Source organism: Glycomyces arizonensis DSM 44726, assembly GCF_000482705.1.
Lineage (GTDB): Bacteria > Actinomycetota > Actinomycetes > Mycobacteriales > Micromonosporaceae > Glycomyces > Glycomyces arizonensis.
The window spans coordinates 110,789-167,412 of sequence record NZ_AXWO01000008.1; the positions used below are offsets into that span (position 1 = coordinate 110,789).

At 73.0% G+C, this 56,624-nt stretch carries 52 protein-coding genes (2 of these 52 running past the window's edge); 24 read left to right on the plus strand and 28 right to left on the minus strand.

The window, feature by feature from the left end; translation table 11 throughout:
* From H613_RS0109820 to H613_RS0109830, 3 genes are all read right to left on the minus strand, one after another.
* Positions 1 to 128 carry the 5' portion of a DoxX family protein gene (locus tag H613_RS0109820; protein WP_026923655.1) on the minus strand. 289 nt of this gene lie to the left of the window's left edge, so the window shows 128 of its 417 coding nt (coding positions 1–128); the start codon lies at positions 126 to 128; the stop codon falls past the left edge of the window.
* Between the two features lie 102 nt (positions 129 to 230).
* On the minus strand, positions 231 to 710 hold the full coding sequence (locus H613_RS0109825) for an SRPBCC family protein (RefSeq protein ID WP_035737325.1): 480 nt from the start codon (positions 708 to 710) through the stop codon (positions 231 to 233).
* The gene (locus tag H613_RS0109830; RefSeq protein WP_245598518.1) at positions 707 to 2,338 is read right to left on the minus strand and encodes a phytoene desaturase family protein; all 1,632 of its coding nucleotides are present in this window, start codon (positions 2,336 to 2,338) and stop codon (positions 707 to 709) included. Before H613_RS0109830 ends, H613_RS0109825 begins: the two co-directional genes overlap by 4 nt.
* A 126-nt stretch (positions 2,339 to 2,464) precedes the next feature.
* Between H613_RS0109830 and H613_RS29160 the strand changes: the two genes are divergently transcribed.
* The 9 genes from H613_RS29160 (at position 2,465) to H613_RS25695 (ending at position 12,423) form a co-directional block, all read left to right on the plus strand.
* On the plus strand, positions 2,465 to 3,598 hold the full coding sequence (locus H613_RS29160; protein ID WP_051393183.1) for an FUSC family protein: 1,134 nt from the start codon (positions 2,465 to 2,467) through the stop codon (positions 3,596 to 3,598).
* A gap of 71 nt (positions 3,599 to 3,669) precedes the next feature.
* On the plus strand, positions 3,670 to 4,047 hold the full coding sequence (locus tag H613_RS25675) for a hypothetical protein (RefSeq protein WP_051393184.1): 378 nt from the start codon (positions 3,670 to 3,672) through the stop codon (positions 4,045 to 4,047).
* Positions 4,048 to 4,112: 65 nt separating this feature from the next.
* Positions 4,113 to 4,337, plus strand: coding sequence for a hypothetical protein (locus H613_RS0109855; protein ID WP_026923659.1), 225 nt, complete (start codon positions 4,113 to 4,115; stop codon positions 4,335 to 4,337).
* Between the two features lie 565 nt (positions 4,338 to 4,902).
* Positions 4,903 to 7,083 carry a serine/threonine-protein kinase gene (locus H613_RS25680; protein ID WP_051393185.1) on the plus strand — a complete coding sequence of 727 codons (2,181 nt, stop codon included), beginning with the start codon at positions 4,903 to 4,905 and terminating at the stop codon, positions 7,081 to 7,083.
* A gap of 19 nt (positions 7,084 to 7,102) precedes the next feature.
* On the plus strand, positions 7,103 to 8,395 hold the full coding sequence (locus H613_RS0109865; RefSeq protein ID WP_026923660.1) for a vWA domain-containing protein: 1,293 nt from the start codon (positions 7,103 to 7,105) through the stop codon (positions 8,393 to 8,395).
* Positions 8,392 to 8,931: an FHA domain-containing protein gene (locus H613_RS25685; protein ID WP_051393186.1), complete on the plus strand. Its 540-nt coding sequence runs from the start codon at positions 8,392 to 8,394 to the stop codon at positions 8,929 to 8,931. Before H613_RS0109865 ends, H613_RS25685 begins: the two co-directional genes overlap by 4 nt.
* Positions 8,928 to 10,319: a GlnX family signal transduction membrane protein gene (locus H613_RS25690; RefSeq protein WP_051393187.1), complete on the plus strand. Its 1,392-nt coding sequence runs from the start codon at positions 8,928 to 8,930 to the stop codon at positions 10,317 to 10,319. The genes H613_RS25685 and H613_RS25690 overlap by 4 nt, the downstream gene beginning before the upstream one ends.
* Positions 10,316 to 11,155 carry a transporter substrate-binding domain-containing protein gene (locus H613_RS0109880; protein WP_084546502.1) on the plus strand — a complete coding sequence of 280 codons (840 nt, stop codon included), beginning with the start codon at positions 10,316 to 10,318 and terminating at the stop codon, positions 11,153 to 11,155. Before H613_RS25690 ends, H613_RS0109880 begins: the two co-directional genes overlap by 4 nt.
* A complete protein-coding gene (locus H613_RS25695; RefSeq protein WP_035737331.1) occupies positions 11,152 to 12,423 on the plus strand; it encodes an MFS transporter in 1,272 nt (423 codons plus the stop codon). Before H613_RS0109880 ends, H613_RS25695 begins: the two co-directional genes overlap by 4 nt.
* Positions 12,424 to 12,429: 6 nt before the next feature.
* Here the strand turns inward: H613_RS25695 and H613_RS0109890 are convergent, their stop codons facing one another.
* From H613_RS0109890 to H613_RS0109900, 3 genes are all read right to left on the minus strand, one after another.
* Positions 12,430 to 13,479, minus strand: coding sequence for a patatin-like phospholipase family protein (locus H613_RS0109890; RefSeq protein ID WP_084546503.1), 1,050 nt, complete (start codon positions 13,477 to 13,479; stop codon positions 12,430 to 12,432).
* A 204-nt stretch (positions 13,480 to 13,683) separates the two neighbouring features.
* Positions 13,684 to 14,943, minus strand: coding sequence for an arginine deiminase (locus H613_RS0109895; RefSeq protein ID WP_026923663.1), 1,260 nt, complete (start codon positions 14,941 to 14,943; stop codon positions 13,684 to 13,686).
* Positions 14,944 to 14,972: 29 nt separating this feature from the next.
* Positions 14,973 to 16,418 (minus strand): basic amino acid/polyamine antiporter, encoded by a 1,446-nt coding sequence (locus H613_RS0109900; protein WP_026923664.1) that lies wholly within the window; start codon positions 16,416 to 16,418, stop codon positions 14,973 to 14,975.
* A gap of 464 nt (positions 16,419 to 16,882) precedes the next feature.
* Here H613_RS0109900 and H613_RS0109905 point away from each other — a divergent pair, with 464 nt between their 5' ends.
* From H613_RS0109905 to H613_RS0109935, 7 genes are read left to right on the plus strand one after another with little or no spacing between them, the layout of a single operon-like run.
* Positions 16,883 to 18,214, plus strand: a complete 1,332-nt coding sequence (locus H613_RS0109905) for an ABC transporter substrate-binding protein (protein WP_026923665.1) — start codon at positions 16,883 to 16,885, stop codon at positions 18,212 to 18,214.
* On the plus strand, positions 18,211 to 19,179 hold the full coding sequence (locus H613_RS0109910; RefSeq protein ID WP_211234761.1) for a carbohydrate ABC transporter permease: 969 nt from the start codon (positions 18,211 to 18,213) through the stop codon (positions 19,177 to 19,179). The genes H613_RS0109905 and H613_RS0109910 overlap by 4 nt, the downstream gene beginning before the upstream one ends.
* 9 nt (positions 19,180 to 19,188) lie before the next feature.
* Positions 19,189 to 20,097, plus strand: a complete 909-nt coding sequence (locus H613_RS0109915) for a carbohydrate ABC transporter permease (protein ID WP_026923667.1) — start codon at positions 19,189 to 19,191, stop codon at positions 20,095 to 20,097.
* A 22-nt stretch (positions 20,098 to 20,119) separates the two neighbouring features.
* The gene (locus tag H613_RS0109920) at positions 20,120 to 21,664 is read left to right on the plus strand and encodes a glycoside hydrolase family 43 protein (protein ID WP_026923668.1); all 1,545 of its coding nucleotides are present in this window, start codon (positions 20,120 to 20,122) and stop codon (positions 21,662 to 21,664) included.
* Positions 21,661 to 22,530: a DUF6807 domain-containing protein gene (locus H613_RS0109925; protein ID WP_026923669.1), complete on the plus strand. Its 870-nt coding sequence runs from the start codon at positions 21,661 to 21,663 to the stop codon at positions 22,528 to 22,530. Before H613_RS0109920 ends, H613_RS0109925 begins: the two co-directional genes overlap by 4 nt.
* Positions 22,531 to 22,545: 15 nt before the next feature.
* Positions 22,546 to 23,448 (plus strand): DUF6807 domain-containing protein, encoded by a 903-nt coding sequence (locus H613_RS0109930; protein WP_211234762.1) that lies wholly within the window; start codon positions 22,546 to 22,548, stop codon positions 23,446 to 23,448.
* Entirely contained in the window at positions 23,445 to 24,665 is a 1,221-nt protein-coding gene (locus tag H613_RS0109935; RefSeq protein ID WP_026923671.1) for an ROK family transcriptional regulator, read from the plus strand. The genes H613_RS0109930 and H613_RS0109935 overlap by 4 nt, the downstream gene beginning before the upstream one ends.
* On the opposite strand, the gene H613_RS25700 is transcribed toward H613_RS0109935, so the two are convergent.
* The 3 genes from H613_RS25700 to H613_RS0109950 form a co-directional block, all read right to left on the minus strand.
* Positions 24,613 to 25,728, minus strand: coding sequence for a type III polyketide synthase (locus H613_RS25700; protein ID WP_084546504.1), 1,116 nt, complete (start codon positions 25,726 to 25,728; stop codon positions 24,613 to 24,615). The genes H613_RS0109935 and H613_RS25700 overlap by 53 nt on opposite strands.
* Positions 25,722 to 26,876 carry an acyl-CoA dehydrogenase family protein gene (locus H613_RS0109945; protein ID WP_026923672.1) on the minus strand — a complete coding sequence of 385 codons (1,155 nt, stop codon included), beginning with the start codon at positions 26,874 to 26,876 and terminating at the stop codon, positions 25,722 to 25,724. Before H613_RS0109945 ends, H613_RS25700 begins: the two co-directional genes overlap by 7 nt.
* A 175-nt stretch (positions 26,877 to 27,051) precedes the next feature.
* Positions 27,052 to 27,888, minus strand: a complete 837-nt coding sequence (locus H613_RS0109950) for a UbiA family prenyltransferase (protein WP_026923673.1) — start codon at positions 27,886 to 27,888, stop codon at positions 27,052 to 27,054.
* A gap of 26 nt (positions 27,889 to 27,914) precedes the next feature.
* On the opposite strand from H613_RS0109950, the gene H613_RS0109955 reads away from it, so the two are divergent.
* Both H613_RS0109955 and H613_RS0109960 read left to right on the plus strand, forming a co-directional pair.
* Positions 27,915 to 28,640, plus strand: coding sequence for a methyltransferase domain-containing protein (locus tag H613_RS0109955; protein WP_026923674.1), 726 nt, complete (start codon positions 27,915 to 27,917; stop codon positions 28,638 to 28,640).
* A gap of 92 nt (positions 28,641 to 28,732) precedes the next feature.
* Positions 28,733 to 29,137 (plus strand): four-helix bundle copper-binding protein, encoded by a 405-nt coding sequence (locus H613_RS0109960; RefSeq protein WP_026923675.1) that lies wholly within the window; start codon positions 28,733 to 28,735, stop codon positions 29,135 to 29,137.
* Between the two features lie 69 nt (positions 29,138 to 29,206).
* On the opposite strand, the gene H613_RS0109965 is transcribed toward H613_RS0109960, so the two are convergent.
* Genes H613_RS0109965 through H613_RS25715 form a run of 7 tightly spaced genes read right to left on the minus strand, consistent with a single transcriptional unit; the run spans position 29,207 to position 37,341 of the window.
* Entirely contained in the window at positions 29,207 to 30,427 is a 1,221-nt protein-coding gene (locus H613_RS0109965) for an MFS transporter (protein WP_026923676.1), read from the minus strand.
* A 38-nt stretch (positions 30,428 to 30,465) separates the two neighbouring features.
* A complete protein-coding gene (locus tag H613_RS29165; RefSeq protein ID WP_051393189.1) occupies positions 30,466 to 31,656 on the minus strand; it encodes an ATP-grasp domain-containing protein in 1,191 nt (396 codons plus the stop codon).
* Positions 31,653 to 32,864 (minus strand): ATP-grasp domain-containing protein, encoded by a 1,212-nt coding sequence (locus tag H613_RS25710; protein WP_051393190.1) that lies wholly within the window; start codon positions 32,862 to 32,864, stop codon positions 31,653 to 31,655. The genes H613_RS29165 and H613_RS25710 overlap by 4 nt, the downstream gene beginning before the upstream one ends.
* 1 nt (position 32,865) lies before the next feature.
* Complete coding sequence (locus tag H613_RS0109980) at positions 32,866 to 33,915, minus strand: cupin domain-containing protein (protein ID WP_026923677.1); 1,050 nt, start codon at positions 33,913 to 33,915, stop codon at positions 32,866 to 32,868.
* Positions 33,912 to 35,093 carry an FAD-dependent monooxygenase gene (locus tag H613_RS0109985; protein WP_026923678.1) on the minus strand — a complete coding sequence of 394 codons (1,182 nt, stop codon included), beginning with the start codon at positions 35,091 to 35,093 and terminating at the stop codon, positions 33,912 to 33,914. Before H613_RS0109985 ends, H613_RS0109980 begins: the two co-directional genes overlap by 4 nt.
* Positions 35,090 to 36,325 carry an aminotransferase class I/II-fold pyridoxal phosphate-dependent enzyme gene (locus H613_RS0109990; RefSeq protein WP_026923679.1) on the minus strand — a complete coding sequence of 412 codons (1,236 nt, stop codon included), beginning with the start codon at positions 36,323 to 36,325 and terminating at the stop codon, positions 35,090 to 35,092. The genes H613_RS0109985 and H613_RS0109990 overlap by 4 nt, the downstream gene beginning before the upstream one ends.
* On the minus strand, positions 36,322 to 37,341 hold the full coding sequence (locus H613_RS25715) for an FkbO/Hyg5 family chorismatase (RefSeq protein WP_051393191.1): 1,020 nt from the start codon (positions 37,339 to 37,341) through the stop codon (positions 36,322 to 36,324). The genes H613_RS0109990 and H613_RS25715 overlap by 4 nt, the downstream gene beginning before the upstream one ends.
* A 482-nt stretch (positions 37,342 to 37,823) precedes the next feature.
* On the opposite strand from H613_RS25715, the gene H613_RS25720 reads away from it, so the two are divergent.
* From H613_RS25720 to H613_RS0110010, 3 genes are read left to right on the plus strand one after another with little or no spacing between them, the layout of a single operon-like run.
* Positions 37,824 to 38,798, plus strand: a complete 975-nt coding sequence (locus H613_RS25720; protein ID WP_084546506.1) for a fatty acid desaturase family protein — start codon at positions 37,824 to 37,826, stop codon at positions 38,796 to 38,798.
* Positions 38,799 to 38,835: 37 nt separating this feature from the next.
* Positions 38,836 to 39,567 (plus strand): B3/B4 domain-containing protein, encoded by a 732-nt coding sequence (locus H613_RS25725; RefSeq protein ID WP_051393193.1) that lies wholly within the window; start codon positions 38,836 to 38,838, stop codon positions 39,565 to 39,567.
* Entirely contained in the window at positions 39,564 to 40,178 is a 615-nt protein-coding gene (locus H613_RS0110010; protein ID WP_051393194.1) for a LysE/ArgO family amino acid transporter, read from the plus strand. The genes H613_RS25725 and H613_RS0110010 overlap by 4 nt, the downstream gene beginning before the upstream one ends.
* An 80-nt stretch (positions 40,179 to 40,258) precedes the next feature.
* On the opposite strand, the gene H613_RS0110015 is transcribed toward H613_RS0110010, so the two are convergent.
* The 11 genes from H613_RS0110015 to H613_RS0110065 all read right to left on the minus strand — a co-directional run bounded on the left by H613_RS0110015 (position 40,259) and on the right by H613_RS0110065 (position 52,445).
* Positions 40,259 to 40,714, minus strand: coding sequence for a DUF4383 domain-containing protein (locus tag H613_RS0110015; RefSeq protein ID WP_026923681.1), 456 nt, complete (start codon positions 40,712 to 40,714; stop codon positions 40,259 to 40,261).
* Positions 40,715 to 40,792: 78 nt separating this feature from the next.
* Entirely contained in the window at positions 40,793 to 41,587 is a 795-nt protein-coding gene (locus H613_RS0110020) for an HpcH/HpaI aldolase/citrate lyase family protein (protein ID WP_026923682.1), read from the minus strand.
* Positions 41,584 to 42,771: a CaiB/BaiF CoA transferase family protein gene (locus tag H613_RS0110025; RefSeq protein WP_026923683.1), complete on the minus strand. Its 1,188-nt coding sequence runs from the start codon at positions 42,769 to 42,771 to the stop codon at positions 41,584 to 41,586. The genes H613_RS0110020 and H613_RS0110025 overlap by 4 nt, the downstream gene beginning before the upstream one ends.
* Entirely contained in the window at positions 42,768 to 44,786 is a 2,019-nt protein-coding gene (locus H613_RS0110030; RefSeq protein ID WP_051393195.1) for an SUMF1/EgtB/PvdO family nonheme iron enzyme, read from the minus strand. The genes H613_RS0110025 and H613_RS0110030 overlap by 4 nt, the downstream gene beginning before the upstream one ends.
* Entirely contained in the window at positions 44,767 to 45,663 is an 897-nt protein-coding gene (locus tag H613_RS0110035) for a ribokinase (protein WP_026923685.1), read from the minus strand. The genes H613_RS0110030 and H613_RS0110035 overlap by 20 nt, the downstream gene beginning before the upstream one ends.
* Entirely contained in the window at positions 45,660 to 47,009 is a 1,350-nt protein-coding gene (locus tag H613_RS0110040; RefSeq protein WP_026923686.1) for an ADP-ribosylglycohydrolase family protein, read from the minus strand. The genes H613_RS0110035 and H613_RS0110040 overlap by 4 nt, the downstream gene beginning before the upstream one ends.
* A gap of 2 nt (positions 47,010 to 47,011) precedes the next feature.
* Positions 47,012 to 48,163, minus strand: a complete 1,152-nt coding sequence (locus tag H613_RS0110045) for an ADP-ribosylglycohydrolase family protein (RefSeq protein ID WP_026923687.1) — start codon at positions 48,161 to 48,163, stop codon at positions 47,012 to 47,014.
* A 94-nt stretch (positions 48,164 to 48,257) separates the two neighbouring features.
* On the minus strand, positions 48,258 to 49,547 hold the full coding sequence (locus H613_RS0110050; protein ID WP_026923688.1) for an extracellular solute-binding protein: 1,290 nt from the start codon (positions 49,545 to 49,547) through the stop codon (positions 48,258 to 48,260).
* A gap of 47 nt (positions 49,548 to 49,594) precedes the next feature.
* On the minus strand, positions 49,595 to 50,374 hold the full coding sequence (locus H613_RS0110055; RefSeq protein ID WP_051393208.1) for an ABC transporter permease subunit: 780 nt from the start codon (positions 50,372 to 50,374) through the stop codon (positions 49,595 to 49,597).
* Positions 50,375 to 50,451: 77 nt separating this feature from the next.
* Positions 50,452 to 51,384 carry a carbohydrate ABC transporter permease gene (locus H613_RS0110060; protein ID WP_026923690.1) on the minus strand — a complete coding sequence of 311 codons (933 nt, stop codon included), beginning with the start codon at positions 51,382 to 51,384 and terminating at the stop codon, positions 50,452 to 50,454.
* Positions 51,381 to 52,445 carry a LacI family DNA-binding transcriptional regulator gene (locus H613_RS0110065; protein ID WP_245598521.1) on the minus strand — a complete coding sequence of 355 codons (1,065 nt, stop codon included), beginning with the start codon at positions 52,443 to 52,445 and terminating at the stop codon, positions 51,381 to 51,383. Before H613_RS0110065 ends, H613_RS0110060 begins: the two co-directional genes overlap by 4 nt.
* A gap of 267 nt (positions 52,446 to 52,712) precedes the next feature.
* Here H613_RS0110065 and H613_RS0110070 point away from each other — a divergent pair, with 267 nt between their 5' ends.
* On the plus strand, positions 52,713 to 53,615 hold the full coding sequence (locus H613_RS0110070; RefSeq protein WP_026923692.1) for a poly(ethylene terephthalate) hydrolase family protein: 903 nt from the start codon (positions 52,713 to 52,715) through the stop codon (positions 53,613 to 53,615).
* Between the two features lie 95 nt (positions 53,616 to 53,710).
* The gene (locus H613_RS25730; RefSeq protein ID WP_084546507.1) at positions 53,711 to 55,381 is read left to right on the plus strand and encodes a helix-turn-helix domain-containing protein; all 1,671 of its coding nucleotides are present in this window, start codon (positions 53,711 to 53,713) and stop codon (positions 55,379 to 55,381) included.
* Here H613_RS25730 and H613_RS0110080 read toward each other — a convergent pair.
* On the minus strand, positions 55,368 to 56,216 hold the full coding sequence (locus H613_RS0110080; RefSeq protein ID WP_051393197.1) for an alpha/beta fold hydrolase: 849 nt from the start codon (positions 56,214 to 56,216) through the stop codon (positions 55,368 to 55,370). The genes H613_RS25730 and H613_RS0110080 overlap by 14 nt on opposite strands.
* Positions 56,217 to 56,295: 79 nt before the next feature.
* On the opposite strand from H613_RS0110080, the gene H613_RS25735 reads away from it, so the two are divergent.
* A protein-coding gene (locus H613_RS25735) for a TetR/AcrR family transcriptional regulator (protein WP_169731981.1) crosses the window boundary here: on the plus strand, positions 56,296 to 56,624 show its 5' portion. The gene runs 262 nt beyond the window's last position; 329 of the gene's 591 nt are visible here — the first part of the coding sequence; it begins with the start codon at positions 56,296 to 56,298; its stop codon lies beyond the right edge, outside the window.

The following is a 56,624-nucleotide window of genomic DNA, read 5'->3' on the forward strand; positions in this document are numbered from 1 at the left end:
CCGAGCAGCTTCGGCGCCGCCGAGGCGAAGACGAAGAAGGCGCCGAGGAATCCTTGCAGCACCCACAGGACGATGTTCAGGGCGCGTCCGGGCTTCGCGACGGCAGTGGCGGTGCTTTCAGTGGTCATGACGGGTCGTTCCTTCCAGGAGCGGGGTATGGAATGTCGGTACCCGTAATGACGAGGCCGCGCCCCGGAATTCATCGCTCCCGCGGAACGATCGGCGAAATCCTAGTGGGAGTCGCCCGGCCCCACGCCGGAGCTCCTGCCCACGGCCAGGTCCGACAGGCGCCGCAGCGACTCGCGGTTCCGCGGGGCCAGCAGGCGCGCCTGGAACTCGGCGGGGGCCAGGCCGATCGGCCCGCGCACCGCCCGCTCGATCATCCCGATCCTGGTCTCCTCCTCGCCGAGGGCCTCCAGTTCGAGGCGGACGCGTGCCGCCCCGATGGGCCAGAGCCTGGCGTCGAGCACGAGCAGGCGGGGCCGCTCCTCCACGACCACCTCGGTGACGTCGTCGAGGTGCAGCGGCCAGGGCCCGACGCTGTGGTGGATCATCGTGCCCGGCGCGGGCCAGTCGCGGTCGACGGCGCGCACGTGCGAGGCGCCGACCACCCAGTTCGGATAGTTCCAGCCGTCGGCGAGGATCGCGAAGACGTCCTCCCGCGACGCCGGGATGTCCACGGTGACGTCGGGTTCGCTTCGGTCGCTCATCTCGCGCCCTCCTTGCCGTACAGCATCCGGTTGCACGCGCCGACGGCGGCGCGGTAGGGGCCGCCCGCGCGGCCGTTCCGGGCGAGCGCGGCCCGGGCGGCGTTCGCGCCCGGCCCGCCGTGGACGGCGCCGCCCGGATGCGCCGACGCTCCGGCCAGGTACAGCCGGTCGAGCACCGTGTCGGCCCTGCCGGTGCCGGGTACGGGGCGGAACACGAGCTGCTGGTGGACCGCCGCCGAGCCGCCGTTGATCGCGCCGCCGACCAGGTTCGGGTCCATCCGCTCGAGGTCGCGGGGGCCCACGACGGCCCGCTCGCGCACGAGGCCGGTGAAGCCGGGCGCGTGCCGCTCGATCATCTGCTCCATGCGGTCGGCCAGGCGGCGGCTGTCGTCGCCGGTCCAGTCCGTCCCCTGCGGCAGGCGGGTGTAGGCCCACGCGGCCTCGGTGCCCTCGGGCGAGCGGGTCGGGTCGGCGGTGCTCATCTGGCCCATGAGCAGGAGCGGGTCCTCCGGTGTCCGGCCGCTGGCCATCGCGGTGACGTCCTCGGACAGGCCGTCGACGTCGGCGCCGATGTGGACGGTTCCGGCCCGGGCCGCCTCGGGGACCTGCCACGGGATCGGGGCGTCGAGCGCCCAGTCGACCTTGACCGTCGACTGGTCCCATTCGAAGGCGTCCAGGTCGTCGACGAGCCGCCGCGGCAGGTGGGCGGCGCCGATGAGGTCGAGGTACAGCGCGGGCGCGGACACGTCGGCGAGCACGGCCCGGCGGGCGCGGACCGGCTCGCCGTCGGCGTCGCGGACGCCCACGGCCCGGCCGCGCGCGTGCAGGACCTTCGCGACCGGCCTGCGGCACTCGATCCTGCCGCCGCGGGACTCCAACCGGGACACCAGCGCGTCGGTGAGGCTGCCCGCCCCGCCCTCGGGGACGGGGAAGCCGAGGTCCTGGCCGATCATGCACAGCAGCCAGCCGAAGCATCCGCTGCCGGCCTGGTCGGGGCCGAGGCCGCTGTGCATCGCGTTGCTCGCCAGCAGCGCCCGGGCCCCTTCGCCCGCGAACCGCTCCGCGCCCAGGCGGCGGGAGGGCAGCGTCAGCATCCTCACCAGGCGCAGCGCCTCGCCGGCGCCGAGCGTGCGCAGCAGCCGCGAGGCGGCCCTGACAGGCGGGAAGGGGCGCAGCAGCAGGTCCATGAAGGGCTTGCTGATGCGCCGCCAGCGCTCGTACTCGTCCCGCCAGGCCTCGGCGTCGCCCGGCGCGAAGGCGGCGAGCGAGGCCGCGGTGGTCTCGAGGTCGGACGAGAGCAGGGCGGCCCGGCCGTCGGGCAGGACGTGCGCGAGCACCTCGGGCGCGCGCCGCCACCGCAGCCCCCACTGCTCCAGTTCGAGCTCGGCGATCACCGGCGACGCGGCCGCCAGCGGGTAGAACGCGCTGCACAGGTCGTTGCGGAAACCCGGTGCGGTGGTCTCCTCGGTGCGCACCGCGCCGCCGGGGCGGCCGGCGGCCTCCAGGACGGCCACCTCCCAACCCGCGTCGGCCAGGATGTTGGCGGCGACGAGCCCGTTCGGCCCGGCGCCGATCACCACCGCGTCCACCGTCTCGACGCCCGCCCCCGCACCGGGATCGGCGGGCACGGCACTCCCCCGCTGTGTCACGGCGTTCGATTTCCCTGCCGGGCCGCTCGCAAACCCCGTCGGCGCCGCCCGGGGTACCGGCGCGCGTCGCTGGGTATCCGTTTTCGCATGTATGCGCGAGCCGTCATGTATGCACGAATCGGCTGGTACGCCGTCCTCGACGACGTCGAGCGAGCGAGGCGGTTCCTGCACGGTCTGGGCCGAAGCGGCAGCGGCGCCCGCGAGACCGCGAAGCAGGCGCTGAAGGCGGGGCTGGCCGCGGCCGTGGCGTGGGTGCTCGCCGTGTACGTGCTGCATCTGCCGCTGCCGTACGTGGCGCCGTGGACGGCCATGATCATGGTGCGGACCACCGTGTACTGGTCGGTGCTGTCGGCGGGCCGGCAGGTAGCGGCCGTGGTTCTCGGCGTCGTCATGGCGTACCTGGCGGGGGCCGCCCTGCCGACCACGGAGCTCGCGCTGGCCGTCCTGGTGCCGGTCGCATTCCTGATGAGCCGCTGGGACCGGCTCGGCGACCAGGGCATATACGTGCCGTTCACGGCACTGTTCATGGTCACGATCGGGAACCTGGGCGGTGCCTACGTCCTGTCGCGCCTCGGGGAGGCGGCGCTCGGAGTGGCCGTCGGCACCGCGGTCAACCTGCTGATCTTCCCCCCGGTGCGGGTCAGGACCGTCGGCGACGCGGACATGAGTGCCGGCGGCGACATCGGGCAGCTGCTGCGCGACATGGCCGCGGGGATCCGCGACGAGTGGGACGCCGACGACACGAGCGACTGGGTCGACCGCGCCGACCGGCTCGACGACCGCATCTGGGACGTCAGGCAGAAGCTGCGCCGCGGGCGGGAGAGCCTGCGCCTCAACCCCCGGCGGCCGCTGGGGCGGTACAAGAGGGCCGTGGACCGCTACCGGGCCGCGACCGACCTGATGGGCCGCAGCACCGACGCCATCCAGTCCATCGCGGACTCGCTGGACCAGGTCAGCCACGACGACACCCCCTATCGGAAGCTCGATCCCGAGTTCAGCGAGCAGTACGCGAAGGTGCTCGACGCGGCGGCGGACGCGCTCGACGAGCGGCTCGACCGGCTGGTCTCCGACGACCCCGACGCACCGGACGACGATCCGGCCACGGCCGTCCCTTCGAAGGCCCTGGACGTCCTGGAGGGAAACATCAACCCGCGGCTCGCCGAGTCGTCGGCCGCCATCGAGCTCAAGGGCGCGCTGCTCGTCGCCGCCCGCCGGCTCCTGCGGGAGCTGTCGGTGTGACGGCGCGGTTAGGCCGCGGTCCAGCGGGTACGGCTCCAGGACAGCGCCACTTCGATTCGAGGGGGTAGGTCATGGCGCCGGAATCGGACAAGAACACGGAGCAGTCGCGATCGGTCGAGTACGCGCAGAAGATCACGTCGCCCGACGACAAGCCCGAGCACGCGGGGCGTTCGCTGGTGACCACGAACCACGAGGTCATCCACAGATGGGCCGACGACAGGGGGGCCGTGCCCGCCACCGTCCCGGGCACCGAGCACGACGGCAGGCCGGGCGTGCTGCGGTTCGACTTCCCCGGCTACGGCGGCGAGGACCTGCGGCAGGTCTCCTGGGACGACTGGTTCGCGACCTTCGACCAGCGGGGGCTCAACTTCCTCCACCAGCGGGAGACGAAGGACGGCGACCAGAGCAACTTCTTCCGGCTGGAGAACCCGTCGCGCGAGGACGCCTGAGCGGCGGCGCAGCGGGGCAGTGCCGGAGACACCAGAACATCAGAGCCGAGAACGAGGAGAATCCGTTGACACAACCGGAGACAGGCACCTACGACGTGTCGTACAACCTGGTCAGCGTCCTGTACCACACGCTTCAAGAGGCGTCGACCATCCAGCAGTACATCGACGACGCGCGGTACGGCGGCGACGATGACGCGGCCCGGTTCCTGGAGAAGATCCAAGAAGAGGACCAGAACCGCGCCGATCAGGCGAAGGAGCTGCTCGGCCGCCAGCTGAGCGCCAAGGCATAGCACCGGGGCACTCGCCCCACTCGGGGTCTTCAGGCAGGCCCAGAGCCTTTGAACAGGCACAGACGTCCGGTGAGCCCGACCGGACCGCACCGGCCCGTTCGCCCGCGCGGTTCCTTCCGCCGCGCGGGCGAACGGGCCGGACCCGTGCCCGCGGCGTGTCTCCCCGAAAAGGTCGCCTTCCCCTGCGGCGAATGCAGGACGCGCCCCAGAGTTCGAGGTCGACGCGGTCGCTACCGCGCTTCGCTCCCCCGCGGCGAATGAGGGGCCGAGCGTCGCGCCGGTCGCGGGTCGAAACCGATCCGCTCCCCGCAGGGAACGACCGGATCGGCGAGTGCGACCCCTCGCACCGATATCCACTGGGGACGAAGATTGCGGACCCTGCCGGTCCGGCCCCCGCGGACCCCTCTGCGGGGGTTGCCTTTCTTGCCGTGGCGTGCAAGGCGGGTGCGATGTCGGTAGGGTGGACAGTCACGGCGATCCCCATCCCGTACCTCCGGAGTCGGCCCATGCCCCACGAGACATCTCCTCCCGCCCCACGCCGCACGCGCCCGAACGGAGCGACGCCATGACCGGCGTCGTCTACTGCACGCTGCCCGGCTGTCCCGGCGAGGGCAGGGGCGTCGTGGACGAGGACGGCCTCTGCGACGAATGCGGACGCGACCCCCTCGAACCGGGCGAGGAGCCCGTGCCGCCACCGCCGGTGCCGGGCCCGCGAGTCCCGACCGGACGGACGACGCCCACCGACGTCCACACGCCCGGCCGCCTCGGCACCGGGCTCGCCGACGTCCCCAGCGCGCCGGTCAGCGACCCGACCTCGAACCTCCTCAGCGACCCCGTGGTCCCCGAGAGCCGCAGGCGGTGCCCCAACAGCCACGAGGTCGGGCGGGCCAGGGACGGCCGCCCCGCCCCGCTCAAGGGCCAGTGCCCCGAGTGCGAGGCCGACTACGACTTCACGCGCACGCTCGCCCGCGGCGAGGTCGTCGCCGACCAGTACGAGGTCGAGGGCCTCATCGCGCACGGCGGGCTCGGCGGCGTCTACCTCGCCACCGACCACCACCTGGAGAACCGGGTCGTCCTCAAGGGACTCCTCGACCCCGCCGACGCCGCGGCGCTGCGCGCCGCCCGCGACGAGCGCCACTACCTCGTCGCCGTGAACCACCCCAACATCGTCGACATCCACAACTACGTCAAGCACCGCGACGAGAGCGACGGCGCCGAGCACGACTACCTGGTCATGGAGTACGTCGGCGGCGTCGCCCTGGACGACCCGCGCCACCCCGGCTGGACCGCTGGCGGCACGATGCCCGCCCACTGGGCGATCCCCTTCGCGCTGGAGATCCTGTCCGCCTTCGACTACCTGCACTCGAACGGCATGGTCTACTGCGACCTCAAGCCGTCCAACATCATCCAGTCGGGCAACCGGCTCAAGCTCATCGACCTCGGCGCCATGCGGCACATCGGCCGGACCGGCGGCGACATCTGGAGGACGCCCGGCTACAGCGCGCCGGAGATCGCCCGGAACCACCCGCCCGACGTCGCCTCGGACCTGTACACCGTCGGGCGGACCCTGGCCGTGCTCACCCTCGGCTTCCGGCCCGCCGACGCGAGCGGCGGGACGATCCGCGAGGTCCCGATACCACCGCGCCCGGCGGGCTTCAACGAATCGCTGCACCTCCTGCTCCAGCGGGCCTGCGATCCCGACCCCGAGGCGCGGTTCGCCTCCGCCGCCGCGATGGCCGACCAGCTGACCGGGGTGCTCCGGGAGATCCGCGCCGAGGTCGACGGCCAGCCCTACCCGGCCATGTCCACCCACTTCGGACTCGAGCGCGGCGCGATCGGCAGCAAGCCGGCCGACTCGACGATGACCGTCTTCAACGGTGCCAAGGCCGAGGAGGCCCGCCAGGAGCTGCCCGTGCCGCAGGTGGCCGACCAGGCCGACCTCGCCGGGCCCGCGCTCACCGCGCTGGCGCTGCAACCGGCCGCGCGGACGCGGGAGCGCATCGAGGCGCTCCCGGCCACCCCGGAGGCACGGCTGGCCCGGATCCGTCTCGCCGCCGAGCTGGGCAGCCGCGACGCCCCGGCGCAGATCGCACAGGCCAGCGCGGACTTCGGCGACGACTGGCGGCTCGACTGGTACCGCGGCGTGGCCGCACTCGGCGAGGCGTCGGCGGCCGACCACTTCGAGGCGGTGCGGCGCCGCCTGCCCGGCGAGATGGCGCCGATGCTGGCGCTGGCCGTCTGCCACGAGTCGCACCGGGCCGTGCAGCGGGCCGCCGAACTGTACCGCACCGTCTGGCGCACCGACCGCAACCACACCAGCGCCGCGTTCGGCCTGGCCCGCACGTCGGACTCGGCCGAGGAGCGCCTGGCCGCCCTGGCGGACGTGCCGCACTCGTCGAGCCACTACCTCGACGCACAGCAGGCCATCATCGCCGAGCACCTGCGCGAGCGACGGAGCCTGGAGGCGGTCCTCGCGGCGGGCGCCCACCTGGACAACCTGGCGGGGCTCGACGCCGCCCGGGCCGCCCTCGTCGAGGCCGAGGTGTGGGGCGCGGCGCTCGAGGCGGTCGAGGCCGGATCCGAGGAGCCGCGGCGGAGCATCAGGGGCGTGGCGCTGACCCGCAACGAGATCGGACAGGCCTACGAGACGGTGCTGCGCCGCGTCTCGGCCGGTTGCGCCTCGCCGCTGACGCGCTGGGCGATCATCGGCGCGGCGAACCGGGCCCGACCGAGAACGTGGTTGTGACCCCATGGAGGAGGACTCTTTGACCGATCAGACCGGATTCGCGATCAGCGTGGCGCAGAACCCCTATCTGCCGCCGGACGAGACGACGATGTACGCGGTCGCCACCGTCGAGTTCGCGCCCGCGGAGGAGACCCGGGCCGACGTCGCCGAGATCATCGTCATCGACCGGTCGGGCTCGATGGCCGGCCCGAAGTTCGAGGAGGCGAAGCGGGCGGCGAAGGCCGCGCTCGGCGCGGTCCGAGCAGACGCGTCCTTCGCGCTCATCGCGGGGGGCACCCGCGCCACCGAGCTCTACCCGGGGGGCGGGCGGCTCGCGGGCGGGAGCGAGGAGCACAAGGAGGCCGCCGCTCGCGCGATCGACGCGATGAAGCTCGGCAGCGCGACCTCCATCGGCGCGTGGCTGCGGCGCGCGGCCGACATCGCCGCGACGCGGCCCGCGGCCATCGGGCACGTGCTGCTGCTGACCGACGGGCAGGTCAACCAGCTCCCGTCCGTCTACGACACGGACCTGGACTACTGCAAGGGCAAGTTCGCCTGCGACGCCATCGGCATCGGCACCGGGTGGAACGCCGAGGAGCTGGGGCGGATCGCCCGGCTGTTCCACGGCACCCGCGAATACTGCCGGGACCTGCCCGACCTGGCGGACTTCTTCACCGCGGCCTCGGAGCGGGCCATGGGCAAGGCTGTCGACGGAATCGAGTTGGTCGTTAAGGGCCCCAAGGGGTTCGAGCTGAAAGGGCTGTGGCAGGCGTACCCGGTCGAGCGCGACCTGCTCCCCGGCGGCCGGGAGTCCGCGGGGCGCAGGACCGCCTTCGACCTGGGCGCGTGGGGGGCCGAGCGGCGGCAGTACCTCATGGAGCTGGCCTTCCCGGCCACCGGTACGGGATACCGCCGCGACGTCAGGCTGGAGCTGGTCCGCCGCGGCGAGGCCGTCGCGGGGGGCCTGGTGTCGGCGCAGTGGACCGACAACCCGGCCGAGAGCGAGGCGTTCCATCCGGACGTGGTCCACCACCGGACCCAGCTGGCGGGCATCGAGCACATCCGGCGGGGACTGCGGTACTGGCACGAGCGGAACCCGGCCGCCGCCACGCATCAGCTGCTGACGGCCCTGGAGCACGCCGAGCAGGTGGGGAACCGGGACCAGGCCGAGAGCATCAGGGAGTTCCTCGACTTCGACGGCCGCGGCAACGCCACCATACGGACCGACGCCTCCGGAGGGCGGGCGCTGTGGCTCGCGACGCGGGGCGACTACACCGTCCACACGCCGTCCTCGCGCGAAGCAGGCGACGACGAAGAAGGAGGCGGGTCATGAGCTACCCGTGCCCGAAGGGACACGACTCGCCCAATCCGGTCCAGTGCCCCCGCTGCGGGACGATGCTGGTCCCGCTGCCGGACTTCGGGACCCGCCGCGGTACCGATCCGATGCCGTTCGAGGCGGTGATCGACGCCGACCGGGACTTCTACGACCGGCTCGGGAACGCCGTCGGCGGCGACGACCCGATTCCCTTCCCGCCGCACGCGCCGCGGCGGGTGGTGCCGCTGGAGCGCCAGGTGGTCTACATCGGGCGCAGCGATCCGGGCGAGGCGGGCCCGCGCCCGCCCATCGACCTCGGCGAGGTCCCGGCCGCCGACCTGGGCGTGTCGCGGCGCGTCCACGCGATCCTCAAGCGCTACGGCGACGACTGGACGGTGCACGACACCGGCTCGGCCAACGGCACCCGCGTCGACGGCCAGAAGCTCGAGCGCAACATCGAGACGCCGCTGCGCCCCGACTCGGTGATCCACATCGGGCTCTGGACCGCGATCCGGGTGCGGGAGCGGTCGACGGGCGGGGAGGCCGGGCTATGACGCTGCTGCGCAACCGGATCGACGCACGGCTGCCGGAGGGCGACCTCGTCGTCCTGGGGCGGCTCGGCGTCTTCCGCGCGGGCGGCGGGCCGCAGGCGCTGATCGCGCAGGCCACGGCGGTGGTCGCGGCCCTGGCGGTCATGTTCGGGACGCTCTACTACGCCGTCAGCGCCTCGGAGGACTCCCTGGAGGTCATCGGCCACAGCTCGGGGCCGCAGGTCGTGGCCACCACCGACCTGTACTACGCGCTCAGCGACGCCGACTCGCAGGTCGCCACGGTTCTGCTGCTCGGCGGTTCGGGCACGGAGCTCGCCGACGCGGCGCTGAGCCGCTACGAGCAGCGGCGGGGCGACGTCGCCGCGGCGCTGCTGGAGGCGCACCGACTGGCGGGCTCGGACGGGGCGCAGCGCCGCACGATCGAGTCCATCATGTCCAGATGGGGCGAGTACCAGCAGCTCGCGGCCGTCGCGCTGCTGCTCGCCGAGCGCACCGAGTACACGGCCGGGGACCCGCCGCCTGACGTGCTGGGCGCCTACCAGGAGGCCACCGCGCTCATGAGCGGGCGGGTCCTGCCCCAGGCGTACAACCTCACGCTGGAGAACGCGACGATCGTCCGCGAGTCCTACGACACCGCGTCCGGTCGCATCGAGTTCGGCCTGGCCGCGGTGGCCGTGACCGGGCTCGCCGCGCTGGCCTTCCTGGTCCTCCTCCAGGTCTACCTCGCCCGCGTCTTCCGGCGCGTCTTCAACCCCTCGCTGGTGGTGGCCACGGCGGTGGCCGTGCTGTACCTGTTCACCGGGCTCGCGGTGCTCGACACCGAGCGCGACGCGCTCACCGATGCCAAAGTGGACGGATTCGACACGGCGCTGTCGCTGGAACGCGGTAAGGCCATCTCCGACAGCCTCCACGCCGACCGTGTGCGGTTCCTGCTCGATGAGGGCGACGCCGACGTGTACGAGCAGACCTACTTCGACAAGGCGCAGCAGCTCGTCTACGTCGAGGCGGTGAGCCTGCCGCGGTACCAGGAGGCGCTGGCCGAGACCGACATCGGCGACGCGCCGTCGGGCCTGATCGGTGACGCGCTCGACGGCAGCGCCGAGGCCGAGCGGGTCTTCACGGCCTACACGGACCTCATCCTCGCCGACGCCGAGATGCGCGAGGGCCAGGGCGACCCGTCGGCGCGGCTCGCGCCGGTCGACGTCGCCCGCGCCGAATACGAGGAGGCGCTCGACGCCCTCTCGGACCGGCACCTCGACCGCTTCCGGTCGGCGATCGCCGCGGGCGAGGACGCCGTCGCCGGATTCGCCTTCCTCCTGATCGCCGCGATGGTCTCGCTCGGCGTGTTCACCTTCAGCGGCATCGCGCCGCGACTGCGGGAGTACCGATGAGCAGACACATGATCCGACGCGCGCTGACCGTGCTGTGCGCGCTGTCGCTGCTGCCGCTCGCGGCCTGCGGCGGCGACGAGGAGGAATCCATCCTCGACAAGGACTCCCTGCGCATCGGCGTGCGGTACGGCCTGAACCTCATCAGCGAGGAGGTCGACGGCGAGTTCGTCGGCTACGAGATCGACGTCGCGAACTTCATCGCGGACCAGCTCGGCAAGGACGTGGAGTTCGAACCGATCGACCTCGACGAGCGCGCGCCGGAGCTGCTGTCGGGCGATATCGACCTGGCGATCGCGACCTACTCGATCACGCAGGAGCGCAAGCAGCGCGTGGCCTTCGCCGGGCCGTACGTGATCGACCACTTCGACATCCTGGTGCGGGAGGACAACGACGAGATCGCCTCGCTCGCCGACCTCGAAGGGAAGACGGTCTGCGAGGTGGAGGGCTCGAACGCGGTCGACCGCATCACCGACGAGCACGGCATCGACGCGAACATCCGCGGCGTCGAGAACTATGACGAGTGCATGCGCCTGCTGGGCACCGGCGGGATCGACGCGATCGCCACCGACGAGCTCGGGCTCGCCGGGCTGGCGATCGATGCCGACTTCGAGGCCAAGCTCGTCGGGGCGGACTTCTCCCAGGAGCGCATCGGCGTCGGCATGCGGCCCGGCGACACCGCCGGGTGCGAGGCGATCAACCGGGCCATCACCGCGATGTACCAGGGCGGCGGCGACGGCGCCCCCAGCACCGCCGAGCTGTACCTCGAGAAGTGGTTCGGGAACACCGTGCTGGACCTCTCGCAGTTCCCCATACCCCAATTCGAAGGATGCGCATGACCGCCACCCCCGCCCCGGTCAGGCCCAGGACGCAGCGCGAGATCATCGGCGCCTGCGCGGTCGGCACCGCCCTGGAGTGGTACGACTTCTTCCTCTACGGCACCGCCGCCGTCCTGGTGTTCCGGCCGCTGTTCTTCCCCGACTCCGACCCCGCCACCGGCACGCTGCTGGCCTTCGCCACCTACGGGGTCGGCTTCATCGCCCGCCCCATCGGCAGCGTCGTCTTCGGGTACCTCGGCGACCGGGTGGGGCGCCGCAACGTCCTGGCCGTCACGCTCCTGGTCATGGGCATGTCGACGTTCCTCATCGGCATCCTGCCCACGCACGCCTCCATCGGCACCGCCGCACCGGTGCTGCTGGTGGTCCTGCGGTTCGTGCAGGGGCTGAGCCTCGGCGGCGAGTGGGGCGGCGCGGTGCTGCTGTCCATGGAGCACTCCTCGCGGCGGCGGTGGGGCCTGGCGGCGTCGTGGGTCCAGTTCGGCGTCCCGGCCGGGAACATCGCCGCCGTCGGCATGCTCGCGTTCGCCGGTCTCGTCCTCTCGGACACCGCGTTCGCGACCTGGGGGTGGCGGCTGCCGTTCCTGGTCTCGGCCGCGCTCGCCCTGGTGGGGCTGTGGGTGCGCCGCAACATCGCCGAGTCGCCGATGTTCACGCGCCAGACCGACATCCCGGCCAACCCGCTCTCGGCGGTCTTCCGGAGCCACCGGCGGGCGCTGACCGCCTCGTTCTGCGTCCGCATCGGCGTCGACGTGGCCTTCTACATCTTCACGCTCTACCTGCTGACCCACCTGACCGAGGAGGTCGGGGTGGCCGAGAGCGTCGGCCTGGTGGCGGTGGTGGTCGGCTCGGCGGTGCAGCTGGTGCTCATCCCCTGGTTCGGGCGGCTGTCGGACGTGTACGGGCGCAAGGGCATCGCCGTGGCGGGAGCCGTCGCCGCGGCGGTGTGGGCGTGGGTGTTCTTCCCGCTGCTGGACACCGGGAGCACGGCGGCGATCATCGCCGCGGTCACGGTGGCGCTCGTCGCGCACGCGGCCATGTACGGCCCGCAGGCGGCGTTCATCGCCGAGCTGTTCCCGACCAAGGTCCGCTACTCGGGCACCTCGCTGGGCTACCAGCTCGCGGGCGTGCCCGGCGGCGCGCTCGCCCCGATCGCCGCGATCGTCCTGTTCGACCTGTTCGACTCGGCGGCGGCGGTCTCGCTGTACACGACGGCGGCGCTTGCCGTCACCGTGATCGGCCTGGCGATCGCGCCGAAGCCCGCCCGCTGAGGGGCGTCAGCCGCGGTTCCTGCGGACGGTGACGAACCTGGGCAGGGAGGCGAACCGGCCGTCGCGGATCTCGGCGACGGGGACGCCCTCGACGGCCGCGGCCATCACCGAGTGGGCGCCGCGTGCGCCGGCCATGATCTTGTCGAGGGCGATCTCCTGGCGGCCGACCTCGGGCATCCACGGCAGGGGCGCCAGGTCGAGGACGTGCGGGCCGTCGCCGGGCTCGGTCATCCACTCCTGGAGCCGCCTGCGCTGGCCGCGGTAGCGGTCGAGCGAGGCGAGGTGGCCGCGGCCGAGGCCGGGCCGGAGGCGGTCCATGTAGGAGGCGGAGAGCCGCCTGCCCGCCGACGGGCGGCTCGGCGGCGGCCGGAGCGGCTTGGTGCTCAGCGAGAGCACGTGGGTGCAGCCGTCGCGCAGCGCCAGGACGTAGGGGTGGGCGGTGAGGACGCCGCCGTCGACGGCCCGCTCGCCGCGGAAGGTCCCGGTGCCGGGGACCGCGACGGGCAGCCAGCAGCTGGCCCGCAGGCCCTCCTTGAGGTCCTCCTTGGACGTGAAGTCCCCGGCGCTGACCGTCTCCAGCTCGTCGACGAGCGTGATCGCGACCTGGAACGAGGCCGGGGCCTTGAGCACGCGCTCGTAGTCGAGGGGCTTGACGGTCTCCAGGACCTCCTCGAAGACGTAGTCGAGGTCGAGCACGGGCCTGCGGGCGAAGAAGCGGCGCGTGTCGACGAAGCGCTTGGTGGCGAGGTCGTCGAAGTAGATGGTCAGCGGGTACCAGGTCTCGCCCGCGGTGAAGTAGGCGGCGTTGACCGCTCCCGACGAGCAGCTGTAGATCGCGTCGAACGCCGGCCGGAGGCCGAGGTCGTCGAGCGCGGTGAGCATCGCGGCCGAGACCACGCCGCGCATGCCGCCGCCTTCGACGGCGAGGCCCAGGCGCTGGCCGTCGCCGTGCTCGCCGGGGCCGGTTCCGGCGTCCCGGCGGGCGCGGAGGAGTTCGAGGACCGGGTGGTCGTCGGCCCAGTACCGGTCGGCCGCGGGATCGTAGGCGTCGGGCATGAGGCCTCCTCTCATGAGAGGTGAAGCGGCGGACACGGGTCGGGGAAATGCTACCCGCGGTGCGGCGCCGTGCACGGCCCGCGGCGCGACGGGCGGGCCGGTGCGCGGGCGAATGCCCGGGCCGCCGAGCGCGGGAGGGCGGAATGTCAGTTACCCGACAGTAGGATACTGGGCTCGGTATTCGGCTGCTCGGTATTCGGCTGTTCAGTACTCGACGGGATCGCGGGCGATCGGGCAGGTCATGCAGTGCCCGCCGCCGCGCCCGCGGCCCAGTTCGGCGCCGACGATGGTGACGACCTCGATTCCGGCCTGCCGCAGCAGCGCGTTCGTCTGGGTGTTGCGGTCGTAGGTCACCACGACGCCCGGTTCGATCGCGACGGCGTTGTTGCCCGAGTCCCACTGCTGGCGCTCCGAGGCGTAGCAGTCGCCGCCGGTCTCGATGATCCGCAGGCGGCGCAGCCCGAGCGCGGCCGCCACGACGTCGGTGAAGCGCTCGCCGCCGTGGTCGGTGAGGTGGAGGCCGGTGGGGGTGTCGGCCGGGCGCAGCGTGAACGCGTGGACGTCCGCCATGATCTTGGGGTAGAGCGTCACCGTGTCGCGGTCGGCGAAGGTGAAGACCGTGTCGAGGTGCATCGCCGCGCGGAGCCTGGGCATCCCGGCGACGATCACGCGATCGGCGGCACCCTGCTCGAACAGCGCCCGCGCCACCTGGGTGATCGCCTGCCGGGAGGTGCGCTCGCTCATGCCCATGAGCACGACGCCGCCGCCGACCGGCATGATGTCGCCGCCCTCGAAGGTGGCCTGGCCCCAGTCCCGCTCGGGATCGCCCCACCACACGGTGTCGCCCGCGAAGTCCGGGTGGAACCGGTAGACCGCCTTCATCAGCAGCGTCTCGTCGTGCCGTGCGGGCCAGTACAGGGGGTTGAGCGTGACGCCGCCGTAGAGCCAGCAGGTGGTGTCTCGCGTGTAGAGCGTGTTCGGCAGCGGCGGCATGAGGTACTCGCGGGTGCCGGTCGACTCGCGCACCAGCGCGATGTAGCCCGGGCGCAGGTCTTCGGGCAGGTCGGCGGCGGCGAGGCCGCCGATGAGGTACTCGGCGAGGCGGCGCGGCGGCAGCGACTCCAGATAGGCGCGGGTGGCGTCGACCAGGCCGAGGCCGACCTGGTTCGGGACGATCTTGCGGTCGAGCAGCCAGTCGCGGGCCTCGGGGATCGCCACCGTCCGCTCCAGCACGTCGTGGAGCTCGATGACCTCGACGCCGCGCCCCCTGAGCTGCTCGACGAAGTCGGCGTGGTCCCTCTGGGCGTTCTCGACCCACATGACGTCGTCGAACAGCAGGCTGTCGGCGTTGGTCGGGGTGAGGCGCCGGTGGGCCAGGCCGGGGGCGCACACCAGGACCTTGCGGAGCCTGCCGACCTCGGAATGGACCCCGTGGGCCACGGGCGGCTTCGTGTCGGTGGTCATCGGTGCGCTCCTCATTTCGGTGGGACGGTTCAGATGCTGATCCAGCCGGCCGCCAGGGCGACCACGCCGACGGCGGCCCCCGCGATCGAGACGGCCAGCAGGACGGCCTCGGCCGGGCTGAACAGGCGGCGGCCCTGCTCGCGGCGGGCCATGACGAACAGGACGGTGGCCGGGGCGTAGACGATCAGCGACACCAGGAGGTATCGCAATCCCGCCGCGTACAGCAGGAACGCGGTGTAGACGGTGGCGAGGACGCTGATCGCGATCTCGCCGGACGTGCCGCGGGAGGCCCCGCCGCGCCCGGCGGCGACCTTGACCGCGAACGCGGCGGCCAGCAGGAACGGGATGAGCGTCAGCGCGCTGGTCATGTTGAGCGCGAAGTCGAAGGCGTCCTCGGAGAAGAGGACGACCACGAGGGCGATCTGCGACAGGACGGTGCTCATCACCAGTGCGGGGACCGGCACGTCGGCGGCGTTGGCGCGGCCCAGGAACCGCGGCATGTCGTCGTCCTTCGCGGCGACGAAGAGCACTTCGGCGGCCATGAGGGTCCAGGCGAGGTAGGCGCCGAGCACCGAGACGATGAGCCCGACGCTGACGAACACGGTGCCCCAGGTGCCGACGGCGGCCTCCAGGACGCCCGCCATGGAGGGCTGGCGGAGCTCGGCGATCTCGCCCATCGGCATGATGCCGTAGGAGACGATGGTGACCGACGCGAAGATCGCGAACACGCTGAGGAAGCCGGTCACGGTGGCGCGCCCGACGTCGGAGCGCCGCTTCGCGTGCCGGGAGTAGACGCTGGCGCCCTCGACGCCGAGGAACACGAACACCGTGGCGAGCATCGTGCCCTGGACCTGGCCGAACAGCGATCCGGCGTAGTCGGCGCCGCCGAAGTTGTCGGCGAAGACGCCGGGGTCGAAGGAGAACAGGGCCAGCAGGACGAACACGACGATGGGGATGACCTTGGCGACGGTGACGATCCGGTTGATCGCCGCGGCCTCCTTGACGCCGCGCTTGATGAGCAGGAAGAAGGCCCACAGGCCCACCGAGGAGACGGCCACGGCGAGGACCGTGTCGCCGTCGCCGAGGGCCGGGACCAGGGCGCCCACGGTGGACATGATGAGGACCCAGTAGGTCACGTTGCCGACGCAGGCGCTGGCCCAGTAGCCGAAGGCGGCGAAGAAGCCGGGGTACTCGCCGAAACCGGCCTTGGCGTAGGCGTAGACGCCCGCGTCGAGGTCGCCTCGGCGCACGGCGAGCGACTGGAAGACGAACGCGAGCATGAGCATGCCGGTCCCGGCGACGGCCCAGGCGATGAGCGCGCCCGCGACACCGGTCTCCTCGGCGAAGCGGGCGGGCAGGGAGAACACGCCCGCGCCGACCATGGAGCCGACGACCATCGCGGTGAGCGTCCAGAAGGCCAGCTTGACGGGGGCCCGCTCGGCTGCGCTCTCCGGTGCGGCTTCCGGCTTCGCCATGGCTTCCTCGCTGCTCGTCTCCGAGGGCGGACCGGGGGCGATCGTCGGTCCACGTTGGGCCGACTATATAGCCGAGGGCGGCGCCGGTTCCCGGTTTCGGCGACAACGCCCCGAGCGGGGGACGGGCGGAGGACGGGGGGTCGCGGGCGAGGGGCGGCCCTGACCGGCCCCTCCGGTCGTGCCAGAGGGGCCGGTCCGGTCATTCGGACCCTGACGGCGGGGCGCAGACCCCTGGTGGCCCCTTCCCGATCGCCGTCGGCGGCCGGGCTGCCGTCAGCGGCCAGTCTAGGCAGGTCATCGATTTGAGTCAATGAATTGCCATAACTTCGGGCATATTTTTTTCATGACTTGACATAACCTGGACCACAGTCGTAATCTGAGCCGCAACCCTCGATCCCGGTGGCCGCCACGACGGCCGCCACCTGCGGACGCCGGTCCCTCCGGCGCGTGAAAGGACTGCCAGCGTGACAATCGACCAACCCCCCACCGCCCCTCGCCCGGAGCTGAACCGCCGGAACCTGATGAAGGCCTCGGGCCTGGCCGGCCTCGGACTGAGCCTCGCCGCCTGCGGCCGCGGCTTCGGAGGCGGCGGCGAAGGCGGCGACGGCACCGAGCTGAACATGGTCTGGTGGGGCGACTCCAAGCGGGCCGAGAAGACCCGGGCCGCCCTCGACCTCTTCGAGGAGGCCCACTCCGGCGTCACGATCAAGACCGAGTACCAGGACTCGGGCCCCTACCAGGACAAGCTCGCCACCCGCTTCGCCGCGGGCGACGAGCCGGACCTGATGGCCATGCGCATGGACAGCCTCCGCGAGTACGCCGACCGCGGCGCCCTGCTCGACCTGAACGAGCACGCCGACGCCGTCGACCTGTCCGGGCTCAGCGAGAACGCCCGCAACCTGGCCACCGTGGGCGACAGCGTCTTCGGCGTCCCGGCCGGGCTCAACGCCATCGGCTTCATCGTCAACCGGACCGTCACCGACCGGTACGGCATCGAGATCCCCGACGGCGACACCTGGAGCTGGGACGATCTGGCCGCCTTCGCCAAGGAGGTCACCGACGCCAGCGGCGGCGAGGTCTACGGCACCGGCTTCGAGCCCGCGACCCTCGCCAACATCGTCGTCTACACCCGCCAGCGCGGCGAGGACTTCTTCACCGAGGACGGCGAGCTCGGCATCACCGCCGAGACCGTCCAGGCCTGGTTCGAGATGGTCGAGGCGATGCGCCAGGAGGGCGGCTTCCCGCCCGCGGGCTTCTTCGAGCAGATCGGCGGCGGCCCCGAGCAGTCCTACATCGCCACCGGCGACCTCGCCTCCCAGATCATCCCGACGAACAACTTCCTCGGCTACAACCAGGCGGCGGGCGGGAACCTGGCCCTGCTGCGCATCCCCGGCGAGACGCAGGGCGTGCGGCGCGGCCAGTCCGTCGACTGCCCGCACCTGTGGTCCATCGCCGCCGAGTCCGAGCACAAGGACGAGGCGCTGCAACTGCTCGACTTCCTCGTCAACGACGTCGACGCGTCGAAGGCCACCGGCACCACCCGCGGCGTCCCCGCCGACTCGGAGGTCGCCGAGGAGCTCAAGCCCTCTCTGGAGCCCGACGACCAGGTCGCCACGGAGTACCTCATCGGTCTGCTGGGAGAGGACCTCCCCCGCTCCTACACCTACCCGCCGGGCGGCAGCGCCATCGCCGACGCTTTGGCCGCGATCGCCGTCGAGGTCGAGTTCGGGCGGCAGAGCGCCGCCGACGGCGCCGCCGAGTTCATCTCGCAGGCCGAGGAGGCGCTCGCCCAGTGACCGCCCCGACCGATGCCACCACAGTGAGGGAAGCGGTCCCCGCGTCGGCGGCGCCGCGCCGTTTCACGGTCCGCGGGCCGGGCCGTGAGCGGCGCCGCCGACGCAGGGACCGCGCTGGGTACCTCTTCCTCCTCCCCTGGTTCATCGGGATGCTGTTCACGATCGTCCCGTTCTTCGCCTCGCTGTACCTGGCGTTCACCGACTACAACCTCCTCAACGATCCGAAGTGGATCGGGCTGGAGAACTTCGCCGAGATGTTCCGCGACGAGAACCTGCATCAGGCGCTGAAGGTCACGTTCATCTACTCGTTCGTGTCGGTGCCGCTGTCGCTGGCGGCGGCGCTGGGCGTGGCGATGGTCCTCAACCGCGGCATCAGGGCGCTCCCGGTCTACCGGGCGGTGTTCTACCTGCCCTCGCTGCTGGGCGCCAGCGTCGCGGTGGTCCTGCTGTGGCGCTACATCTTCGGGCTCGACGGCATCGTGAACGGCTTCCTGGGGTGGTTCGGGATCGACGGCCCCGCCTGGACCTCCGATCCGGACTACGCGCTCACGACGCTGATCATCCTGCACGTGTGGACGTTCGGCTCGCCGATGGTGATCTTCCTGGCGGGACTGCGGCAGATCCCGGCGATGTACTACGAGGCCGCCGCGGTCGACGGGGCCTCGAAGTGGCGCCGCTTCCGGTCGATCACGCTGCCGCTGCTGAGCCCGATCATCTTCTTCAACCTCATCCAGTCCCTGATCGCCTCGTTCCAGACGTTCACGCAGGGCTTCGTGATGAACAACGGCGGCGGCGGACCGGCGAACTCCACCCTGTTCTACAACCTGTACCTGTACCAGCAGGGGTTCAACCAGTTCCACATGGGCTACGCCTCGGCGATGGCCTGGACGCTCCTGGTGATCATCGCGGCCTTCACCGCGCTGACCTTCTTCACCGCCAAATACTGGGTCCACTACGACAACTGAGGCCGCACAATGTCGATCACCTTGCGCTCCTCGCGCCCCGCTCCCCCGCGATCCTCCGACGACGAGGACACCCGCCTGGAGCGGTTCGGCAGCACCCGCCGCAGCCGCTTCACCAGGCACATGATCCTGTGCCTGGTCGGTGCGTTCATGATGTACCCGCTGGTGTGGATGCTCTCCAGCTCGCTCAAGCCGAACTCGCTGATCTTCAGCGACCTGTCGCTGTGGCCGACCGAGTGGGACCTGGGCAACTACGCCGAGGGCTGGACGGCGCTGCCGTACGACTTCACCGTCTACTTCGTCAACTCGCTGGTCATCGTCGCGCTCAGCATCATCGGCAACCTGCTGTCGTGCTCGCTGGCGGCGTACGGCTTCGCGAGGCTCGACTTCACCGGGCGCAAGCTGTTCTTCGCGCTCATGCTCGGCACCATGATGCTGCCGGGGCACGTCCTGCTGGTGCCGCAGTACATCCTGTTCGCGAAGCTCGGCTGGCTCAACACCTACTATCCGCTGCTGGTGCCGAACTTCCTGGCCACCAACGCGTTCTACATCTTCCTGATGGTGCAGTTCATGCGGGCGCTGCCGAGAGAGCTCGACGACGCGGCCCGGATCGACGGCTGCGGGCCGTTCCGGACGTTCTGGCGCATCATCATGCCGCTGTCCCTGCCCGCCTTCGCCACCACGGCGATCTTCACGTTCATCTCGGTGTGGAACGAGTTCTTCGGGCCGCTGCTGTACCTGACCGACCCGGAGCTGTACACGGTGCCGCTGGCGCTGCGGCAGTTCGTCGACTCCGAGGGCCAGTCCCAGTGGGGCCAGATGTTCGCCATGTCGGTGCTGTCGCTGGCGCCGATCGTCGGTTTCTTCATCGCGGGCCAGAAGTACCTGGTGAAGGGCATCGCCACCACCGGCCTCAAGTAACGGAAGCGAAGACGAGGATCACGTGAACCGACCGCCCTGGATCGCCGACAACGGCGACGGCACCTACACCAATCCGGTCCTGCGCGCGGACTGGTCCGACCCCGACGCCGTCCGGGTCGGCGACGACTTCTACATGGTGGCCTCCAGCTTCCACCGCTCGCCGGGGCTGCCTGTTCTGCACAGCCGGGACCTGGTCAACTGGTCGATCATCGGCCACGCGCTGCCGCGCCTGGAGCCGGAGGAGGCGTTCGCCGCGCCGCAGCGCGGATGCGGCGTGTGGGCGCCGGCCATCCGCCACCACGCGGGCCGGTTCTGGATCTTCTACCCCGATCCCGACCACGGCATCTCCGTCGTCACCGCCGAGGACCCCGCGGGTCTCTGGTCGCGGCCGCGCCTGCTCAAGGCCGGGCGCGGGCTCATCGACCCGTGTCCGCTGTGGGACGAGGACGGCTCGGCCTACCTCGTGCACGCCTGGGCCAAGAGCCGGGCCGGGGTCAACAACAAGCTCACCTGCCACCGGATGAGCCCCGACGCGACCGCGCTGCTGGACGGCGGGCGCGACGTCATCGACGGCGACGCCCTGCCGGGGTACCGCACCCTCGAAGGCCCCAAGTGCTACCACCGCGACGGCTGGTACTGGATCTTCGCCCCGGCCGGCGGCGTCCGCGAGGGCTGGCAGTCGGTGTTCCGGTCCCGGGACGTGTTCGGCCCCTACGAGGAGCGCATCGTCCTGGAGCAGGGCGACACCGACGTCAACGGACCGCACCAGGGCGCGTGGGTGACCGCCGCGGGCGGCCGGGACTGGTTCCTGCACTTCCAGGACAAGGGCGCGTTCGGGCGCGTCGTGCACCTGCAACCGATGCGGTGGGACGCCGAAGGATGGCCCCTCATCGGCGACCCGCCCGGGCGGCCGGTAGCGACGCACGCCAAACCGGACGTCGCGGCCGACGAGGCGCCCCGCGCCCCCGCCGCGGCCGACGACTTTCCGGATGGCGAACCCGGCCCGCAGTGGTCGTGGGCGGCCAATCCCGACCACGGCTGGCTGGAGCCGGGGCCGAGCGGCGCGCTGCGGCTGGCGTGCGGGCCGACCGACTCCGGCGACCTGCGGCGGCTGCCGAACCTGCTGGAGCAGCGGCTGCCCGCCGAGCGGTTCCGCGCCACCACCACCGTGCGGCTGACCGGCACCGCGGCGGGCGCGCGGGCCGGACTGACCGTCCTGGGCGAGAGCTACGCCTGGATCGGCCTGGCGCGCACGCCGGAGGGCGCCGTCCTGGTCCACCGGACCGCCGAGGTCGACGGCGCCGAGCGCGAGGGCGCCCCCGCGACGCCGGTCAAGGTCGCTGAGGACGGCACGACCGCCCAGGTCGTGCTCGGCGTGGAGGTCTCTCCGGACGGGCGCTGCCACTTCCTCGCGGGCGAGGCGGGCGAGCCGCCGCGGCCGGTCGGCGAGCCGTTCGCGGCAACCGCCGGGCGGTGGGTCGGCGCGGCCCTGGGCCTGTTCGCCGCGGCCTCGCCGTACGCCCCTGGCGGCACCGCCGAGTTCGGACCCGTGCGGGTCGAGCCGTGAGCGACCGCGCCGAGCGGCGCTCCCTGCGCCTGGGCGGCCGCCGCGTCGCCGACTACGTCTGGCGGCCGCGCCTGCCGGGCGACCTCTCGCCGCGGCCGTACCTGCATCCGGTGCGCACGATGGCCGGGACGGCGGTCACCGACGTCATGCCGGAGGACCACCGGCACCACCTCGGCGTCAGCGTCGCCGTGCCCGACGTGGGCGGCGCGAACTTCTGGGGCGGGCGGACCTTCGTGGCCGGGCGCGGCTCGGTGCCGTTGCCGAACCACGGCGTCCAGCACCACCGCCGCTGGGAGTCCGCGGACGAGGCGGCGCTGGTCCACGAGCTCCGCTGGACCGGCACGGACGGGGCCGACCTGCTGCGCGAGCGCCGCCGGATCGCCGCGGTGCCGCTGGGCGACCGGGCGTGGGCGCTGGACTTCGGCTTCGACCTGGTGAACGCGACCGACGCGCCGCTGGCGTTCGCCAGCCCGGCCGTCAACGGCCGCCCCGGCGCCGGTTACGGCGGCTTCTTCTGGCGGGCGGGGCGCGGCGAGCGGAGCGTCCGCGTCACCGGGCCCGGCGTGGACGGCGAGCGCGGACTCCACGGCGCGCGAACCGCCTGGCTGGCGCTGCACGCCGCCGGGGCACGGGCGTGGACGCTGGTCTTCCTCGCCGACGAGCGGGCGGGCGACCCGTGGTTCGTCCGCAGCGGCGACTACGTCGGCGTCGGCTCCTCGCTGGCCTGGTCCGAACCGCTCGTGGCCGCCCCGGGCGAGGGCCCGCGCCGTCGTATCATCACGGTGGTCGTCGACGGCGACCTCGGCCCCCGCGAGACGGCCTCCACGGTCGCGGCGGTGAGGGCCGCGACATCCGGTGAGGCGTAGGCGATGGGAGGCGGCATGCAGATCCCCGGCACCGCCGGTCCGATGCTCGCGGAGCGACCGCCCGACGCCGTCCCGCTCCGCGTCGACGGGCACGAGGTCGCGCGGTACGTGTGGCGGCCCGAACTGCCGCCGTCGACCGCGCCACGGCCGTTCCTGCACCCGGTGCGCACGCTGGCCGGGTCCCTCGTCACCGACGTCAGGCCGGACTCGCACACCCACCAGCTCGGCATCAGCATCGCCGCGCCGGACATCGACGGGTGCAACTTCTGGGGCGGGCGCACCTTCATCGCCGGGCACGGACCGGCCTGGCTGGACGACCACGGGGTACAACGGCATCAGCGGTGGCTCTCGTTGTCGGACACCGATCTCGCCCACACCGTGCGGTGGGTCGACGCGAACCGGTCGATCCTCCTGCGAGAACGCCGGTCGATCACCTGCCGCCCGGTGAACCGGGACGCTTGGGCGCTGCGGGTGAGGACGCGCCTGACCAACGCGACCCAGCGGTCGCTGCCGATCCGCAGCCCCGCGTCGCTGGGTCGCCCCGGCGCGGGCTACGGCGGTTTCTTCTGGCGCGGCCCGGCCGCCACCGGCCCGGTCAGGGTCTTCAGCCAAGACGGCACTGGGGTCCGCTCCGTCCACGGCAAGACGGCCGACTGGGTCGCGGTCGGCGCCCTCGACTCCGAAAGTCGTGATTGGACGATGGTGTTCCTGCCGGGGAACAGGGAGACGGCGCAGGATCGCTGGTTCGTCCGGGCTCGCGACTACCTCGGGGTCGGGTCGTCGCTGTCTTGGGACCGCCCTCTGGTGCTCGACCCGGGCAAGTCGATCAACCGGAACGTCATCGCGGTCGTCGCCGACGGCGCGCTCACCGCGGACGAGGCCGCCGCGCTCGCCGACGCGGCACGGTCGGCGGCATGACCGACTCCCGCGCACCCGATCGCGCCCCGCGCGGCGGCGCCAGGCAGGAGCGCCTGCGCGAGCTCAACCTCGAACTGGTCTTCCGGCACGTCCTGGCCGCCGAGGGCCCCATCTCCCGCACCGAGCTGGCCGCGGCCACCGGCCTGACGCGCCCCACCATCACCCGCATCGTCGAGGAGCTCATCGCCGGGCGCCTCGTCACCGAGGCCGGGTCGGCGCGCCACGGCCGGGCGGGGCGCCCCCGGGTGGGCCTGGCGCTGTCCAGGAGCGGCCCGGCCGGGCTGGGCCTCGACATCCGCGCCGACGGCCTGGCCGCGTGCGTCGTCGACCTGACCGGCGCGGTCCGGCACCTGGCGTTCGCGCCGCTCGCGTTCGCGGGCACCGACCCCGCCGCCGTGCTGGACCGCCTCGCAGCGATGGCCTCGGCGGCCGTCGAGGCCGTCGCCGCCGAGCACCTCACGGTCGTCGCGGCCACGCTGGCCGTGCCCGGCCCGGTCGACGGGGGCGTCGTGCGGTCCGCCCCGGCGCTCGGCTGGACCGACGTCGACGCCGGTGCGCTCCTGGCCGCCGGAACAAGGCGCCTCGGCCTGCCGATCACCGTGGACAACGAGGCGAACCTCGCGGCGCACGGCGAACTGCACGCCACGAGGCGCACGCTCGACAACTTCGTGTACGTCTCGGGCGGGCTCGACATCGGCGCCGGGATCATCCTGGACGGACGGCTCGTGCGCGGCTCGCGCGGCTGGAGCGGCGAACTCGGGCACATCACCGTGGACCCCGACGGCAGACCGTGCCCGTGCGGCTCGCGCGGGTGCCTCCAGACGTACGCCAGCCCGCAGGCGATCCTGGGCGACGAGCCGGTCCCGGACGGGACGATGCCGGAGGTCGCCATCACGACGCGGGCCGACGCGGGCGACGCGGCCACGCTCGCGGCCATCGACACGGCGGGCACCGCGCTGGGGATCGCGCTGTCCAATGTGCTGAACATCCTCGACATCGGCACCGTGCTGCTCGGCGGCGGCTACGCCCTGCTGTCCTCATGGGTCACCGAGCGGGTGGAGGCCGAGATCGCCCGGCGCGTGCTCTCGGCCGCGTGGGCGCCCATCACGGTGCGCCCGGCGATCCTCGGGCCCGACGCCGCGGCCATCGGCGCGGCGCTGACGTTCATCGACCGGCTCCGCCAGGATCCGGCCGCCTGGTTCGCCTCGCAGCGGTAAGGCCGGTCTGTAAAACTCCGGCCGGTTCGAGCAGCGCCGCGTACAGGGTCAGGCCGGGGCCGAACGACATCGCCACCACCGGCCCGGACGGGTCCTCGCCGCCCAGCAGTTCGCGCAGGACGAGCAGGACGGTGGCCGAGGAGCAGTTGCCGTGCTCGGCGAGGACCTCGCGGGAGACCGCCAGCGCGGTCGGCGGGAGTCCGAGGCCGTCCCCGACGGCGTCGAGGATGCGGGGGCCGCCGGGGTGCACCGCCCAGCCGCGCACGTCGGGCACGTCGAGCCCGTGGCGGGCCAGGAGGTCCTTCACGAGCGGGCCGACGTGCTCGCCGAGGACCTCGGGGACCTCGGGCGACAGTCCCATGCGGAATCCGAGATCGGTGACGTCCCAGGTCATGTGGCCGCTGGTGCCGACGTCGGTGCGGGCGGCGATCTCGGTGACGCGCAGGCCGGGCGCGGGAGCCTCGCCGGGGCGGACCACGACGGCGGCGGCCGCGTCGCCGAACAGGGCGTGCGTGACCACCTGCTGGGCGTCGCCGCAGGGAGGCTGGAGGTGCAGGGAGGTCAGTTCGAGGCACAGCACCGCCACGGGCCGCCCGCGCACCGCCGCGAAGTCGGCGGCCGAGCCGAGGGCGGGCAGCGCCGCGTGGCAGCCCATGTGCCCCACCAGCAGCCGCTGGGCGTCGGGCCGCAGCCCCAGCGACTCGGCCAGGCGGATGTCGAGGCCGGGCGTGCAGTAGCCGGTGCACGAGGCGACGACGAGCATGCCGAGCTCCTCGGCGTCGACGCCCGCGTCGGCCAGCGCGTCGGTGACGGCCCGGTGCCCCAAGGGGGGCGCCAGTTCGCCGTAGCGGCGCATGCGCTCCCCCGTGGACAATCTGGAGACGTCGTCGCCGATCGCGATGTCGGTCACCGCGTGGCGGCGGCGCACCCCCGACCCGGCGAAGATGCGCTCGGCGCCCCGGCTGGCGCCGAAGTGGTCGCGGAAGAACCCCGTCCACAGCGTGCCCTGGTCGTAGGCGGGCGGCAGCGCCGCGGCGAGCCCGGCGATGCGCGCGTTCACCACCGCGCCACCTCGGTGTCCTCGTCGGGGTCGTCGCCGATCTCGGCCACGCCGAGCCAGTCGGCGCACACGTCGGAGGTGGCCGGCTGCAGCGCCCCGCAGCGGGCGTCGCGGTAGAGCCGCTCCAGCGGGTTCCCGCGCCGGGTGGCCGAGGCTCCGGCGGCTTCGAGCAGCGAGGAGGCCACTTGGGACGCGGTGTCCCCGGCGACGAGCTTGGCGCGCCACACCCAGCGGTTGGTGTCCGGGTCGCCGGGCGCCTCGTCGATCCGGGCGGCGGCCTCGGCGACGACGAGTTCGGCGGCGGTCACGGCGGCCTCGGCTCGGCCCAGGCGGGCCCGCACGGCCGGGAGGCGCCCCAGGCCGCGCTCGCGGATCTGGTCGGCCGCGGCCTCGACCGCCGAGCGGGCCACGCCGGTGTAGACGGCCGCGTAGGAGGCCACGAGCCACTGCGGCATCATCTGGGCCAGCAGCAGGGTGAGGCCCTCCATGCCGCCGAGCAGCGTCTCCGGTCCGACCTCGACGTCGAGGTGGACGTCCTGGCTTCCGGTGGCGCGCATGCCGAGCGAGTCCCAGGTCTGCTCCACGCGGACGCCGTCGCCCGCGGGGACCAGGAAGTAGGAGACCCGCGGCTCCTCGGCGTCGGGGTCGCGGGCGGTCACCAGGTAGGCGTCGACGTGCCCGGCGCCGGAGACGAACGCCTTGCTGCCGGTGATGCGGTAGCCGCCGTCGGTCCTGCGGTAGGCGGTCGAGGTGCGCGACAGGCGCGAGCCGGTGCCCCGCTCGCTCATCGCGACCCCGTACAGGGCGCCGCGCGCGGCCGCGGCCAGGGCCTCGTCCCGGGCGGCGAAGAAGTCCTCGGGGGCGCCCCATTCCCGGGCGAGCTCGTCGGGGGTCTGGGCGAGCGCGCCGGTCACGGAGGCGTGCATGTTGAAGATCAGGGCCGTCGCGCCCGCGCCGCGCGCGAGCTCGGCGGCGACGGCGGCGTAGTCGGCGAAGGAGGCGCCGGACCCGCCGAGGCGGGCGGGCGCCATCAGCCCGAGCAGCCCGGACGAGCGCAGGTCCGCGAAGTCCTCGGCGGGGAAGGTGCCCGCCGCATCGTGCGCCCCGGCCCGCTCGGCCAGGCGCGGGGCCAGGTCGCGGGCCGCGCGCAGCGCCCCCGCGGGGTCGAGCGTCTCGCCGACGTCGCGCGGTGCTTCTGTGAAGGTCTCCGTTGCTGACACCGGTCCTCGCTCTCGGGTAGGCTGCGCGTCCCACAGCAGGGCGCGGCGGCGCGTCCGGCGACGGGTGCCCTCGCGCGCCGCGGCCCAAACCCGGGCGGCGCGGCGCTCAGGCGGCGGCGACTCCGGTTTGGAGCAGCAGCGCCACGTCGATGAGGGCCACCAGGATCACGGCGCGGAACGCCGCCCGCGAGCCGGGCCTGCGGCCGAGGATCGCGCCGACGGCGAGGACGGCGGCCGCGAGCGGCACGGCGGCCAGGCCCGTCGCGACGGGCGGGCCGGGCGGCGCGAACGCCAGCAGCGCCGAGGCGCCCAGCACGAGGACGGCGGCGATCGCCAGGCTCGCGGGCGGTCCGAGGCGGTGCGGCAGGCCGCGGACGCCGGTCGCGGCGTCGTCGGCGAGGTCGGGCAGCACGTTGACGAAGTGCGCCGCGCAGCCCAGGCACGCGGCGGCGGCCATGAGCCACACCGGCGGCAGGGGCGACCCGGGCAGTCCCGAGGCGACGAACGCGGGCAGGAGCGCGAAGGACACCGCGTACGGCAGCACCGACACCGCGGTGGCCTTGACGCCGAGGTCGTAGGCCCACGCCGAGGCGAGGGCGGCGGTGTGCGCGCCGGTGGCGGCCAGGCCGGAGGGCAGGGACAGGAGCACGGCGATCGGGGCGGCGACGAGGACGCCGAGGCGCACGGCCGAGGGTCCGACCTCCCCGGCGGCCAGGGGCTTGCCGACGCGCCCGGCGAGGGCGTCGCGCCTCGCGTCGAGCAGGTCGTTGAGCCATCCGACGGACAGCTGGCCCGCCAGGACGGCGGCGACCGCGACCAGCGAGGCGCCGACCGGCCGGTCCGTGCCGAGGGCGAGCCCGGCGGCGATCGCCGTGACGGCCAGCGCGGGGAGCGGGTGGCAGGCGCGGGCGAGCGCCCACGTCACCGCCAAAGCCCGATTCACGGCCGCCAGTGTGCCATCCTGGGCGCATGCGTGGTGCCACGGCTCGCTCGAGACGACCGGCGCGGGGCGACCTCGCGCTCTACGACGAGCACGCCGACCAGTGGTGGGATCCGCGCGGGCCGTTCGTGATGCTGCACTGGCTCGCCGCGGCCCGGGGGCGGCTCGTGCCTCCGGCCGTCCGGCCGGGATCGGTCCTGGTGGACCTCGGCTGCGGGGCCGGGCTGCTCGCCCCGCACATCGCGGGCAAGGGCTACCGCCATATCGGCGTGGACCGCTCGCTGCCGTCGCTGCGCCTGGCGGCCGAGCACGGCGTCGACGGTGTGCTCGCCGACGTCCTCGCCGTGCCGATGGAGGACGGCTCGGCCGACGTGGTCGTGGCGGGCGAGATCCTCGAGCACGTCCCCGACCTGCGGGGCGCGGTGGCGGAGGCGTGCCGCCTGCTCCGCCCGGGCGGCGCCCTGGTGATCGACACGCTCGCGGACACCGTGCTGTGCCGGTTGATCGCCATCGGCCTGGCGGAGGGCGTGCTGCATCTGGCGCCCAAGGGCGTCCACGACCCGGCGCTGCTGGTGGACCGGGCGGTGCTGGTGGAGGAGTGCGACCGGCACGGCGTGGCTCTGGCGCTGCGGGGTGTGCGGCCGTCGATGGCCGACCTGGCGGCCTGGTCGGTGCGGCGCAGGCCCACCGTCCGCATGGTGCCCGCCCCGACCACGTCGGTGCTGTTCCAGGGCTACGGGCGCAAGCGGGCCTGAGCGGTGCCGTATATGAGCATTGCCCTGAACGGGCCGCCGACGGCGGTTAGCGTGAGGTCGTTGAGGCATCGCAGACTCGAAGGGGAACCGCCATGACACTCGCCGAACAAATGCTCGACACCTATCCGGCCGATCTGGGCGGCGTCGACCGCCGGAAGCTGGCCGCGTGCATCACCGAGTGCTACGCCTGCGCGCAGGCGTGCACGGCGTGCGCCGACGCGTGCCTGAGCGAGGACGACGTCGCCTCGCTGACCAAGTGCATCCGCGCCGACCTCGACTGCGCGGACATCTGCTTCGCCACCGGGCAGATGCTCTCGCGCCACACCGGATACGACGCCAACCTCACCCGCGCGATGCTCGAGGCGTGTGCGATGGCGTGCAAGTCGTGCGGCGACATCTGCGCCGAGCACGACCACATGACGCACTGCGCGAAGTGCGCCATGGAGTGCCGCAACTGCGAGCGCGCCTGCCGCGAGCTGCTCGACAGCCTCGGCTGACGGGGGTGCCGGGCCGCGGGCCGCCGGGAACGTCGCCCGGCGGCCCGCTTCGGTGTGCACCGTGCCTTCTCAGCCGCGACGCGGGACGGCCTCCTCGCGGGCCGGTGCGGCGTCGCGGGACGCGCGCCAGAGGAAGTGACCCGCGACGAGGACGAGCCCGGCCGCGGGCGCCCAGAACACGGCCCCGGTCGCGGGCCACGCGAGGGACGGCGCCGTGGCCGCCGCGATGCCCAGCCAGGTGCCCGCCGACTCGGCGCCGCCGCGGACGGCCCCGGCGACCCCGTAGGCGGCCACGCCGGAGAGACGGCCCTTGACCTCGGCGACCTCGGCGTCGTAGGCGGGCCCGAAGACCAGTTCGGCGAGCGTGAAGACCGCCATCGCCGCGTAGGCGACCGCCAGCGGGGCGTGCCCGGTGAAGCCGAAGAGGACCACCGAGAGCGACACCGCCGCGTGGGCGCCGGGGAGCACGGTCAGCGCGGCGAGGCGCGGGCGGGCGCGGCGCCAGCGTTCGAGCCAGGCGGTCAGCGGCGTCTGGAGGACGATCACCATCGCGGAGTTGAGGACGAACAGGTACGAGACGGCCTCGGTCCCGACCGTGTCGGCGGTGAACGTCGGGAGCACGTTGAACACCTGGGCGTAGGCGATCCAGGTGATCGCGGTGAAGCCCAGGAAGACGGCGAACGGCAGCGGCCCGCCTCGGGCGGGTTCGTCGGTGCCGCCCCCGGCGGGGGCCTCGTCGACGGGCGGCACGAGCCTGAGCGCCGCCGCGGCGGCCCCGTACAGGAGGACGCCGGTCCACATGAGCAGCTGGGGGGACTCGGCGGCGATGTATCCCCCGGCGGCGATGCCCGCGGCCGATCCGGCGTTGACGGCCAGGTTGAGCTTCGAGAAGGCCCACAGCCGCTGCTCGGGCGTGTAGGCGACGATCACGAGCGCCTTGAGCGCGGCCGTGGCGGAGGAGAACGACAGGCCGAGCAGGGAGGCGAGCAGCGCCCAGACCGCGAGGCGGTCGCCCGGGTAGAGCGCCATCGCGCACACCGTGGCGGTGGCCGTGAGGTAGGCGAGGACGACCGACCGCTTGAGGCCCAGGCGGTCGAGGAACCTGGCCGCGACCATGCCTCCGGCGCGTCCGAAGAGAAGGCACAGCGCCACGACGGTCGCGGCCGCGGTGCCGGAGAGGCCGCGGGCGTCGATCAGCCACAGCGCCAGGAAGGGCACGAGGAGGAAGAAGGCGGCGGCGCTGCATCCACGCACGGCGAGGAAGGCGAGTTCGGCTCGTTTGGTCGACACTCAGGCCCCCGCCTCGGCGCCGTGCCGGGAGGCGTTGCTCATTCCAGGTCCACCCGCACCTGGTCGAGCGCGTGCGCGGCGTTGTCGAGGGCCTCTTGCGGGTCGCGTCCGATGGCGACGACGCCGAGGGGCCGGTCCATCGAGTGCCGCGGTCGGCGCAGCCGGCGGCCCGCTTCGAGCTCGGACTCGACGAAGTTCACCCCGGGCATGTGCCTGGCGAGGTCGAGGCCCGCGACGCGGGCGACGCGCCCCTCGCCGAAGGCCCGGTACTGCGTCGTGGCCCAATAGGACGGCCTGGGTTCGGGCGCGGGGTCATCGCCGGTCGCGGTCGCCACGCTCAGCGAGATGGGGTCGAGTCCGCAGCTCAGCTGGACGAGCTTGGCGATGTGGTCGCCGCCCGCCCGGGTGTGCGTCTCGATCACGCGGGGCCCCTTGGGCGTCAGCTTGATCTCGGTGTGGGTGACGCCGAGGCGCACGCCGATCAGGTCGAGGAAGTCCGCGGTGAAGGCGCCGAGCTCTTCGGCCTCGTCCGGGTTCAGGCGGCCGGGGAACAGGTGGCCCGATTCGACCACGGTGCCGGGGAAGAGGAACTTCTCGGTGACGCCGAGGATCCGGTGCTCCCCGGCGGCGCTGAGGGCCTCGACGGAGTATTCGGGGCCGTCGAGGTGCTCCTCGGCCAGCAGCGGGAAGGGCAGGTCCGCGGTGTCGTCGGCGGCGGTGAGGGTCCGCACGCCCGCCGATCCGGCGCCGTCGCGGGGCTTGGCGACGACGGTGCCGCAGGCGGCGATCATGTCGTCGACGTCGGCGGGGCCGTGCGCGATCCGGTGGGCGACGGCGAACCGGTCGTCGTTGGCCAGCAGCGTGCGCATCGTTCCCTTGTCGATGGTGGAGTGGACGACGCCGTCGGGGTTGCCGGGCAGGCCGAGGCGCCGCGCGACCTCGTCGGCCAGCAGCAGCGTCGCCTCGCTGTGGGTGAGGACGCCCGCCGTGCGCTCGCGCAGTCCCGCCTCGGACAGGGCGGCGATCACGCCGTCGGCCTCGGGTTCGCCCGCGATCACCAGGGCGCTGGTCTCGCTCGCGTGGGCGGGGGCCTCGCCGGGGTAGGCCGCGACGACCTCGAAGCCGCGGGCGCGGATGCGGTCGATGATGTGGGGCTTGGGGTTGCAGGCGAGGACGAACCGCGTCTCGCCGCCGGTGACAGTGCCGGTGACGGTGCCGGTGCCGCTCATTCGCCGCCGACCTCGACTCGGTAGGCGCCGTAGATCTCCTTGGTGAGGCGCTCGACCTCGGCCTGGCCGTCGGCGCGCGCGAACACGAGCATGGCGGCGCTCGCGGAGTTCTGGCGGTCGGGGACCGCGTCGCCGACCTTGTAGTTCACGGCGACGTCGACGACGCCCTCGATCCGGCGCAGTTCGGCCTCGTCGGTCATAGCGGTGATCCGCCCGGCGGGCACGGTGAGGTACCAGTGCGCGATGGTGCCCGGCGCGTCGTCGGGGGTCTCCTCGACGGCGGGGGCGCGGCCCAGCGAGGTGTCGAGGCAGGCCTGCCAGACGTCGACGCCGGTCTGGAGCGCCAACGCCCGGGGGATGCCGCCTCCGGCGGGGCGGCAGGCGATCTCGCTGGCGAGCAGGCCGCCTGCGGTGGCGAAGAACTCCATGTGGGTCACGCCGGAGCGCAGCCCGGTGGCCTCGACGGCGCGGCGGTGCAGTTCGCGTATGCGCCGGGCCGTCTCATCGCCGTCGGGGAGGATCCGCGTGCCGAAGTGCTCGCCGTGGTCGAGGACCGGGACGAAGTACTCGGAGGCCTTGGCGAAGCGGACCTCGCCGTCGTCGACGATGCCGTCGCAGTGGTACTCGGTCTGGATGTCGACGAGGGACTCGACGACGAGCGGGCATGTCAGGCCGCGGAAGGCGTCGGAGGCCGGGCTCTGGGCGAACGCGCGGACCTCCTCGGGGGTGTCGAAGCGGAAGACGTCGATCGAGCCGCCGCCGACGGCGCGCTTGACGATGACGGGCCAGCCGGTCGCCTCGGCGGCCCGCTCGATCTGGTCGATCCCGGCGGCCATGGCGAACGCGGCCTGCGGGAGTCCGGCCTCGCGCAGCCGCAGCTTCATGACGTACTTGTTGGTCAGGGCGTTGGCCTCGGCGAAGCCGATGCCGGGGATGCCGAAGCAGTCGCGCAGGAACGCGGCCTGGGCCTGGCCCAGCTCGAACGGCATGAAGATCCGGTCGACGGGGCCCTGCCGCAGCAGCGCGAGGGCCTCGGCGCGCAGGCATTCGACGTCCTGGACGTCGCGGACCAGGCGGACGTCGACGCCGGGCCCGTACTGCTGGAGGTGGCCCGGTTCGGTGATGACCGTGAGCGAGTCCGCTTCGAGCGAGCGCAGGACGTGCTCGGGGAGGCGGTTCTTCTTGACGTGGATCAGCAGGATGTGCATCTCAGGCTCCTCGGTTGCGCGGCGCGGCGTCGGCCTCGGTCTCCTCGCGCCACAGGCCGAGGGCGGTCTGGGCGGCGCGGTCGCTGTAGGAGAAGACGACGGCGCTGCCGTCGTCGACGTCGTGGGAGTAGGGGGCCCAGGAGGGGATGACGACGACGTCGCGCGGCTTCCAGCCGATCGTCTGCCCGCCGACGGTCGTGGTGCCCGAGCCTTCGAGGGGGACGAGCACGGTGGCGTCGGTGGACCGGTACGTCCCGGCGCTGGGCCCTTCGGGGAGGATGCTGAGGAAGGCGCTCATGGTCGTCAGGATCGGCCCGCCGGTCGCGGGGTCGATGTACTCGGCCTCCCAGCCGCGCACGGGGTGCGGGTCGGTCTGGGCGGCGAACTGCTCGAGCCGCTTGAGCGTCTCGACGTAGGGGTAGGCGGTCAGGGGGTTGGCCTCGGGCCGCCGGTCGGTCGGGCGCAGACCGGCGGCCCACAGCCCGGCCCGCCCGTCGGGTTCGGACGGCTGGGAGGCGGCCGGGAGGTTCTCGAGGAACGAGGCGTCGTAGAAGGAGACGGTGGGGATGTCGAGCGCGTCGAGCCAGACGGTGTCCTCGGCGGCGTCGCCGTCGTTGCCGTGGTCGTGCCACGACCAGGGCGGGGTGACCACGACGTCGCCGACGCCCATGGCGGTCTTGTCGCCGTTGACGGTGCTGTAGGAGCTCTCGCCTTCGAGGATGAGGCGCAGCGCGGACTGGGTGTGCCGGTGGGCGGGGGCGACCTCGCCGGGGCGCAGGAGCTGGAGTCCGGCGTAGAGGCTGCGGGTGATGGAGGAGGTGCCGGGCAGGGCGGGGTTCTCGAGGATGAGGACGCGCCGCTCGGCCTGCTCGACGCTGATGACCTCGCCCGCGAGCATGAGGCTTTCGCGCGCCTCGGCGTAGCGCCAGATGTGGGCGCCCGCCTGCCCGGCGGGCCGGGGCCGGACGAGGTCCCCGAAGCGGTCCCAGAGGGGGACGAGGCCGTCGCCGGCGATGGACTTCGAGTAGCGTTCGAGGCGGTCGTCGCTCATGTGTTGCCTCCCAAGGGCGTGTAGAGCCAGTTCAGGTGTTCGAGCAGTCGGTCCTCGGTCAGGTCGAGGAGCATGGCGTCGCGGCGTCCGGCGGCCGTCCCGCCGGGGTGGTAGACCTCGGCGGCCATCCAGCGCGAGAGGCGCTGGACGCGCGCGGTCCGCTCCCGCCTCGCCGCGGCGTAGTCGCCGAGCGCGGTCTCGGGGTCGTCGTGGGCGGCGAGGCGGTCGGCGAGGACGGCGGCGTCCTCTATGGCCATGCAGGCGCCCTGGGCGGCGTACTGGAGCATGGGGTGGGCGGCGTCGCCGAGGAGTGCGATCCGGCCCTTCACCCATGTGTCGACCGGTTCGCGGTCGCGCAGCGTCCAGCGGCGCCAGCCGGTGCCCGCTTCGAGGAACGCCCGGGCGCGGTCGCCGACGCGGTCGAACAGGTGCCGCACCGGCTCGTCGTCGACCGCCTCGCCGCGCGCCTCGCCGGTGGAGCCGTCGTGGACGGTGATGACGGCGTTGTAGACCTCGCGGTCCCTGAGCGGGTAGTGGACGAGGTGGCAGCCCGGTCCGGCCCACAGCACGGCTCCGTCGACGCGGCAGTGCTCGGGCATCAGCTCGGACCGGATGAGGCAGCGGAACGTGGCGTGTCCCGAGGGGATCGGGTCGCCGTCGCCGACGAGGTCCCGGCGGAACCGGGAGTGGAGCCCGTCGGCGGCGATCAGGCACCGGCCGCGCCAGCCGCGGCCGTCGGCCGTCACCGCCTCGACGTGGTCGGCGTGCTCCTCCCAGGAGGTGACCTCGGCGGAGGGGACCAGCTCGATGAGGTCCGATTCCAGGCACGCCTCGTGGAGCGAGCGGAGCAGGTCGCCGCGGTGGATGACGCCGTATCCGGCGCCGAACCGGTCGAGGAAGCGGCCGTGCAGGTCGAGGCGGACGAGGCTTCCTCCCTCGACGGCGTCGCGGATCTCCAGGAACGCCACGGGGATCAGGCGCTCGCGCACCCGCTCCCCCGCGCCGAGCCGGTCGAGGACGGCGAGGGCGTTGGGGCCCAGCTGTATCCCGGCGCCGATTTCGAGGAAGTCGCGGTCGCGTTCGAGCACGACCGAGCGGATGCCCTTGCGGGCCATGCCGATGGCCGCGGCGAGGCCGCCGATGCCGCCGCCCGCCACGAGCACGGGTGAGATCGTCACGCCGCCACCCCCCGCTTGAGCAGGATCGGGGCGAGCCGTTCGAGCGCGCGCCGCGTCGTGGCGAGGTCGTGGACCATCGCGATCCGCACGTGCCCCTGTCCCGGCTGGAAGCCGTCGTACGCCTCGGGGCCGAGGTAGCGGCCGGGCATGACGCGCAGTCCGGCGCGCTCCCAGCATTCGACGGCGGTCGCCTCGTCGTCGTCGACCATGGGCCACAGGAACATGCCCGCCTGCGGGGATCGGTGGCCGGGCAGGCCGCCGAGGATCTCGTCGGCGGCGTCGAAGAGCGCCCGGTAGGAGTCGCGGATCCGCTCGACGTGGTCCTCGTCGCGGAGCAGGTCGGCGGCGGCGGCCATGTTGGGGCAGCCCACGGTCCCGGCGGCGTAGGCGCGCAGGCCGATCAGGCCGCGCACGAGGCCGCGGTCCCCGGCGGCGAAGCCGACGCGCAGGCCGGGGGCCGAGGAGCGCTTCGACAGGGAGTTGATCGCCAGCACGTGCGAGTACGGGTCGCCGCCGCTCCCGGCCCGATCGCGGGCGAGGTCGGCGCAGACGCGGAGCACGCCGTACGGCGCCTCGGCCCGGTAGATCTCGCTGTAGCACTCGTCGACCGCGAGGATGAAGCCGTGGCGCCGGGCCAGGGCCACGGCTCGGGCGAGGTACCGCCGGTCGGCCACGGCGCCTTCGGGGTTGGAGGGCGCGCAGACGGTGAGCAGGGCGACCTCGTCGCCGCGTCGCTCCACTTCGTCCAGGTCCGGCAGGTGGCCGGTGCGCTCGGTCGACGGCAGGAAGACCGGTTCGAGGCCGGTGAGGAGCGCGGCCGCGCGGTAGGGCGCGTAGTGCGGGGTGGGCATGAGCGCGAGGCGGCCGCGGTCGCGGGCGGCGAGCAGGCCGAGCTGGAAGAGGACTTCGCGGGCCCCCGAGCTCGGCATGACGGCTTCGGGCGCGATCGGCGGGTCGAGGCGGAACCGGCGGCCCAGCCAGTCCGCGGCCGCCGCGCGGAAGTCGGCGGTCCCCTCGTTGCGCGGGTAGGAGCCGAGGCTCGCCCCGTGCTCGGCGAGGCGCGCGGGCAGCCAGTCCGGCGGCGGGACGCGGGGTTCGCCGATGGTCAGGTCGATCGTCTCGCCCGGCGGCGGTTCGATGCCCTCAAGGAGGGCGGCCACGCGCGGGAAGGGGTGGGCGCCCAGCTGGGCGATCGCCGGGTTCACCAGGTCGGCGGCGTTCGTTCCGGTCACGGCCGCACCGCCTTTCCGCCCACGACGGCCTCGATCTCGACCAGGAGGTCGCTGCGGCAGATGTCGACGTTGAAGACCGCCAGGGACGCTTCGGTGCCGAAGACCTCTTCGCAGAAGGCCCGGACGTACGGCACGTGGTGGGCGTGGCGGACGTAGGCCTTGACGGTGGTGGCGTCCTTGAGGTCCTTGGCGCCCCCGTAGCAGCTGTCGATGAGCTCGGCGATGTTCTCGGCGGTGGTGGCGCACTGCTTCTCGATGTCGCCGTCGTGCACCGTCTCGTGGCCGAGGATGCTGGCGGTGCCGGAGATGTAGAGCGTGCGCTCGGCCCCCGGCCGGGTGGTGATCGCCGAGGCCCGCGCGAAGCTGGGGCTGCGGGGGCCGTACTGCTCGGGGTATTCGTATGCGGGCGTCTGCCTGCGGTTCTCGATGTGGCGCACCTCGATGTCCTTGACGGCCAGGAGGAAGAACGCGATGCCGCTGCCGGTCGAGCCGATGCCCGTGGCGGCCGGCATGGAGCGGCAGAACTCGGGGTTGGCGCTGAAGGCGTCGGCGCGGCCTTTGCAGAAGTCCCGGTAGACCTCGAGGTCGTCGGCGTTCACGGCGTTGATGGTCTCGATGAAGTTCCACACGCGCAGCAGGCGGCGGTACCCGCGCTCTTCGAGCAGGTCGAAGACGGCGCGGTAGCGCCGCTCGACGGACGGGGCGTACACCGTCCGGTGCTCGATGGCGGTGGCGCAGAGGATCGCCTCGCCGGTGCAGGCGTAGAGGACGTCGTCCCGGTCGCCGGTCTCGGGCGGCGAGGTGCCCCGCCAGGATTCGCGGTATCCGGACTCGCCGTGGCGGGCCATGGGGATCGTCATCGCGAGGTGCCCTCCCCCGGCCGGGCCTTCGGCGATCGCGAGCGAGGCGGGAGCGCTGCGGTAGGTGATCTCGGCGAGGGTGAACCCGTCGGCGGCCCGTGGGAGCGGCTCGGGCTGACAGTCCCCTATGCAGGGAGCAAGGGTGGAGCTGATCAAACTGTAAACCTCATTGAAAGTCAAATCGGATGGTGAAAACGGCATGGCTGAATGCAGCGGCCGTCGCGCCATCCGAGTGGCGAACCGCTTTTCATTGAACGATCAAATAATGGTGAGGAAGGGTTGAAGAAAAGCACCTGAGACCGACTTCGTTGTCCGATCGTGATTCCGTCGAGACTCTAGCATGCGGCTTCCATCAGCGCGGACCACGAATGCCGATCATGGCAAGATCATTATTGTTTCACCAGGTAGATATCATTGAGAATGACAAAAATGCGATCTGCGTCTCAAGTTACACGAGCCCCTTCGTTCACAAGTGCATCCCGATTCACAATCGACTGCCGATGCACCGCAATGCCGCCTCCCAACAAATGATCTTCCTTTGGCGAATGCCGCCGAGTTAAGTGCATCACAATGGGTGGAATTGATCTTGCATCTCCTGCTTCCCTGTCTCCGGAGAAACCCTTCTTCGGGAGCAGACCATGCGAAAAACGAATTCCTCTTCCGCCACAGTGAGCACTCGCGGATATAGGCGCGGCTATTCGACTCCGGCCGCGCTCCGCGACGACCTCAAGGCCGCGCACCGGACGAGCCCGTGGCGCAGCGCGCTCGCCGCCGCGGCCGACCAGGCCGCGGTCATCGCGGCATGCGTCCTCGGCGGCCTGCTGCTGATCGGGCGCCCCGCCGTCGGCGCCCCGGTCGCGCTGGTCGCGGCGGTCCTCGTCGGGCGGCAGCTCCGCGCGCTCGAATGCCTCGTCCACGAAGGCTCGCACTTCAACTGGAGCAGGCGGCACCGGCGGCTGAACGACCTGCTCACGATCGCGATCGCGGCGTTCCCGACCGGTGCGCAGCTCTCGGGGTACCGCGAGAGCCACCTGCGGCACCACGGCGCCTTCGGCACCGACGACGACCCCGACCGGCAGCGCTACCGCGAACTCGACCTCGAATCGATCGACCGCACGAGGGCGGGCGCCTTCGCGGGGGCGATGCTCTCCCGGCTGCCCGCCTACCAGCGCACGTGGTGGCGCGACAGCCTCCAGGCCTCACCGGCGATCGCGCTGCTGCCCCTGCTGTGGTGCGCGGCCTTCGTGGCCGCCCCGGCGTGGGCCGCGGGCGGGGCACCGGTCGCGATCGCGGCCGCCGCCGTATGGGCCCTCGGTTTCGCGGTCGCGCTGCCGGTCCTGCGGTTCGTCGCCGAGTCCAGCGAGCACGTCTACACCGGATCCGACACGGTCTTCGACGCGACGATCAGCAACCTCGGTCTCCTGCAACGCGCGCTGATCCATCCGCACAGCGACGGTTACCATACGGTGCATCACATGTGGCCGGGAGTGCCGCATCATCGACTCGCGTGGCTCCACCGGAGGCTCATGGCGGGCGACCCCGAGTACGCCGCCCGGCTGCGGTGGCGCTCGGGAGTGTTCACATCGCCCGCCCGGGGGATGCGCCTGACATGAGCGGCGGACCGACGAAGAAGCTGGAAAGGACCTGCGGATGAACCGCGAATTCACCGTCTCCGATGGTGTCACCGAGGCGTTTCCGCACTTGCGGATCCACCTGATCGCCGTCGAGGGGCTGCGCAACGGCGAGCCGTGGCCGAAGGCGGCCGCGGCCCTGGACGAACTCGAGTCCGATGCCGCGGCGGGCGAGTGGACCGCCCTCGCCGACGACGATCCGCGGATCGCGTCGTGGCACGCGGCCTACCGCTCCTTCGGCACCAACCCGAAGCGGACGCGCCCCAGCGCCGAGGCCCTGCAGCGCCGCCTGGCCAAGAGCGGGCGGCTGCCCCGCATCTCCCCCGCCGTGGACGCCTACAACCTGGCCTCGGTGCGGTTCGGCGTGCCCGCCGGTGCCTTCGACCTGTCGGCGCTGGGCGAGCGGGTCGACATCAGGCACGCCGCCGAGAGCGACGGCTTCACGCCGCTGGGCGAACCGGAGGTCCGGGAGGCCCCGGCGGCGGGCGAGGTCGTCTACGCCCAGGGCGATGAGGTCCTGACCAGGCACTGGAACCACCGCGACGCGGACGCCACGAAGGTGACCCCCGCGACGGTGTCGGCGGTGTTCGTGCTCGACTCGGTGGCCGAGGAGGCGCACGCGGCCGTGGACGCGGCCGCCGACGGCCTCGCGCAGCTGCTGTCGGAGGGATCGACCGTCACCGCCCACCGGGTGATCGACGCGGCCTCCCGCTCGGTCCGCCTCGACGGCGAGGGAGTCTCCGGGCGGTGACGGCCGCCTACCTCACCGGCCTCGCGCTCGGGCTGGCGCTGATCGTGCCGATCGGCGCGCAGAACGTGTTCGTGTTCAACCAGGGCGTCACGCTGGGCATGCCGCGAGCGCTGTGGGCCGTGCTCGGCGCGGGCTGCTGCGACACGCTGCTGATCGTGCTCGGCGCGACGGGGACCTCGGCCCTGCTGCACTCGGTGCCGGGACTGCGCCCGACGATGCTCATCGCGGGCTCGCTCTTCCTGGCCTACCTGGGGATCAGATCGCTGCGCGCGAAACCCGCCGACATCGACGACGAGACCGGCGTCCGGTCGCGCGGCCGGGTGCTGCGCCGGACCGCGGCCGTGTCGCTGCTCAACCCGCACGCCATCCTGGACACGGTCGGGGTGCTCGGGGCGGCCATCACCGCGCAGGCGGTGGGCACGCGCGCGGTCTTCGCGGCCGGGGCGGTGTCCGCCTCCTGGCTGTGGTTCCTGCTGCTGGCGGGGGCGGCGGTGGGCATGCGGCGCTTCCTCACCAAGGAGCGCCGCGTCTGGTTCGACCGGGCCTCCGGCGCGATACTGCTGGTCTTCTCGGCGTGGCTCGCCGTCGAATTCGTGCTCGCCTTGGGGTGAGCGTTCGGGAACGGGCGCTGCCCCGGCCAGAGCGGCCGGGGCGCTGGGGCCGCGCGCCCGTGGGCGCGCGGCGCGGTCGGTCAGGTCCTGGCTCTGGCGCGTCCTCCGCTGAGCACCAGGCCGAGGATGATCATGCCGACGCCCAGGACCAGGTGCAGCCAGTCGTCGGCGTCGTTGAGCGGCACGAAGTTCGCGTCCGAGTGGCGGTCGACGATCAGGCCGTAGATCCACAGCAGCAGGTAGATCACGCCACCGCCGATGAGGAACGCCCGTGCTCCGGCCGCCGAGCGGGCCATGGCGAGTCCGACGATCCCGTACAGCAGGTGGACGATGTTGTGCAGGACCGAGACGGCGAAGACGCCCAGCAGCATGGCGGACGACTCGTGGCCGGCGAACTTCATGGTGTCGTAGTCCGTGGTGATCCCCGGGATGAACCCGAGGATGCCCACGAGCAGGAACACCAGCGAGATGATCACCGTGACCAGCTGTATCGGCGTTCGCGTCGCGGACTGGGCCGTGGGTTTGACGTCAGACATTCCTCGCTCCCTTCTGCGAGATGCGGTCATCCCCGGTGTACCCGGCCGTATCGGTTTCATACCGGCCGTTCGGCGGGCTCAGCCGAGGATGCGCCTCGCGCGCCCGAGCATGGCGGGGTCGACCATCTCGCCGTCGGGCAGGGTGGCGACGCCGCCGCCTCTTCCAGGACCGTGCTCCAGGGCGTCGACGACGGCCCTGGCCCAGGCCCGCTCCTCCTCGGAGGGGGCGAAGACCGCCTCGATGACGGGCAGCTGCGCGGGGTGGACCGCGACGCGTCCGCGCAGGCCCAGGGCCCTGCCGCGCTCGGTGTCGGCGCGCAGGCCGTCGAGGTCGCGGATGGCGGGGTAGACCGAGAGCATCGGCGCGTCGAGCCCGGCGGCGCGGGCGGCGATGAGCAGCCGGACGCGCGCGTGGTCGAGCACGAGGGGGTCGGTGCTGCCGAGGTCGCTCGCGAGGTCGGCCTCCCCGAGGGCCACCTCGCGCACCGCGGGGTGGGCGGCGACGGCCGCGGCGGCTTCGAGGCCGCGGGCGGACTCGATGAGCGCGGTGAGCGGCAGCCCGCCCGCGAGCCGCGCGATCGCGTCGAGCTCGCGGGGGTCCTCGACCTTCGGGACGCGGAGGCCGACGGCGGCGCCCGTGCCGCGGACGGCCTCGATCTCGTGCGCGGCCCCGGCGTTCACCCGCACTTGGAGCGCGATGCCCGGCGGCGGGTCGGCGAGGTAGGCGGTGACGTTCGCGAGCGCCTCGGCCTTCGCGTCGGCGGCGACGGCGTCCTCCAGGTCGAGGATCACGACGTCGGCGCCCGAGGCCGCGGCCTTGCCGAAGCGGTCCGGGCGGTCGCCCGGCACGTACAGCGCGCTGACCGGGCTCATACGACCCCCCGCTTCCGCAGCAGGTCCAGCTGCTCGCGGGTGACGCCGGCCTCGGCGAGGACCTCGTCGGTGTCCTGGCCGTGCGGCCTGCCGGTCCAGCGGATCGCGCCGGGCGTCTCGGAGAGCCGGAAGAGCACGTTCTGCATCTTGACGGGCCCGAGCTCGTCGTCCTCGACGGTCTGGACGGTGCCGATCGCCCGGTACTGGGGGTCGGCGAGCACGCCGCGCACGTCGTAGACCGGCGCGATCGCCGCCTGCGCGGCCTCGAACGCCTCGACCACCTCGTCGGTGGGGCGCGAGGCGATCCAGGCGGCGACCGCCTCGTCGAGCTCGTCGGCGTGCTGGGCGCGGGTGTGCCCGGAGGCGAACCAGGGCTCGTCGACGAGGTCGCCGCGGCCGACCAGGCGCATGACGCGCTCGGCGATCGACTGCGAGCTGGTGGAGACGGCCACCCAGTCGCCGTCGCCGGTGCGGTAGACGTTGCGCGGCGCGTTGTTGACCGAGCGGTTCCCGCTGCGCGGCTGGAGGGTGCCGAGCTGGTCGTAGGCGGTGATCTGGCCGCCGAGGAGCATCAGGATCGGCTCGATGATCGCGAGGTCGATGACCTGTCCGCGCTCGTCGCGGTCGGCGCCGCGGAGGGCGACGAGCACGGCGTAGGCGGTGGCGAGCGCGGCGATGCCGTCGGCGAGGCCGAACGGGGGCAGCGTCGGCGGCCCGTCGGGCTGCCCGGTGAGGGCCGCGAAGCCGCTCATGGCCTCGGCGAGGCTGCCGAAGCCGGGCCGGGAGGCGTAGGGGCCGGTCTGGCCGAACGCGGTCACGCGGGCGACGACGAGGCGCGGGTTGGCCTTGTGGAGTTCCTCGGGCCCCAGGCCCCAGCGTTCGAGGGTGCCGGGGCGGAAGTTCTCGATGAGCACGTCGGCGTCGGCGGCGAGCCGCAGGAGCAGTTCGGCGCCCTCCTCGGTGCCGAGGTTGATCGTGACGGTGCGCTTGTTGCGCCCGAGGGTCTTCCACCACAGGTTGACGCCGTCCTTGGACGGGCCGTGGCCGCGCGCGGCGTCGGGCTTGGCCGGGTGCTCCACTTTGATGACGTCGGCGCCGAAGTCGCCGAGGAAGGTCGCGGCGATGGGCCCGGCGAAGAGCGTGGAGACGTCGAGGACGCGCAGGCCCTCCAGCGGCGCGGTCATGCGGTGTCCTCCAGGTCTCGGGCGATGCGGAATCCGATGCCGCTCGAACGTTCGACGCCGAGCCCCGGCATCAGGTATTTGAGGCTGAACGTCGCGTCGCGGCGGCCGCCGTCGGTGTACCAGTCGGAGCCTTCGGCGCGGTGGTCACTGCCGCCCTTGAGCATCGCGAAGCGGGTGACGCCGTCGGAGTGCTCGCTCTCGGTCCAGTTCCACACGGCGGGAGTGCGGCGCTGGAAGCCGGGCCGCTCGGCGGCGAGCTGCCATTCGAACTCGTCGGGCAGTCGGGCGCCCGCCCACGCGGCGTAGGCGCGGGCGTCGGCGAGCGACACGCCCGTCACGGGGGCGCCGTCGGCTCCGGCGGTGCCGCAGAGGAACCGCGCAGATGCAACTGGCTCGTATCCGGTCGCGTCGAGGAACCTCCGGAACTCCCCCGCCGAGACCTCGCGGGCGGCGACGGCGACGGGCCGCCGGATCTCGACGTCGAGGGTCTCGGTCCGGTCGTCGTGCAGGCGCGGGGGCAGCGGCTTCCACTCTTCGACGTACGGGGCGCCTTGGTAGAAGCCGGTCTCGCGGCGGCGGTAGGTGACGGTGAGGCGGTGCGGGCCCGCCTCGACGCGGAGCGCGTCGGCGGGCGCGGCGGCGGATTCGGAGGGCTCGGGGACGATGCGGACCGCCTCGCGGGCGGGGAAGGCCGCGTCCGCCGAGCCGGGGTCGGCGGCGGCCTCGCGGAGCAGTCCGGGCAGCCAGGCGGGCTCGTCGGCGCCGGGCGCCAGTTCGAGGACGCCGGTGACGCCGCGGCCGGGCACGGTCACCGCGGCCGGGTCGGCGGTTCCGGCGGTGACGTCGTAGCGGCGCGCGCCTTCCTGGAGCGGCGCGGCGAGCGGGTCGCCGGTCCAGTCGCCCTCGGCGCGGTTGACAACAGTCCACAGTGTTGCGTCGTTCTTCGTCCAGCGCGAGACGTAGACTCCGGCGGCGATCGCCTCGGGCGTCGCGCCTTCGAGCGGCGACCACTCCCCCGCCACGAGGATCTCGTGCGCGGCCCGCTGCACGCGGAGCATGCGCCGCAGCGTCGCCTCGTCGCGCCGGTTCCAGCCGACCCACACGCCGAACACGGCGTCCCACACCAGGACGCCGGTGCCGTTCATCCACGCGGACTGGAGCTCGCCGCTGTGGTCGCGGTTCCAGCGCCGGATGGAGTGCATCATGTGGCGCCGCTCGTACCAGTGGGCCCGCTGCACGCCGGGCGCCTCGGAGTCGGCGAACCACTGGGCCCAGCTGAGCAGGTGGTCTTCGATCCGCTGATTGGGAACGCGGGACTCGCCTTCGAGGACCTGCGGCGGGTCGGTCTCGGTGAGGGCCTGCGTCAGTCTCGCGTCGCCCTCCTTGAGCGTGTCGAGGAAGACGCCGTCCGCGTTGTACTCCTGGACGAGCGCGGCGAGCTCGTCGGCGTCGTCGCGCTCGGGGCGGCGGGTGCCGGTGTCCCAGGGGTTGTAGTCGACGAAGACGCGCAGGCCGCGCTCGTGGAACTGCTCCACGAGTCCCTTGAGGTCGGGAACGTCGCGGTAGAAGTCGAACTGGTTGCGGTCGTCGATGCCGATCACGGGGTAGGCGTGCCAGAGGACGAGGCCGTCGAGGCCGCCTTGGTCGGCGATGGACTCAAGGAAGGCGTCGACGGTGAACCGCTGCGCGGCGTGGTCGAAGAGCCGCTCGTCCCACAGCCACACCTGGGCGACGGCGTAGGCGCGGCTCGCCCAGCGGGTCCGGGGGTCCCCGTAGGCGGCGCCGCTGTAGCGGAGCCGCCCACGGGATTCGTCGCGCCAGACGGTGAGGTCGGCGCGCCACGCGGGCCAGTCGGCGGGGTCGCTCGGGGCCGCGAAGATCTTGGCGATGTCGCCCGTCTCGGGGTCGATCGCGCCGCCGGAGGGCAGCGCCGTGGGCCGGTCGATGGGCCTGGGCACCAGCGGGTCGAACGTGTTCGTGGCGGCTTCGTCGGGGTCAGATTCCTTGCGCTGCACGGAACTTGCGCACCTCCTCCAGCGTCGGCATGGATGGGACGGCGCCCTTGCGCTGCACGGCGATGGCCGCGGCGGTGGTGGCGAAGCCGGTGGCGGCCACGAGCGCTTCGAGGTCCGTGCCGTCGAGGGCGGCGGCGAAGGCGCCCACGAACGCGTCGCCCGCGCCGGTCGTGTCGACGGCGTTCACCTTGTGGCTCGGGACGGGCACCGGCCCCGCGCCGGGAAGGCCGACCAGGGCGCCCTCGGCGCCGAGCGTGATGATGACCGCGCAGCCGTGGCCGGTCAGGGCCGTCATGGGGTCGGCCGCGGCGCCCGCGAGCTCGGCGGCCTCGTGCTCGTTGACCACGAGCACGTCGATGTCGCTCAGGACGTCGACCGGGACCGCGCCGCTGGGGGCGGCGTTGAGGACCACGCGGGTGCCCGCGGCCTTCGCCTCGCGCACGGCCTCGGCGACCGTGGGCACGGGCGTCTCCAGCTGGAGCACGAGCACGTCGGCGGCGGCGATCGCGTCCAGTTCGGAGCCGGTGAGCGAGGCGAGTTCGGCGTTGGCGCCGGAGTTCACGACGATCGAGTTCTCGGCGCGCCGGTCGACGTAGATGACGGCCGAGCCGGTCGGGGCGTCGACGCGGCGGTCGAGCAGCTCGATCCCGGCGCCGCGGGCCTCGGCGGCGAGGCGGTCCCCGGCGGCGTCGCGTCCGAGCGCGACGATGAAGCGCACCTCCGCTCCGGACCGGGCGGCGGCGACGGCCTGGTTGTTGCCCTTCCCGCCCGGGAAGGCCTCGCAGCCGTGGGCGAGCACGGTCTCGCCGGGCGCGGGGATGCGGTCGACGCCGTAGACGAGGTCGAGGTTGGCGCTGCCGAGTACGACGACTCTCATTGGGACACCTCCACTGTTCTGGCGGCGAGATCGGAGAAGCGGGTCCCGGCGAAGCCGGGGACGGACGTGTCGAGCCGGTCGTCGAGCGGGTCGATCCAGCGCGGCGGCAGGGCCTTCGCTCCGGTGGCGGCACCGGCGAGGGCGCCCGCGGTGGCGCCGACCGAGTCGGTGTCCCAGCCGCCGGAGACCGCGAGGGTGATGGTGCGCTCGAAGTCCCCCGCGCCGCGGGCGAGCGCGAACGCGAGCAGTGCGGCGTTGTTGAGGACGTGGACCCAGTGCAGGTGCCCGTATGCGGCGTGGAGGGCGTCGATCGCGGCCTCGTCGCCGAGACCGCCGCGGCCGAGCTCGACGCCGCGCCGCACGGCCGCGGCGTAGCGGCTCCGCGGCGGCACGACCGCGAGGCCGGTCTCCAGGACCGCGTCGATCGGGGCGCCCGCGACGGCCGCCGCGCTGGCGGCGGCGGCGAACATCGCGCCGTAGACGCCGCTGCGTCCGTGGCTCAGCCGCGCGTCGGTCCAGGCCATGCGGGCGGCGGCCACCGGGTCGCCGGGGCTCGCCCAGCCGTAGACGTCGGTGCGGATCTGCGCGCCGATCCAGTCGCGGAACGGGTTGCGCACCTTCCCGGCCTCGTCCGGCTCGTAGCCGTCGAGGAGGTTGCGGTAGACGATGCGCTCGGCGGTGAAGACGCGCCCGCCCGGCAGGCTGTCCAGCCAGGACTGCGCCACGTCGTCGGTGGTGAAGCCGCGCCCGACGCGTTCGAGCAGCGCGAGGGCGATGAGCGGGAAGTTCAGGTCGTCGTCCTCGGGCATGCCGTCGATGTTCTCGACGAGGCTGGTCGGACGGCTGCGCCGGTTCCACGGGTAGCGGGCCGCGACGTGGGGGTCGAGCCCGATCTCGGTGAAGTAGGAGCCGAGCGGCCAGTTGCCGGTGGCGCGGCCGATGGCGCGGATGCCTTCGAGCGGGATCTTCTCGACCGGTTTGCCGAGCAGGCAGCCGCTGGCGCGGCCGAGCCAGGCGCCGAGGACACGGTCGGCGTAGTCGGCGCCGCGTGAGCCGCGCCGCTCGGGCGGCTCAGCGGCGGCGAGGATCGCGTCGAGGTCCTCGGGCTCGGCCTCGCGCAGGGTCACGGGCTCGGGGAGGCGGTCGAGTTCGGCGAGCAGTCCGCGGGCGAGCGAGCGCAGCTCCTCGGACGCGGGTTCGGGCGTCGCGCCGCTGACGGCTGGTTCGGCCGCGCCGCCCGCGGCGAGCCAGCGTTCGCGCACGCCGGAGGCGTCGCGGCCGTCGAGTTCGGCGGCGACCAAGGCGTGCGGCACGAGGTCCTCGGGCTGCGTCCAGCTGAGCCGCATCATCAGCTCACCGTTTCCGTGTCGAATGCGTCTCGGGCCTCGGCGACTCGCGCGGCGCGGTCGGCGTCGGCCGCCCACACGTCGCGGGCGACGGCGGCGATGAGCGGCCCGGTGGCGGTGATGTCGATGCGGCTGCCCTCGCTCACGTCGCGGATCCACTCGCCGGGCACGGCGCCCGCGCCGCCGAGGGCGCCCGCGACGGCCCCGGCCATGACGGCGATCGAGTCGGAGTCCCGGCCGTAGTTCACCGCGCCCAGAACGGACTCGCGGTAGTCGCCGTTCGCGGCGATCAGCATGCCGAGGGCGATCGGGAGCTCCTCGATGGACTTGGTGCGGCTGGGGATGCGCGCGTCCATCGCGGGCTGCCGGTAGTGCGGGCCGACCGTGTCGAACGGCTCGACGGCGCGCCGCAGCTCGGCGAGACCGCCGGTGCGCCAGTCGCCGACGCCGGACGCAGCCTGCGCGACGGCGTCGATCGCGGCCCTCGTGCCGTCCTTGGCGAGCCGCAGCGCGGCCTCGACCACCGAGTCGACGGTGGCGCCGGGCCGCATCGCCTCGGCCACGGCCGCGGCGAAGACCCCGGCGGCCTCGCGCCCGTAGCTCGACTGGTGGGCCCCGGCGACGTCGATCGCCTCGGCGTAGGCGGCCTCGGGGTCGCCGGCGTTGACGATGCCGATCGGCGCGACGTACATCGTGGCGCCGCAGTTGACGATGTTCCCCACGCCCGCCTCGCGCGGGTCGATGTGCCCGTAGTGGAGCCTGGCGACGAGCCACTTCTCGGCCAGGAACACGCGGTGCAGCAGCAGCGACTCCGATTCGAGCTCGGGGATCCAGCGCTTCTCGCCGATGAGCAGCGGCACCAGGTGCTCGGCGATCGCGTGGGCGTCGAGGTGGTCCCGAACGGTGCCGTAGACGTCGACCAGGGCCGTGGTCATGAGGGTGTCGTCGGTGATGTGGCCGTCGCCCTTGTGGTACGGGGCGATCGGGCGGGCGTGGCGCCAGTCCTCGTTGAACGGGGGCACGATGCCCTCGATGAGGCCGCCGTAGCGGCTCTGGATCGCTTCGGGCGCGTTCCCCTCGGCCGCGCCGCCGAGTGCGTCGCCCACTGCCGCGCCCGCGAGCGCGCCCGTCGACTTCGTCACCAGCGTGTCCATCGTGTCTCCTTGCTTCGAGTTCGTGTTCGGCGTCCGCCGGGGCGGTGCCGGGGGGCGCATCGCCCCGGCGGACGCGGGTCAGCGTGCGGTCGCCCTATAAGCCCAGTTCGGACCAGCCGTCGACGAGCTGCGTCTTGAGTTCGTCGAGGCTGATCTCGTCGGCCAGGTACTGCTGGAGGGCGGGCGTGGCGTACTGGTCCTTCCACTGCGGATAGTTGACGGCCGCCTGGAACGGGGCCGCGGACAGCCCGTCGCCCGAGGCGAGGATGGCCTCCCAGCCGTTCTCACCGGCGGTGTCCTCGGCGACCTGGGCCCGCGCCTCGCTGGAGGCGGGGATCAGCCAGTCGCCCTCGGCGAGCGCCGCCTGGTGCTCGGGCTGCATGAAGAAGTCGATGAACTCGGCGGCCTCCTCGACGTGGTCGCTCTCGGCGGCGACGGACATCGTCTGCGGGTTGGCCGCCTGGACCGCTCCGGCCGTGCCCGCCAGCGGCGGCAGCACCGCCCAGTCGAAGCCCTCGGGCGCCGACTCGACGAGCTGCTGGGCGACGTAGTTGCCCGCGACGTACAGGGCGTACTTGCCGTCGAAGAAGCCCGGCAGCACGTCCGAGCCGCTCTGGGTGAGCGAGACGGGGTCGAGCGACTGGTCCTCGTAGGCCATGGTGTGGATGCGCTCGGGCACGGCCAGTTCGTTCTCGCCGACCTCGATCTGCGTGTCCTCGCCCTCGCCGGTGAAGAAGGTGCCGTCGAAGCCGAGGGCCAGGTTCATGACGGCGGCGGTCGGCTGCTTCATGCCCCAGCCGACGCCGTACGTGCCGTCGCCGGTGAGCTCCTTCGCCATCGTCTGGAAGTCGTCCCAGTTCAGCGTCTCCCCGGCGGGGACCTCGACCCCGGCGTCGGCGAGCGCGCCGGTGTTCGCGAAGACCACGTAGGACTGGAGCAGCGTGGGCGCGGCGACGACCGAGCCGTCTTGGGCGGTGACGGCCTGCCAGACGTCGTCCGAGACCGCGCCGGTCACCTCGTCGCTGAGGTAGGGGCTCAGGTCGGCGAGGTAGCCCTGCTTCGCGAAGCCCATGATGTCCGCGGACTCGTCGTGGATGATGTCGGGGGCCGTGCCGCCCTGGAACTGGGTGACCAGCTGGTCGTGGACGTTGTCCCAGCTGCCCTGGACGAGCTCCACCTGGGTGTCGGGGTGCTCGTCGTTCCAGGCGTCGACGATGTCCTGGGTGGCGGCGATCGTCGTGTCCTGGAACGCCAGCGACTGGAAGGTCAGCGTGGCGCCGTCCCCGTCGTCGCCGCCGACGCCGAACGCCGAGCAGCCGGTGAGCGCGAGGGGCAAGGCGATGGCGATCGCGGCGCCCGCTCGGGCGCCGATGCGAGTGCGCATGGCTTTCTCTCTTTCGTAGTGAGGATCGTTCGGCGAAGTCATGAGGATCAACCCTTGACCGCGCCGCTGAGGAGTCCGGCAGTGAGCCGTTTCTGGATGAGCATGAAGAAGCCGAGGCTCGGGATGCAGGCGAGGAGCGCGGCCGCGGCGAGCTGGCCGAGCTGGACCTGCCCTTCGGAGCCGACGAAGCGCGCCAGCGCGAGCGGCAGGGTCTGCATGTCCGGGTCCTGGATGAGCACCAACGCGAAGAAGAACTCGTTCCAGGAGTTGATGAACGTGAACAGGCTGGTGGCGACCAGTCCGGGCGCCAGCAGCGGCAGGACGATCCTGCCGAGCGTCCGCATCCGGCTCGCCCCGTCGACCGCGCCGGCCTCCTCCAGCTCGACCGGGATGGCGGCCACGTAGCCCTGGAGCATCCACAGCGAGAACGGCAGCGCCCACACCGCGTACACGAGCACGAGGCCCAGCAGCGTGTTCACCAGTCCGATGTTCTTGAGCAGCAGGAACAGCGGGATGATGATGAGGATGAACGGGAAGACCTGGCTGAGCAGGATCCAGCCGGTGGCCAGGCCGCGGAGCCTGGTGCGGAAGCGCACCAGGGCGTAGGCGGCGGGCAGGGCCACGGCGGTCACGATGACGGTGGTCGTCACCGCGACGAGGAGGCTGTTGCCCGCGGCGGTGAACAGGTCCGCCTTCTCGATCGCGTCGGTGAAGTTCTGCCAGTTGAGGCTCTCGGGGAGGACCCCGGCGTCCGGCGAGCGCAGTTCGCGCGAGGTCTTGAAGGCCGTGCTGAGCAGGAACAGCAGCGGGAACGCCAGGAAGCACATGTACGCGAGGAGCGCGAGGTACTGGAGCGGTCTGGCGAACGGGTTCCGCCCCGGCTTGGAGCCGCTGGTCGATGTGGTCACTGGAGCCGCCTCCTCATCTGGCCGCGGAGGTAGAAGAACAGGAACACGCCGATCAGGACGACCATGACGTTGCCCATGGCCGCCGCGTAGCCGAAGTTCCCGTATCGGAAGGCCTCGTTGTACGCGAACAGGCTCGGCAGCATCGTGGTGCCGCCCGGCCCGCCCGCGGTGAGCACGAACACGAGCGCGAAGGAGTTGAAGTTCCAGATCAGGTCGAGCGTGGTGATCGCCGTGATGATCGGGCGCAGTGCGGGCAGGGTGACGTGCCAGAAGCGGCGCCAGGTGCTCGCCCCGTCGATCGCGGCGGCCTCGTTCAGCTCGGCGGGGACGCTCTGGAGCCCGGCGAGCAGGGTGATCGTGGTCTGCGGCATGCCCGCCCAGACGCCGACGACGATGACGACCGGCAGCGCGATCGAGGACTCGCCGAGCCAGTTGACGTCGCCGGGCAGGCCGAGGGCGCCGAGGGCCCGGTTGACCGGTCCGTAGTTCGGGTTGAGCATGAGCTGCCACATGATCGCGATGATCACCGGCGGCATCGCCCAGGGGACGAGCGCGAGGGTGCGCGCGAGCCAGCGCAGGCGCAGGTCGAGGTTGAGCAGCAGCGCCAGGCCGAGGGAGGCGAGGAACTGGAGGATCGTGACGCTGAAGGCCCAGATCAGGCCGATCTTGAACGAGGTCCAGAACAGGCCGTTGCCGGCCAGTTCGACGTAGTTGTCGATGCCGTTGAAGTGGGTCTCGACGCCCAGTCCGGCGTGGGCGTCGGTGAAGCCGAGGAGGACGCCGTACACCAGCGGGTAGACGCTGAACAGCATCACCGGGAGCAGCGCGGGCAGGACGAGCGGCCACGCGTCGCGGCCGCCGCCGCTGAGGCGCGGCTTGCGGCGCGGCCGGGTCGGCCGTTCGTCGAGCGGCCGGGCGATCGTCGTCATGAGCGGACCTCCGCGTGGTCGGTCACGGGACCGGTCGACTCGCGCACCGACAGCGAGGGCGCGATGACGAGCCCGCGGACGGGCGCCTCGGGGTCCTCGATCCTTCGGATGAGCAGCTTGGCGGCGGCCTTGGCGCGCTTGGCCGAGCCGAGGTCGACGCTGGTGAGCGAGGGCGTGGCGAGTTCGGCGGCGTCGGTGTCGTCCATGCCGACGACGGCGACGTCGTCGGGGACGCGGGCGCCTGAGGCGGCGAGCTCTTTGAGCGCCGCCACGGCGAGCAGGTCGTTGGCGCAGACGACCGCGTCGGGGCTCGCCTGGCCGAGGAGGTCGGCGACCGCCCTGCGGCCCGCGCGGTAGGTGAAGCCGGTGGCGGTCACCTGGAGTTCGGGGCTCGACGGGAGTTCGAAGCGCCGGATCGCGTCGAGGTATCCGGCCAGCCGTGCGGCGCCGGGGACGGTGTCGACCGGGCCGTTGACGAGCGCGATGCGGCGTCGGCCCTGGGCGGCGAGGTGCTCGACGGCGAGGCCGACGCCGGTCGCGGAGTCGGCGCGCACGTTGTCGAGTTCGACGTCGGGCGGGAGGGAGCCGATGACCACGATGGGCAGGCGGCTGGCGCGCATGGCCTCGATGAGCTCGGGGGTGATGCGCAGGGGGCTCAGCAGGAGACCGTCGGCGTAGCCGCGGTTCAGACTGGTGACCAGGTCGATCTGGTCGTCGGGGTCGCTGCCGGTGGAGGAGACCACGAGGCGGTAGCCGGCCCTCGCGACGATCGGGGTGACGGTGCGCATCATCTGCACGTAGACCGGGTTGCCGACGTCGGCGACGGCGAGGGCGATCTGGTCGGTGCGGCCGGTCCGGAGGGTGCGGGCGCTGGCGTCGGGCACGTAGCCGAGTGCCTCGGCGGCCTCGCGGACGCGGCGGGTCATGTCCTCGGAGGCGGAGCCGCCGTTGAGGACGCGGGACACCGAGGCCACGGAGACCCCGGCGCGCGCGGCGACCAGCGCGAGGTTCGACTTCTTCGTCTCGGCCATCCGCAGCCCTTCGTCGTCGACGGCACTCATCGTTGAGAACGTTCTTAAGAACGATTACAAGAACGATATCAGCTTCCAGAGACTCCTGTCACCGGCGGCGCGGACAGAGGTGAAACGACTGGTCATCGCCGACCGATCGCCCGAACACGCCGCGAGGGGCCGAGGTCGGCGCTCGGCATCGCCGAGGCCGCGCATCCGGACGCGGAGGACCGGTGATTTCGCCGATGCAGACCGTCCGGTCGGTATGTGACGGTGTTCCACAGCACTTGCAGCGATTCCCGTCAAGGAGGACGAATCATGCGCCCAACGACATCGCATCCGCCGACGAGACGGCGCCGCGCCCTGCGCGCCCTCGGCGTGGTCGCGACGATGCTGACCATGCTCGGGGCCGGGGTCCTGGCGGGCCCCACCGCCGCCGCGGCCCAGAACCCCTACGAACGCGGCCCCGCGCCGAGCGAGTCCAGCATCGAGGCGAGCCGCGGCCATTACGACGTGTCGAGCACGATCGTCTCGTCCCTGGTCTCCGGATTCGGCGGCGGCACCGTCTACTACCCCACCACCCGTTCTGACGGCACCTTCGGCGCGGTCGCGATCTCGCCGGGCTACACCGCCGCGCAGTCGTCGATCCAGTGGCTCGGGCCGCGCATCGCCTCGCAGGGCTTCGTCGTCATCACGATCGACACGAACACCCGGTGGGACCAGCCGAGCCAGCGGGCGTCCCAACTGGAGGCCGCGCTCGACTACCTGGTCGAGGACAGCGACGTCGCCGACCGCATCGACCCCGGCCGCCTGGCCGTCATGGGCCACTCGATGGGCGGCGGCGGCTCGATCGAGGCGGCCGACGAGCGGCCCGAGCTCCAGGCGAGCATCCCGATGACGCCCTGGCACCTGGACAAGACCTGGCCCGGCGTCACCGTCCCGACCCTGGTCTTCGGCGCCGAGAACGACTCGATCGCCCCGGTCTACTCGCACGCCGAGCCGTTCTACAACTCGATTCCCGACTCGACCGACAAGATGTACATCGAGCTCGACGGCGCGACGCACTTCGCGCCGAACACCTCGAACACGACCATCGCGAAGTACTCCATCTCGTGGCTCAAGCGCTTCGTGGACAACGACACCCGCTACGACCAGTTCCTCTGCCCGCTGCCGGACGAGAGCGCCATCGAGGAGACCCGGGGCTCCTGCCCGCTCGGCTGACCCGCTCGATCACCGGACGGCGACCGCTCGTGCGCGGTCGCCGTCTTCGCGTGCGGGTCTTCCAAGCCGGATGCTCGGTTTTGTACCATTGGTCCATGCAACGGCGCGCACCGCAGGCCGCTGCCCAGGCGACGACGCCCGCGCAGCCGCAGGCACCTGCCGTGGCCGCGACCGTCCGAAGGCTCGAGGACGGCAGCATCGCGCTCGTCCTGACCGACGCCGACGCGCACCTGCTCGCCGAGGCGAGCGCCGACCAGCCGCTGCTGGTGCGCGTGGCGGCCGGGACGGACGGCGTCCGAGCCCGGGCCGAACTCGCGCGCGGACTGCGGGCCTTGGGCGACGGTCCGGTGAGCGACGCCCACGCCTCCCTGCTCCTCGCCGCGTCCCTGTTCGCCCGCTCCCGCGTCGCCGATCCGCGCCCGGCGCTCACCGCGGTCCTCGCCGCCGCCGACGCCGCGTGGTCCGCGGGCGACCGTCCCACCTGCCTGGCCGCGCTGGAGGCGGCCCGGTCCGTGCTGACGGCCGCCACGCCCGTCGAGGGCGACTGCGCGCGCCTGCGCGATCACCTCCTCGGCCTGCACGCGCTCCTCGAACAGCGCTTCGCGGACGCGGCCGGGCCACTGCGGCGCGTCCTCGCACACGGACGCGACGACTCGCCGGAGACGCTGCGCCGCGCCGCCATGGCGGCGCTGCTGCTCGGCGAGATCGCGACCTCCTGCCGCATGGGCGTGCGGGCGCTGGCCGCATCGCGCGCCGAGGGGCGCGACGACCTGGCCGCGCAGACGCTCGAACACCTCGCCTACGCCGAGATGCGCGCGGGGCTCCACGCCAGGGCGCGCGCCCACGCCGGTGAGGGACTGCAAGTGGCGCTGCGCTCGGGGCGCTCCAACACCGCGGCGCACCACCGGGCGGTCCTCGCCCTGACCGCGTCCGTCGAGGGCGACACCGAGGAGGTGGCGGTCCAGGCCGCGCTGGCGCTGTCGACGGCGCGGCGCCACGGCCTGGAGCAGACGCGCACGCTCGCCGAGTGGGCCCTGGCCAGAGCCGAGCTCGGCCGGGGGCGGGCCGAGGCGGCCGCCGCCCGGCTGGGCGAGCTCGTCCGGGCCGACGGCGGTCACTTCGCGGTGCGTCCGCTGCTCATGCCCTGCTTCATCGAGGCCGCGGTGCTCGCAGGACAGGCCGAGGCGGCGCGTCCGGTCGCGGACGCGTTCCAGGCGTGGGCCGGGTTCGGCATCGACCGGGCGGCGGCCGCGCAGCTCGCGCGCTGCCGGGCGCTCCTGGCGACCGCCGGGGCCGGGGCCGACACCGTCGAGGACCTGTACCGGCGCGCCATCGACCTGCACGCGGCGGACATCGGCGACTATGAGCGGGCCCGCACGCAGTTGCTGTACGGCAACTGGCTGCGGCGGCGCAGGCGCCCCCGAGAGGCCCGCGCCGTCCTGCGCGACGCCCTGCACGGCTTCGAGCGGTGCGGGGCGCGGGCCTGGGCGGATCAGGCCAGGGCGGCGCTGCGGGCCACGGGCGAGGCCGCCACCGGGCTCGGCGAGGACGCGGTCCTGTCGTCGCTGACGCCGCATCAGTTGCGGATCGCCAGGCACGTGGCGACCGGGGCGACGAACCGCGAGGTGGCGCAGGCGCTCTCGGTCAGCGTGCGCACCGTGGACCACCACTTGCGCAACATCTTCGCCGCGCTGGGCGTGCGGTCCAGGGTGGAGCTGGCCCGGCTGGTGGCGAATGCCCCCGAGCGGGAGCCTATGGCCCGGTGAGGAAGCGGCGCAGCCGGGCGGCGATGAGCTCGGGCCGCCCGCCGCGGTTGCGGTTCGCGGCGCCGCCGTGGTTGAGACGGTCGAATTCGACGCGCTCGGGGTGCGGCAGGACCCGTTCCAGGGCGTCCAGGGCCGTCTTGAGGTAGCCGGGGCTGCCGGCGCCGCCGAGCAGGAGCACGGGGACGTCGAGGGCCGCGTAGCGGTCGATCCGGTCGGCCGCCTCGCGCACCAGCGCGATGTCCTGGCGGAACGTCGGCGTGAGCTCCCGCAGCGTCACCCGGGTGCCGTCGGGGCGGCGGTCCCCGGCCGCGAGCATGAGGCGGGCGACGGCGGCCAGCGCCCACCGGGGCATGCCGCCGCCGAACATCCGCGTGCCCCGGGTGGCGGTGGCCAGCGCCGAGGCGAGGCGACCGTCGGCAATCTCCCGGTCGAAGCGGTCCGCGAAGGACCAGTCGATGGAGCCGCCGACCGCCAGCGGCGGCTCGTAGACGGCCACGCGCTCGACCGAGGGGAGCGCCAGCGCCGCCTCCAGGGCGATGATGCCGCCGGTGCTGACGCCGAAGACGGCCTTCGCGCCGGTGTCGCGCAGCAGAGCGGCGAGATCGGCGGTCTCGCCGCCGAGCCCGAAGCCGTCGGGGATCGGCCCGCTGGAGGCCCGGCCGCGCCGGTCGGGCAGGTGGACGGTGCAGGTCTCGGCGAGGGCCTCGGCGAGCTGCCCGTGGCTGGTGGCGGACTCGAATCCGCCGTGGACGATGACGAGTCCGGGGCCGGTGCCGGTCGTGAGGCGGCCGATGGCGGCGCCGTCGGGGGCGGTCAGGGAGTCGGTGGTGAACATGAGCCCATTCTCACTCAATTGTTTGATTGAAGTCAAGCAAGCGTGTGAAAATTCGCTACGCGGAGGTAACCTCAACCGGGTGAAGGATCAGACCACCGGTGGCCCCGAGGCGGCCACCTCGCGGCGCAGACTGCTCGACGCCGCCCTGGCCGAGTTCGCCGAGAAGGGCTACGCCGGGGCGACCGTCCGCGCGATCGCCGCCCGCGCCGGAGTCAACACCCAGCTCATCTCGTACTACTTCGGCGGCAAGGCCGGGCTGCACCGCGAGCTCCTCGACGCGTGGCGCGAGCGCGAGGCCGGGCTCATGGAGGCCGATTCCTTCGCCGCGGGGGTGACCGCCTACCTGCGCGCCTTCGCCGAGAACCCCGACCTGCTGCGCATGTTCGTCCGCGAGGGCCTGTCCGCCGC

Bases quoted from the DNA above. Each gene is read 5' to 3' on its own strand.
- H613_RS0109825 (WP_035737325.1), bottom strand. From the start codon at position 710: ATGAGCGACCGAAGCGAACCCGACGTCACCGTGGACATCCCGGCGTCG.
- H613_RS29160 (WP_051393183.1), top strand. From the start codon at position 2,465: ATGTATGCACGAATCGGCTGGTACGCCGTCCTCGACGACGTCGAGCGA.
- H613_RS25675 (WP_051393184.1), top strand. From the start codon at position 3,670: ATGGCGCCGGAATCGGACAAGAACACGGAGCAGTCGCGATCGGTCGAG.
- H613_RS25680 (WP_051393185.1), top strand. From the start codon at position 4,903: ATGACCGGCGTCGTCTACTGCACGCTGCCCGGCTGTCCCGGCGAGGGC.
- H613_RS25685 (WP_051393186.1), top strand. From the start codon at position 8,392: ATGAGCTACCCGTGCCCGAAGGGACACGACTCGCCCAATCCGGTCCAG.
- H613_RS25690 (WP_051393187.1), top strand. From the start codon at position 8,928: ATGACGCTGCTGCGCAACCGGATCGACGCACGGCTGCCGGAGGGCGAC.
- H613_RS0109880 (WP_084546502.1), top strand. From the start codon at position 10,316: ATGAGCAGACACATGATCCGACGCGCGCTGACCGTGCTGTGCGCGCTG.
- H613_RS25695 (WP_035737331.1), top strand. From the start codon at position 11,152: ATGACCGCCACCCCCGCCCCGGTCAGGCCCAGGACGCAGCGCGAGATC.
- H613_RS0109890 (WP_084546503.1), bottom strand. From the start codon at position 13,479: ATGCCCGACGCCTACGATCCCGCGGCCGACCGGTACTGGGCCGACGAC.
- H613_RS0109895 (WP_026923663.1), bottom strand. From the start codon at position 14,943: ATGACCACCGACACGAAGCCGCCCGTGGCCCACGGGGTCCATTCCGAG.
- H613_RS0109900 (WP_026923664.1), bottom strand. From the start codon at position 16,418: ATGGCGAAGCCGGAAGCCGCACCGGAGAGCGCAGCCGAGCGGGCCCCC.
- H613_RS0109915 (WP_026923667.1), top strand. From the start codon at position 19,189: ATGTCGATCACCTTGCGCTCCTCGCGCCCCGCTCCCCCGCGATCCTCC.
- H613_RS0109930 (WP_211234762.1), top strand. From the start codon at position 22,546: ATGCAGATCCCCGGCACCGCCGGTCCGATGCTCGCGGAGCGACCGCCC.
- H613_RS0109935 (WP_026923671.1), top strand. From the start codon at position 23,445: ATGACCGACTCCCGCGCACCCGATCGCGCCCCGCGCGGCGGCGCCAGG.
- H613_RS0109955 (WP_026923674.1), top strand. From the start codon at position 27,915: ATGCGTGGTGCCACGGCTCGCTCGAGACGACCGGCGCGGGGCGACCTC.
- H613_RS0109960 (WP_026923675.1), top strand. From the start codon at position 28,733: ATGACACTCGCCGAACAAATGCTCGACACCTATCCGGCCGATCTGGGC.
- H613_RS29165 (WP_051393189.1), bottom strand. From the start codon at position 31,656: ATGAGCGGCACCGGCACCGTCACCGGCACTGTCACCGGCGGCGAGACG.
- H613_RS25710 (WP_051393190.1), bottom strand. From the start codon at position 32,864: ATGCACATCCTGCTGATCCACGTCAAGAAGAACCGCCTCCCCGAGCAC.
- H613_RS0109980 (WP_026923677.1), bottom strand. From the start codon at position 33,915: ATGAGCGACGACCGCCTCGAACGCTACTCGAAGTCCATCGCCGGCGAC.
- H613_RS25720 (WP_084546506.1), top strand. From the start codon at position 37,824: ATGCGAAAAACGAATTCCTCTTCCGCCACAGTGAGCACTCGCGGATAT.
- H613_RS25725 (WP_051393193.1), top strand. From the start codon at position 38,836: ATGAACCGCGAATTCACCGTCTCCGATGGTGTCACCGAGGCGTTTCCG.
- H613_RS0110015 (WP_026923681.1), bottom strand. From the start codon at position 40,714: ATGTCTGACGTCAAACCCACGGCCCAGTCCGCGACGCGAACGCCGATA.
- H613_RS0110020 (WP_026923682.1), bottom strand. From the start codon at position 41,587: ATGAGCCCGGTCAGCGCGCTGTACGTGCCGGGCGACCGCCCGGACCGC.
- H613_RS0110025 (WP_026923683.1), bottom strand. From the start codon at position 42,771: ATGACCGCGCCGCTGGAGGGCCTGCGCGTCCTCGACGTCTCCACGCTC.
- H613_RS0110035 (WP_026923685.1), bottom strand. From the start codon at position 45,663: ATGAGAGTCGTCGTACTCGGCAGCGCCAACCTCGACCTCGTCTACGGC.
- H613_RS0110040 (WP_026923686.1), bottom strand. From the start codon at position 47,009: ATGCGGCTCAGCTGGACGCAGCCCGAGGACCTCGTGCCGCACGCCTTG.
- H613_RS0110045 (WP_026923687.1), bottom strand. From the start codon at position 48,163: ATGGACACGCTGGTGACGAAGTCGACGGGCGCGCTCGCGGGCGCGGCA.
- H613_RS0110050 (WP_026923688.1), bottom strand. From the start codon at position 49,547: ATGCGCACTCGCATCGGCGCCCGAGCGGGCGCCGCGATCGCCATCGCC.
- H613_RS0110055 (WP_051393208.1), bottom strand. From the start codon at position 50,374: ATGTGCTTCCTGGCGTTCCCGCTGCTGTTCCTGCTCAGCACGGCCTTC.
- H613_RS0110060 (WP_026923690.1), bottom strand. From the start codon at position 51,384: ATGACGACGATCGCCCGGCCGCTCGACGAACGGCCGACCCGGCCGCGC.
- H613_RS0110065 (WP_245598521.1), bottom strand. From the start codon at position 52,445: ATGAGTGCCGTCGACGACGAAGGGCTGCGGATGGCCGAGACGAAGAAG.
- H613_RS0110070 (WP_026923692.1), top strand. From the start codon at position 52,713: ATGCGCCCAACGACATCGCATCCGCCGACGAGACGGCGCCGCGCCCTG.
- H613_RS25730 (WP_084546507.1), top strand. From the start codon at position 53,711: ATGCAACGGCGCGCACCGCAGGCCGCTGCCCAGGCGACGACGCCCGCG.
- H613_RS0110080 (WP_051393197.1), bottom strand. From the start codon at position 56,216: ATGTTCACCACCGACTCCCTGACCGCCCCCGACGGCGCCGCCATCGGC.